The sequence below is a fragment of the Aquitalea aquatica genome, from assembly GCF_013911085.1.
Classification (GTDB): Bacteria; Pseudomonadota; Gammaproteobacteria; order Burkholderiales; family Chromobacteriaceae; genus Aquitalea; species Aquitalea aquatica.
In genome coordinates, this window is the sequence record NZ_JACERN010000033.1 from 57,351 (window position 1) to 115,021 (window position 57,671).

Sequence of the window (57,671 nt, forward strand, 5' to 3'; positions counted from 1 at the left end):
AGGTGTACTCTTCAACGACCGGTAGGGAGACTTCTTTCGTCCAGCCGCAATTCACGTGGTACGTCTGCGCAGGCACCAATAGAGAAATTGTATTGCACAACCGCAGACCTGAGGGATCAACTACTTCGAATTCTTCATGCATGGGATTTGCCCTCGATCACGCTGGTTCCATCAACGATTTCGTAGCTCTTAAATTTCGCCCGGTGTTTGTCATTTATGTAACTGAGCACATCCCCTAGGGCAGAGGAATGATTTGCGGCGCGCCACATACGTTGGGCACCAATGATAACCAACCTCTCCTGAGCTCGTGACAAGGCAACATTAATCCGTGAGGGGCTGACCAGAAAACCTTGTAAGCCGTGGTCGTTGTTTCTGACCAAGCTCAAGATGATGATTTTGTTCTCCTGCCCCTGATAGGAATCCACGGTATCAATTTTGATGAGGTTTCGAATCTGTGCAGCCCATTCTGCGCGGCTCAGTTCCTCTTCTAGAAGCCGCTTCTGAGCGCTGTACATTGTGATGATCCCTACTGGATAGGGATGTTTGTCACTCTTCTCCGCCTTTAGCTTCTCAAGGTGCTCCGGACGTGCGAGTTGCTTAATGAGATGCAAACAAACTTGGAGCTCATGCTGGTTAAGCAGTACGCCCTTACGCGGCTCATCTTCCATAACTGCACGCTCACCGCTGCCGCTATCGATCCAGGTGACCGGGGTGCACAGGGGATATGGCAAATCCGCATACCAGTCGGCAGCCTTCTTACGAGAGCTCTTAAGGGCACCTTGGTAGAAGCAATGGGAAACGACATCACCGATTGGTTCTATCATCCTGTACTGAGTGTCAAAGGTGATGCCATTATTGACCAAGAAGGCTCGCTCAAAATCGGTACGAGTGGCCTCGCGCTCATCAATAGAGAGTCTGCGGCACACGGCTCGCACATGCTTTGTGTCATACAGTGGCGGGAGCTGTTTATGGTCACCCACCAGTAGGACTCGTCGAGCACATTGCAGTGCAATCATGAGCTCGGAGGCCTGGGCTCTTCCCGCCTCATCTACGATTACCCAGTCAAATTCAAGCTCATCGATATGCAACCCGCCTGCACCAATACCAACAAGGGTGCCACAGACTAACTGTGAGGTCTTGACTAGGAATTTGTCGTAGTTAGCTCCGCCTGAGGCTAGTACATCAATCCAATCCTGGCTGATGTCGATCAGGTGGTTGAGCCGCTGCAACGCCAATTGGTTAGTGACCCCATGGCTGCGCGCGACCAGGGTGGAAAGAGTATTCCAGAAGTCTGGATCCAAGGCACTTGGCAGGTTGAAGTCATAGCCTCGGGTTTCCAAGTTGCGCTCAAGGATTTCCAAACACTCCTTAATTTTCTCTGCAAAGGAGGCTGCAACTGTCTCCCGCTCGCTAGGGTCGTGATAGTGTTTGGTCGCGCTCTCATGCTGCTGATTGGCCAGAGCACGGATGCGCTGGAGCAGCGGGCCAATGCTGCGATGCAATTTGGCCAACTCTTCGACTAGGGGCTGACTGAGCATAAGACGCGAGGCAAGAGCATTGATGCGCTTTTCGTACTCGCGCTGAAACTTGTAGCGGATTTGGCGCTGGATCGAGCTAGAGTGGCACTGCAGTAGTTTTTCATCAATGGCTGACTCATGGCCAAGACGCACTACGCTTAGTGGCGTACTGAGGTGCATGCATAGCTCCCTAGTTTTGATGGCCACCGTGTCTACCGATGTGTGGGACTGACCGACCAGCAAGATATTGTTAGCTAGGCCGTTTTCGAACAAATAATGAATAAATTTGCTCACAAAGGCTGTCTTGCCGGTGCCCGGAGGACCCTGTAGGACACTGATAGGGCCTTCTGAAATAGCTCGTTGGAACGCCTCTATCTGACGCGGATTGAGACGCTCGGACTCACTGTCATAACGATCGCGAATCTTGGCCTCATCAGGTTTGGCCGCAACCGCCCGGAGCATTGGTTCACTACTGCAGTCGAAGTAGCCTGGAAGACTATTAATGCGTGATTCGCCTATTAGCACCCGGTTCATGGCCCGTTCTCGGCGAGCGCGAGAGGCATGGCTACGCTTGGATTCGAAAATCAGCTCGGCACCCGGAATCAGCTTCTGACGGATTGATCGCATACCCGGAGCAACCACTCTGACAGCTAGCATGTCCGCATCGCTTTCTTCTGTCACCACATAGCCGAAGGAGCGACTTTCCCCTTCAAAATAGATCCCGACCTCATCCTCCTCACCGAGTAGTTCCAGCAGTTCTCCCTCTTCAACTTCACACGGAATCAGCAGATTACCGCCCTCGCTTTCCTGAATCTCACCCGACAGGATTTCAACCCTTCGACGCTGCTCACCTTCTGTCTCCAGAAAAGCTTGCCAGATGGCACTGGGGCGAATTCTGCCCTTTATGTCATCGATGAATGAGGAGGGTGTCTTCTCGTCTTCAACCGGTGTTAGTAGAGAGACCACCGCGTCGATGCTGGTGATGAACTCGATCAAGTGGTCAGAACATTTGGTCGTCGGCAGGCCACGAACCACTTTCACCGGTCGAATAAAGGTAAATTCAGCTTTGTTGCTGGCCGAGACATAATCAGTCATGGATGCATCACGCAAGCCAAGGTTCTCAATTGCGCGTGCGTTTGGATCAAAATCAAAGCTTAGCAGCCGATCACGACCGGTGATACGGCAGAACAGCATGCCTGGTTTTTTGCGAGAAGGCTCGACTTCAAAGTAATAAGGCAGTTCCTCAGGCTGAAGTAATTGCTCCTGCTGCGGAAATTGGAAGCTCTGGCAGGTGAATACCAGAGCTTCCTGCGTTTCTACTTCGGGTGAGCCATAGGTTCCAAGCAAACTCTTTAGGCTATCTCGCAAAGGCTCTATGGCAACTGGAACACCATGCGGTTGTTGCTCGCCTCGGTTAAGTTCTTCGACAACCGAAGGTGGGGCTTCCTTTCCGAGAAGCTCCTTAACTATCTTATAAACAGCGAAGCGGTCACGGCCAAAGCTATCTGTCGAGGTGGGATTGACAGGGCCATATTCGACATTGTACGGGTCGCTGGAGTCGCCAAAATCCAAGGCGTCGATAAGCATGAGTGCAAGTTCACACGGGTTCTCCGCACCAACAGAGGATTTCACCAAGATGTTTGCGGGGTGAAGGTCCCCGTGGGCGAATTGCTGGCCGTGCAGATTTTGCACAACATTACACAGCGCAATACAAGCATTGAGGCGAGACTTAGTATCGGTCAGCTTCTGGGTAAAATCAGACCAACCTTGCCCTTCTTCGAACTGGGTCACAACAAACAGCCCCCTCCCACCACTGAACATCCCATAGGTTAATAGTGATGGAAGTGGTAGTTCACCCACCTGGGTCTGCTCGATTCGCTTACGCATCCGCAGAATTCGCCGGTTCATCCCTGGTGATTTTGGGTCCACCTCGGCCTTCTGCCAGAATTTGAATAGAGCCTCCTGCCCTTCAAACACACATCGATAGGCAATTTTCTCGCCAAACATGTTCGGTTGAGTACCAGACGCTGCAGGGAACAGTTGGGTCATGGCGAAGGGGCTCCAATCATTTTTGATGAAGTCACCCTTAGTAATCTCCTGTAAGACCTCTTGGGTGTCGTCGTAGTGTAGGGCCTGCCCCAGTGTGATCGTATTGAACTCAGCCAGCATGACTAAGGCATTTTCGAACCGCCCCTGCTGCTCAATATCCAAGGCTCGTTCAAAGAATCCATCAAGTTTGCTGTCAAATGGATCGTTTTCGACCTCCTGCCAAATGTATACCCCATCTTCACGTTGCAATCGCACGTCATGAAAGCAGATCTGGTGTGCGACTAAGGCCAGCAGATAGACGTCTCTCGCAAAAGGGCTGAGGACTTCACCCGAAGATCCATACACATCTTCTGGAAGCAAAGTGTCACTACTACGCAATTTTTCGCTTAGATCCTTGACTGTGCCTTTCTCTGGAATGAACGCGGCGTGGTAACCCGACGTTAAGATGATATTGTGGTCGGCTGAATACCAGAGGTTTTGTGTGTCAATGTCGCGATGGGCTATCCCCATAGTATGTAGTTCGGCAAAAGGAGAGAGGAGCGCTCGCACCAAATCAAGCCGTTGTTCTGTACTCCATTTAGCACCATAGAGGTTAATATGCTCCTCTAGTCGGCGGGTATTCTTCCGCAGCTCATAGAGCTCGATACTGTCATTATTGATGTCCTCTTCGACAAGAGGTGCTATAGGTCGCAGAAGGAATTGCTCAAGTGGACTATTGGTTGAAACGGCTGTCCGGTAAAGGTGCTCTTCACGCATGACCACCTTGCGCCAAGTTTCATCATCACGGAATTTCAAGCCAAGAATGGCCAAGTCCCAGCGGCGCATCATCGCCAGTCGATTGGCTTGGTCCTTATGACTGGAAGGGTATTCTGAAAATAATTGCTGTCCATGAACCCGATCTGGATGCGATGAGGCTACATAGTCCATAAATTTGAAGTCTGCGGGTTGAACACGAACCCCACGAAAGAAATCGTCAAAAGCTTGTTTGCACCTAGGGGAAGTAGGGCGATCCCGACGCTTGTCTTTGAAGAAGTCGAATTTTTGACTTACTGTAATTCGAGAGTAAGCCTCTTGTTCGCGGATTGTCAGAAACTCTTGAAGGGTATGAACATACCGTCGCTCTGAGGTAGGTAGGTATTCAGGCGTTGCCGATCCACACAGCACAACATGCGCTTCAACGCTGGGATAGTAGCCCAATTTATGAGCTACCTCTGTCTTGAGAATATTCATCAACCGTAATGCTTGATTACGCTTTACGTCATAAGGGCTTTTGCTACGGTATTTGTCATTGATATACCAGTTACCATCGTAGCTGTTGAGTCTTCCGCTCCACTCCTTGAGTTCAACCACCAACACCCGGTCATGGGTGATGATGATAAGGTCGAATTCCATCGACCCTTGGGTATCTGTTAAGACCACAGATGCGTAGGCAAACCATACCCCACTGAAATGTTCCTGCATTAGGGAGAGAGCATTAGTTTCGCTCTTGTGAAGACCATTCCCTCTGACGACGATGTCCATGCGGCTTTCTTTCTGAATGAGTCTAAGAACCTGTTCACGATCTGTTGCACGGTGGCGATACAGCATTGAAAACCACTTCGAAAATGCTCATGTACCACGTGTACATTCCGCTTTCTCAGCCGTTTCCCTCTTGTCTCGCTCTTGCTCGCGTGATCGCGAACAGGCTCTAGGGTGTACAGGTGCGGCACCTGCGGTGGCAGCACTGCAACATGCCATGTGCAACTTATTCTATATTTTGTCATGAAAATTGCGGCGCAGTCAGTTGTATTGCTCAATCCAATCACTGGGGCCGTTGAAGGAATGTGGGGGGCGGCGGCGTAGTGCAGATCAGAGGGAGGCCGGTCTCGCCTTCTAGGGGGGGGGCAGCTAACACGCCGAGCTCGACGTGTGTGAGATGTTTGTGGTCTTGGGTTAGGTAGCGTCGGCATTGGTTATATGCATTTGCAACCTGCAGCTCTATATGTCATAAGCATTAGTGCCAATGATGGAGACTAGATGAAGATGAACGCGCTACTCAATACTGGGGGGACGTCGGTAACACCCAGATATCAATAACTACTTTATTCACACAAGCTTCCGTAAAGTCTCTCCTAAGTTATCTGTCTACAATGAATCGATTTGAGCTGCTCATGGCAGTTCGTCTCATGGATCTCACCAAATGGACGATCACTCACTATGAGGAAGAGGACTGCTACTAACTAGAAGTCGCGCCTTTCTTTTTGCCACTAATCATAGGATTTCAATAAACATTGAATATACTATATTGCTGCATAAGTCATCATTTATTTAGGTCCTCATTAATATTCACCAAGGCATTCTTTGCCATTTCATCACGGAAACTCTTTACAGTTAGTGACAGTTTATAAGATTCGGCTGCCTGCCTAAGAATTTTTTTGTCCTGCACAACCGCACCTAGAGTTGCAAGACTTTCCGCCAAAGCAAATTCAGTCTCTGACCAGGCACCCGGAGAGCGATCTTTCGTACGCGCACTCAATGCCTCAATATATAAATCATTTGCCTCGTTTAGCTTTCCCACATCATGTTCAAGCATAGCTTGCTGGTAAGCAATAAGCCCAAGGTTGTGTTTTGCCATACCCCAATATAGAGGTGTATCACTCTTAGAATACACTTGCAATGCATCATTTAATTCATTTCTTGCATCAAAAAGATAATGTTTGTTTTTAGAAACATCAGCCAGACTCAAATACGTAGCAGCAAGATTATTTTTAACCATTGCCCAATAGTATGGATGATCTTTTTTGTTATTTACAATTAGAGATTTATTATATGCAAACAAAGCTTCCTGCAGGGATGGCTCACTTTTCTCAATACCTCCCAGTGTCGTTAATGAATTCCCTAAGCTCATTTGAATAAGAGCCCAATTTTCCGGATCGTTTTCACGGGAAAATACGGTAAGAGCAGCTTTGTGCGAAATAATAGATTGTCGTGAAATATCGCTATTTATCTTTATTTTCGAGATGATATTTTGGATTATTCCAATATTGCTATTAAGAGAGCCCCAAGCTAGCGGAGTCTTGGATGCCGAAATATACTGCATGGCTTTTTTGTATGAATCAATTGCTGCTTGCAGGGTCGGCTCATCCTGCAATCTCTCGCCAAGCTCTCGTTGAGTCGCACCAAGTTGATTGAGTGCCTCACTTTTAACCATAACATCATCAGTATGATCGACCGCTTCTTGGTAATATGTTGCTGCTTTTTTTAATGCGGCGATGTCACCCGTTTGAGAGGCATAGACATGATATGCACTTCCTAGAGATATTTGCATGCTTGCCTTCCCCGCACCGTTAGGCCACCCTTTGATTGCTAGCTCTAATTTGCTTATTAATTTTTCAAGTTCTGGGTAGACATATTTGCTTGGATCAATTTGAGAAACGTAGGCTAGGATCTGCGTCTTTACGGCGCTTTCAAAGACAGCGTGTGCACTCACGGGAAATTCTGCAGCAAGGTCCGAGGGGATTTTTGTGTCAAACTTAGTATCAACCAATCTGGGGGAAAGCATGACTCTAACGGTTTTTTCTTTATCCGCAAGTACATATCCCCAAATTAACAAGTCAGCCTGAGCTTCAATTAATAATTTTTTTGCAATTTTCTTAGAGTTCTCCTCTGCAGTACTTGGATCATCGGTAGTCAATATATCAATATGCCGATCGAATCGGACTACTTCAAACCCAGGCACGTCTATTAGAGAGTGAACAATCATCTTTTGCACTTCATCATTCTGATCCCCATCTATGTGCACAATAGCAACAGTGAGTTTTTTTGATGACGAGGCCGGCAAGGGGCGTTCATAGACTTTATTTAGAATATCTGATACAAATGGGATTTTGGCCGCATCGAAAATTGTGAAAAAACCAATAATTAGCGCAAACCCTAACGCAGCAATCCACCCAAATGTCCCCTTACTTCTCGCCCAAGATATTAAACCAAGAGACGGGTAAATATTCTTCATTATGGTCTTTATGTCTTCGCTCTTTTTTCTTTTCATATTTTGACAGTCTTAATCAGAAGCCATTAATGTTGAGTGATTTCTTTAGAAGTGGTGAACTAAAATTATTGACAGAACTGAGGAGGCCGCGTAATTTTAGTAAAATGCACAGATTTTATATTTGTAAAACATATGGCACCCTCTCAATGAGTAAATCATCTTGACAGGCACCCACACTAGAAGAAGAGCCGCGTATGGTTTAATCGAATTTACATTATAACTTTTCTCTTCAAATCGTTGTGCTTATTCCTTGGAATAGTATAAAAGTTGATATTAAAGTCATTAGCATGTATCTAACAGGCTGTTGAAATACCATTTCTGACAGGTCTGGCCAATAGGTTACGTGCAGTGACATCTATCATGATCATTTCGGCGAATTCTTTGCTGAGTTTGCCTGGTATGCAAGCCAACCTAATCGATATGAGCGAGCATCATGTAACGCATGATGCCAAGGGCGTCCTGGCTTACTATGGTATTTCTCCACGGCGTGGTGATAGGCACCCGTATTGATGAATGGGGCGAGATCCAGCCGCTCGGAGGCAAGATTCTCAGGGTAATGACCTAATAGCTGAAGCAAGTACTGAAAATCCTGTTCGGCATCACAAGCGGCAATGCAGTGGCGTGGAGCGGCTGCCATCCATACCAGAAGTGAAGCTCTGGCCTCGGTCCATGTCATACGCGGACCGAGCAGGTGTGGCAGCACTTCACGACGGACGAATTCGGTACAACCGTCTTCTGTCCAGCCATCGGCGAGTTCGACATACCATTCTCGGCGACCATCTTCCGCCACCACAGCCAAAGAAATCAGTCGAGGTACCGATTGGCCTTGCCCAGTGTATTCTGTGTCGAGAAACAAGCGCATATTTTTGGTTATTGATCTCTTCAAAGTCACATACTATTCAATCGGGGGTGTCGCCAGTACTGAGATGGCATGCCAAAGCTGTTGCAAGAGCTATGAAGATGGTTCCATCCGGGTAGTCAACCCATCGGGGAATACCCTCCATGATGATCTTGCGGAATAACTTGGTGCCATTCCCGGGAGGGTAATGTCTATCGAATTTGTCTCTGGCTTTGCTTCTTGAGACCATCTATAGACAAACTTACTGTATGGCGAGTTTGTTTTTCCAATATCCTATTCATCGATCGCATTCGTGTGTTCTCTCAGGTGCTCGAAGAGTGTCAACCTCAAATCTCGGTGAATCTCCAGTATCGAAGAGCCAACCTCCCTTGAATAGACAGGCAGCAGACTTGGACCATGAGGAAGCACTGCGAGTATTGACCCAATCCCATTCGGGGGAGGCGCTTGCAAACATGCCGCATCATGGCTCGCAATATGTGCACCTTTCGATAGGTCACTATATAGCCGTCGAAGTTTTTCATCGATGTGCTTGATATTTGGTGCCCTATTGGTTGTTCGCGATTTTTCAAGAATGTGCCTGAATTGGGCAATACCTTCGAACTCTTGTCGTACCAAGCAAATCGCTTGCAAGTAATAACCCCCGCAGATAAGGAAGATGATTGGTGTGGCCGCCATATTAACCACAGAGAAGGTTGCCTCCCACTCCCTGAGAGACTCATCACTCCTAACAACATGTAGTGTTGTTCCATCTCTCAACTCGCTTCGAGTTGTCCTATTCAGGATCAGATCTATGCATTCTCCAATTTTCTTGGAAATCGCTTCGCACTCTTGCAGAAGTGACGCCAATTCACGTTGGGCTATCTTCCCGTTTTTTTCGGCTTGTATACTAATAAATACATCCCAATTTCTCACATTGCTCCCACGGCAGAGTGCCTAACAGTGTTTAAACGGACGCTGGGGTCTGTATACCAATTGATATTGGTAACGCCGAACATGTTGCCTTCGTGGAAGGGTCTCCGTGGGCACCTTCTGGCCGGCAGAAGTGATTATAACGCTTTGTCATGAATGACCGCTAAGCTGAATTGCTGCTAAAGATAAGGCCCGCCTAGTTGTAGATCAACTTTATGGAAAGTACTGCGAAAGGCTTACCCACTGAAGCCCTTCATGGATTGACTTTGTCTGGCCAGTATCAGCACAAGGGCCTAGATCTGGCCTCACGTTACCGACACAGCTGTCTTGCTCGCCGAAATCTGCTGCAAAGAAGGATTTGCCTCGGCATGTTGCTGGCCAGGCTGCCCACGCGCGGTGCAGCCATGCAGAACTTGGCCAATGGCAGCATCGGAGAAAGTTGGCTGCCGCCCCCGTTTGCCGGTGGCCGGCGCATGCCAGCTCATGGTTTTGTCGAGCCAAAGTAAGGAGCTGCCCTCGTTGCTTGAAGGACTGGTTGTAGGCCTGCCGGTTGATGGTTTGGTACTTGAAAGGGAGGGGCTTGCTCTTACCATCACTCTACCGAGCAAACGCAAGCCTCGATTTGTGCAACAAAGCCACACAAAAGGCAAAGTGTAAAAATTCATCACCGGATCAAAAAAAATTTAACAAATTACTTTACAAAATAAAATTAAATAAACACAATACATTGAATTAATTAACATTAGTACAAAAAAGAAACCTCACAGCTACACATAACCACTGTGAGATACGCCCAAGCTTAATTGGCAAAGTACGCCACCCCGAACCCCCGCCCTGCGGGGGTTTGGCATTTGCTCACAGCTAGTGCATTACGCGGTAGAAAAGAGTCCAGGTGACTCAACTTCCCGCACGCGCCTCGCCACCCATTGCCCAACGCGGCCATGGCTCACCCATCATGCACCACCACCCTGCACATTCCGCCTGGAGATGGCCGCATGCGGATTTGTACATTGCCCCGGCATTTAATGCTTATTGCGTAAAAATTTTCTGCCAGGGCTATAGTATTGGATATGTACACCGCCAATGAGCCGACATGCCCTTTACCAAGCGTGCCATTTCCCTGCAACTGCATATCGCCTGCTTCTTCATTGGCTTGATACTGCTTTTCGCCCTATGCAGTAATTTCCTCTATTTCCGGGAAAACACCCGTATTCTGCTTGATGCCGCCGACACCAAAATGAAGCTGATCGGCGAACGGGCACAGCTGCAGATGAACGGCCTGTCGCAACCTGCGGCGAGTTTCGTCGACTTGCTTAGCCATCAGCGCCTGATGAAGGCAACAACGCTAACCGAAAGACTGGACAGCCTGCCCTACCTGGTGAGCGGCATGGCGCATCAACCGGAAATCGCCGCCAGCTTTATCGGCTATGCAAATGGTGACTTTTTCCTGATCCGGCGCTTCGAGCCGGACAATAACCCTTCGGCGATCTTTCACGCACCAGCAGGTACCGCCTTTATCGTACAGAGCATGGAACGGCAAACGGGCCGCTTCCTGTATTTCGATGCCAGACAGAAAATGCTGGCGGATGAACCCCGCCCAGACTACCGCCTCGACACCCGCAGCCGTAGCTGGTATCAGCATGCCATCAGCAGTACGGATATGGTCGCATCTGCGCCCTACCTTTTCTTTACCACGGGCCGCAGTGGTATCACGCTGTCACAACGCAGCCAGAACGAACAAGCCGTGATCGGCGTGGATATTCGGCTGGACACGGTAAGCCTTGCCTTGCAGCAATCGCGCATCACACCCCATACCAGCCTGGCACTGGTGAGTGGCGATGGCGCCGTCATTGCCTGGCAACAAGGTTTGCCCAAGGGGATCAAACAGGCCGATGGCACGCTGCGGACACCCCGGTTGGACGAGCTGGCCGCACCAGCACTGAACGCGCTGTCCCTGCGGGTCAAACAGCAGAACAGCAGCAGCCTTTCCTTCCAGATAAACGGGGAAGACTGGCAAGGCACATCACGCCAGATTCCGCTGCCAGGTAGCAAACCGCTGACGCTGTTAATCGCCGCGCCCCATGGCGAATTGCTGGCCGAGGCCATCACCATTCGCAAGCAAAGCATGGCGATCTCGCTTGTCTTGCTGCTCGGCGGGGTCGCACTGGCCTGGCACCTGGCACGCATGGCCTCGACGCCCCTGCGCGCACTGGCCGGAGAAGCCAGAAAGATCCAGCATTTCGAGTTCGCCGACGCAATCGACATTGATACGCACATTACCGAAGTGAACGATCTGGCACGGGCCATGGACAGCATGAAAACCACGATCCGCCAGTTTCTCGCCTTGTCCAAAGACCTTGCCAACGAGAGCAATTTCCAGCACTTGCTTGAGCGCATCCTGCGTGAAATGAAACAGCTCACCCATGCCGATGGCGGCATCATCTATCTGGTGGATCATGATGCACAGGCCTTGCATGCCAGCCATGCGCTCTGGCAAGACACCCTCATCAACAGCGACCCCACCACTTATCCCATCTTGTCACTGGAGCAGCTCCAGCATCCCCTGCTGGAAGCCCTGCAGCAATCCGAGCATGTCCGCTTGCTGCAAGCCAAGGAGCTGCAGCAGTTTGTCAGCCAACCGGTAGCGGACAAGGCCTTCACCCTGCTAGCCCTGCCGCTGCACGACCGTCAACAGCAACTGCTTGGTGTGCTGGCGCTGTTTGTCGACGAAGCGAGACAGCCGCTAGGCCCGGAATTGCGCGCCTTTGCTCAGGCGCTATCCAGTACGGCCTCGGTCGCGGTACATACCCAACAACTGATTGAAGAGCAAAAAGCCCTGTTGGCGGCATTTATCCAGTTGATCGCCGGTGCCATCGACACCAAAAGCCCGTATACCGGAGGCCACTGCCAGCGCGTACCCGAACTGACCCGCCTGCTGGCCGAAGCTGCTTGTCGAGAGCAAGACGGTGTATTTGGCAGATTTACCCTCTCGGAAGAAGAATGGGAAGAGCTGCATATTGCAGCCTGGCTGCACGACTGCGGCAAAGTCACCACCCCGGAATATGTCGTCGATAAGGCCACCAAGCTGGAAACCTTGTGTGACCGCCTGCACGAAGTGCGCATGCGCTTCGAGGTACTCAAACGCGATGCCGAACTGGCCTGCTGGAAGGCCATGGCCACTGGTGAGGATGCCGCGACACAGCAAGACATGCTGGCCCACCAACTGGCAGAACTGGATGCGGAATTTGCCTTTGTTGCCAGTTGCAATGAGGGGGGCGAATTCATGAGCCCAGACAAAATAACTCGACTGCAGAGCATTTCCGCACGCCGCTGGCTGCGTACCCTCAGCGACCGGATCGGCATCAGCCGGCGCGAGCGCGATGCCAAAGAGGCCACCGGTCCGGAGCAATTGCCCGCATGGGAAAAGGTTCTGGCGGACAAACCCGAACATATCGACCCGCGTCCTGATCACGACAAGCCACCTGAGGACATGGGGTTCCGCACTCGTGTGCCAGCCGATCTGTATAACCGGGGCGAGCTATACAACCTGTCCATCGGGCGCGGCACCTTGACTGATGAAGAGCGCTACAAGATCAACGAGCACATCATCCAGACCATCATCATGCTGAACAAGCTGCCGCTGCCACGACACCTGCGCCGCATTCCGGAAATCGCCGGCGGGCATCACGAAAAGATGGACGGCAGCGGCTATCCACGCCAACTCACACGCGACCAAATGAGCTGGACGGCACGCATGATGGCCATTGCCGACATTTTCGAAGCCCTGACGGCAGGTGACCGGCCATACAAAAATGGCAAGACCCTGTCCGAAGCCATTCGCATCATGTCGTTCATGAAGAAAGACCAACACATTGATCCCGACCTGTTCGACCTGTTCCTGCGCTCAGGGATTTATCTGGACTATGCGCAGCGCCACATGGCAGCAGAACAGATAGACGAGGTAGATATCAGCACCTACCTTGAGCAGCCCGCTAGCTGAAAAATCTGCTAATTGGGCAAAATGCTGCAAGTTGCCGCGACAGGGAGAGCCGACAGCGTGTTGCGTACCGGCAAGGGTGTACTGATTGATCTATGTTGAACGACAGCGATCCAGCTGGCATGCCCAATGCCACCGTGTGTCATCATGGCAAAAACCAGATTATTCCAATCAGCGTACCTACCCGCTTTATTGACATGCACTGATGGATAGCGCAGATCAGAAACTCACCATAGGTGCCATGGATTCCGCATTACTTTGCCAGCTGTCAGCGCAGGACTGACAAAGGGGTAGTAATCAATACAGTTTGTAACGATTCATCAGGGGAAGTATCGTGCGCCCACGCTTGTTTTTTTGGCTGGCTACACTGGCCAGTTTGTTAGTTTCCTTGTCCGCATCGGCCATCACCACACCTGGCGGCAAACAGCCAAACCCGCCATTACAGCCAAATGAAGAAGCGACCCTGGTGGTATTCAATCGTCAGGTGATGACCTTCAAGGCCGACTTTCTTGGTGCCCCGCCCGCGATACGGGCCGAGCGTGCCCATGCCTTGCTGGAAAACCTCCTTAGCAATGGCGAAGACCAGACCGTCTCGATCAAGAGCAATCCCGAAGGGCAGCTGGTCATGATAGGCAAGCGCATGGCATTTGCCGTCACGGCGGGGGATGCCGATCCGCTGCTGGGGCAGACGCCGGTCAGCGTAGCCCAGGAAGCGGCAAGCCAACTGAGCCAGGTCGTCAGCGAAACCCGTGAATCGCGCAATATGCACTCTATCCTGCTTGCCTGCCTGTATGCGCTGGCAGCAACGGCCTGCTACCTGCTTTTGCTGTGGATCATCAGCAAAGTCCGGGTTTGGCTAGGCGCGCTATTGATGCGGCGGGCCGCACACCAGGTCAGGAAACTGCGCATTGGCAATACCCAGATTCTGGATATTCAGTATCTGCTGCCGGTGCTGGGACGCCTGCTGATTGTCCTGCACTGGCTGCTCATGGTGTTGCTGACCTATGAGTGGTTAAGTTTTGCTTTCCGGCAATTTCCCTACACCCGCCCCTGGGGCGAAAGCCTGAATGGCTATCTGATGGGCATTCTGGCGGAAGTATTTGGCAGCATTGTCTCCGCCATCCCGGGGCTGGGCATTGCACTGGTCATTTTTCTGTTGGCCCGACTTGGCAGCAAGCTCACGGGGCAGATACTTGAACGCATGGCCCACGCCGATCAGCCTATCAGCTGGCTCACCCGGGAAACCATGCCAACGACCCGCCGCCTGTTCAGTATTGCCATCTGGCTGTTTGCCGTTGCGATGGCCTATCCCTATCTGCCCGGCTCACAGAGCGAGGCCTTCAAGGGACTCTCCGTCTTGCTGGGCATCATGGTGTCGCTGGGTAGTTCCAGCCTGGTCGGCCAGGGGGCTGCCGGGCTGATCCTGACCTATACCCGCACCCTGCGCCCCGGCGAATACGTGCGCATCGGCGAACATGAAGGCACCGTGGTCGCCATGGGAATGTTCACCACGCGCATTCGCACCGGGCTGGGCGAGGAGCTTTGCCTGCCCAATTCGATGATTACCGGCACGGTGACCAAAAACTACTCCCGTACCGTCAAGGGCGCGGGCTATATCATCGATACCACAGTCACCATCGGCTACGACACCCCGTGGCGGCAAGTGGAGGCCATGCTGCTCGAAGCCGCCAAACTGACGCCAGGCATTCTGGAAACGCCGCCACCCTTTGTGTTTCAGACCGCCCTGTCGGATTTTTACCCGGAATACCGACTGGTAGCCCAGGCCATACCGGCACAGCCTCGCCCGCGTGCAGAAATCCTGACCATGCTGCATGCCAATATTCAGGATGTTTTCAATCGATACGATGTGCAGATCATGTCGCCGCACTACATGGCCGATACCGCAGCGGCCAAGGTGGTAAAACCTGAGAACTGGTATCTGACGCCGGCAAGCCCGGACCAGTCCGCTGCGGATACCTAGCAAAGTGGCGAGCATGCAGCCCGCCACCCCATCGGCACAACCAGCTCAGCCCTGCTGTTTTGTCTGGCGCGTCAATGTGCTTCTGCCAGATTCTGGGCATAGGCAACCCCTGCCCCTTCCGCGATCACGCCCAGCTGGCAGTTTTCGGTATTGGCCGCCAGCGGATCAAGCGGATCGGACAAGGGCGCGGCATGGTGATACAGCGTGGCCAGTCTGGCTTTTACCGGCCCATCATCGCGCACCAGCGCACGCTTGTTTTCTGCCGGCACCGGATAGACCTTGCCTTCAAATACCGTTCCCCATACGGGAATGTCCTTCAGCTTTTTGGGGTCCACCTGGTAAGGGTCCTGCTCCAGCACGGTCAGGTTGGCAATCTTGCCGGCCTTGATGCTGCCCAGCAGGTCCTCCTTGCGCCATGAGTAGGCCGCTTCAATCGTGATTGCCCGCAAGGCCACATCGACAGAAATCCGCTGTTCCGGTGCGGCTATCCGGCCACTGGGGGTCATGCGGTTGACGCCCGCCCAGGCCAGGTACAGGGGGTCGGAGGGTGCCATCGGCAAATCAGAGTGAAAAGAAAGATGCGGGGTATGCTTGATGATCGATGCATTGCGCACCATCAGGTCAGCGCGTTTCTTGCCCAAACCGTCGGCATACTTGTCGGCGAAACCCACCGGGTAGTAAGGATTCACGCTGAAAATTGCGCCATCTTTGGCCAAACGGGCGATCTGCGTCTCCGTGGAGTTGGCAAAATGCACCACGACAAAACGGTGGTCCTGCCGCGGATTTTCTTTCAGCCGCTTTTCCAGCGTCGCCAGCACAACCTCGGCCCCAAGGTCTCCATTCACATGGATGTGCAATTGGTAACCTGCATCCCAGAATAGCTTGGCGCGACGCTCCAGATCATCCGGATTGATCATCCACTCCCCATGGTGACCATCGGTATAAGGCTCTTTCATCTGCATCAACTGGGAAATGATCGCCCCATCCGCAAACAGTTTGATCTGTTTGGGGAAGAACATCAGCTTCTTGCCAGGAGCCTCGGGAGCCGAGGCTACCGTTTCTTCCACCACATCCAGCGCCTTGTCCATGCCTACCTGGTCGACAATACCGCGCCCATCCGCCAGGAAAGTGGAATACATCGGTGTATCTTTGGCACCCAGTATCTGCTCGTACAATTTCCACATTTCCGGGGTGACAATCGCGCCAGGCTCGTTATAGGCCGTCACCCCATTGGCGTGCTCATACGCCACCATCTGCTTCAGCCCGAAGGTCAGCCGCTCCGGTGTGGCCACAACTTTTAGAAAGCTCGGCAATACTTTGGTACTCATGAAGCCCTGCTCCCAGAAATGGCCTTCGGGGTAGTTGACCATCTGGCTGGCAGTCCCCTTGCCCAGAACATCCTGAGCCGAGATATCCAGTAATTTGAGTGCCGCAGTATTCAAATACACCTCGTGGCAGGAGCGTTGCCAGATAATGATCGGACGGGTGCTGCTGATCTGGTCCAGAATCTGGCGATTCATTTTGCCATGCCACAGTTTGTGATAACCCCAGCTGACGAGCGGCTCATTCGGGTTGCTCATGTTCTTTTCTGCCGCTTTCAGGCGCGACATGTACTCTTCCGGCGTGTAGGCCGCCTTGATGCTGTGACCTGGCAAATTCCAGTCTTCGGTGGCGATGACCTCGGTTGCCAGCGTCAAGGCACCCAGCACCGGATGCAAATGCTGGTCGATAAAACCGGGCATGATGATCTTGTCTTTCAGGCTGTCATCAATACGCACCGGGCGCGCCCCGGCCAGCTTGGTCAGCTGGCTGACCGTTCCAGCACCAATAAACCGCTTACCACTTATCGCCACTGCCTCGGCCGTTTTTTGCGAAGCCTCCATGGTAATCACTTTTCTGGCCGGGAATATCACCACTTCCTGCGCCGCCGCCGGGCCAGCCGGCTCGGCCAGCTCCTTGCCCAGCGCTTCATTCATCGAGCCATCTGCCAGGGCAATGTGGGCAAGGCCGCTCAAGGCAAATAAAACGCACGTTTTTTTGAGTGAATACATACGGTGACTCCTGTATTAATCGCAATAGCCATTCATACGAAACGTATGGTTTTTCTAAGCCTTAGGTGAAGAGGCAAGACAAAATGGACTACCCTGCCTGGCATCCAGCAAAAGCCGGGGCGCGACCCTGCTTATGTAAAAAGCCCGCTCGCCTTGGCGTAGCGGGCCTTATCCAGCCATGGCTCTTGTGATGATGGCCTGTGGCTTAATAGGTATGGACGCAGGCGGGTATCAGTCCGCCACGCATCATGGTGGCACTGGCAAGGGTGAAGCAGCGATCCGAACCACTGCAGCTATTTGCCGCCTGGGTGGCCTGGCTGTCCGCCTGATAGATCACCTTGCCTTCCTTGATGGTGCGCAGTACCTGAATATCATTGATCTTCATCGGGTCGCCCTTCAGCGGGTTGGCCGACAGCACCACGAAATCGGCGGTCTTGCCCACCTCGATGGAGCCTTTGGACCCTTCTTCAAAGTACTGGTAAGCCGCCCACAGGGTTTGGGTCTTCAGACCGACCAAGGGCGACACGCGGTGCTCGGGGCCGAGCACCGCACCAGAGCGCGTAACGCGGTTGACCGTGGCCGAATACACCCGCATGGCATTGGGGAAGGCCACCGGCGCATCATGGTGTGAGGTAAAAATCATGCCGCGTGCCAGCGCCCAGCCTGTCGGGGAAATATTCTGTGCGCGCTCGTCACCCAGCACCGAATTCTTGTGCCAGTCACCCCAGTAGAAAGTATGCATGGGGAAAAACGACGGCATGATGTCCAGATCCTTGAAGGCCTGAACCTGGTCTTCCCGTGCGGTTTGCGCATGAATGGCCACGATGCGGCGATCACCCTTGCCAAACTTTTCCTCGGCCTTACGCACCGCATTGATGTATTGATCAATGGCCGCATCACCATTGACATGCGCCAGCAGCTGCCAATGATTCTTGAATGCCAGATCAACATATTTCTGTGCATCCGCATCACTCATGCTGGCGTAACCACGATAATCAGGCTTCTGGCCCTGGGGCGGGACGAAATACGGCTGGGTGAGCCAGGCTGTTTTACCCTGCGGCGAGCCATCCAGATTCAGTTTCGCCCCGGCTACGCGAAAACCATTATGGTAGGTTCGGGACAGATACGGCGCCTTGATGACCTCCTGTGCGCCCTGAATATCGGGATAGGCCGCCACGTCGATTTTCAGCTTGCCCTTTTGCGCCAGCCCATACATGGTTTTAACCGAGTCTGGCGTGGCACGGCCTTCCTGCGCCGTGGTGTAGCCAAAGCGGGTATACAGATCCATGCCCGCTTTGAAGATCATTTCATTGTCTTTGGGGCTGAGTTTGGCAAATAGCGGAATCAGCACCCGGAAGAAGGCCATTTCCTCCAGAACACCATCAGGCTCCGGGCTGCCTGCGCGGCGGCGGATCTTGCCACCTGCCGGGTCGGCGCTGCTCGCACCATAGCCGACCATGGCCAGTGCCTTGCTGTTCATGGCCGCAAGATGACCCGACTGGTGAATGATGATGACCGGAAGGTCTTTGGAAACAGCATCAAGCTCATCGCGGGTGGGGTGGCGCTGCTCGGCCAGCTGGGAGTCGTCATAACCGAAACCGAAAATCACACCCAGCTTCTTGTTTTGTGGCTCGGCGGCCCATTCACGCAAGGTCTGCTGCAAGGCGGGTATGCTGTTTACCTTGCCATCCGGCTGGGGCAGCAAGTTGGCTGACAGGGCTTGCACGCCGGTATTGAATACATGGCCATGAGCATCGATAAAACCCGGAATAAGGGTTTTGCCCTGCAAATCAACCATCTTGGTTTGGCTGCCTTTGAGCTTGAATAACTCATCTTTCGCCCCCACCGCGATGATCTTGCCATTTTTTACTGCAACAGCCTCTGCGCCAGGTTGCAGCTCATTGACCGTCACGATATCGCCGCCGCTATAGATGATGTCGGCAAAGGGAGCGGCCAAGACCATGCAAGATGATGAAGAAATCAACAGACCTGCAGCAATATAACCAAGCCTCATGCCAATCTCCCAAATAAATTCATGAAAAATGAATTAATTAGATAATAAAGTCAAACTTTAGCAAAATTTTCGCACAATATTCTAAAAATTACGATTGCAATAATATTTGCTGATGTATTATTCATTGCAAATACAACAACAGGATATCCCTCAGCCTGATGTATCGATTAGTGCTGCACGCCGCAGTGCCAAGCAGCAGTAACGACATGGCGCAAAACTTGCCGGCAGCATCAAATCAGCACACAGACACAAGCATCTTTGCAGCAAGACATACTCGTTGGCACTATCGCTGAACACACCACTATATGCCAATATTATTTTCCATTCTGATGGCAAGTTCACTTGATCATAGTCATCACATTTTTTGATAGCGACCGTCCGACATCATCTGACCAACAAGGATAGCCATGGCCTTATCTCACAAACACAAATCTGGCGGTCATTCTGTGCTTGCCTTGCTTGGGCTGACTCTTGGCCTGGCCAGCAGCCAGGGGCAAGCTGCCGACAACGATCTGGATCTGGCCAACAGCCTGAGCAATCCGGTAGCCGCCATGATCAGCGTCCCCTTGCAGTTCAACTACGATGCAAAAATCGGTCCGCAACGCGACGGCAGCCGCACCCAGTTGAACCTGCAGCCGGTAGTCCCGTTTACCGTCAATGAAAACTGGAACCTGATTTCCAGAACCATTGTGCCACTGGTAAGCCAAACGGATATTTCACCAGGATCCGGCACACAAACGGGGCTGGGTGATATCAGCCAGAGCCTGTTTTTTTCACCCAGGCAGTTGAGCGACGATGGTGTGATCTGGGGAGCCGGGCCGGTTTTCCTGCTGCCAACGGGCAGTGAGCCTGAGCTGACTGCCCGCAAATGGGGAGCCGGGCCAAGCGGCGTGGTACTGCGCCAGTCGCATGGCTGGACATATGGCATTCTGGCCAACCATGTCTGGTCGGTGGCCGGATCACAAAACCGCGACGGTATCAGCGCAACATTTGTGCAACCCTTCCTCAGCTTCACGACTCCGGATGCCTGGACTTACGCAATTAATACCGAATCGACATACGACTGGAAGCATTCGCAATGGTCTGTCCCGGTCAATGTCAATGCATCCAAACTACTGAAGCTGGGTGGCATGCCTGTGAGTATTGGCGGCGGTCTGCATTACTGGGTCGAAAGCCCTGATACCGCCCCCCATGGCTGGGGTGTACGCACCACCATCACCCTGCTGTTCCCTAACTGATTTGAATGATTGATATGCATATCAAAGCAATCAGGCAGGCTGCTGCCCTATTAGCTGTATTGCTGCTGAGCGCTAACCTGCAGGCAGCGGATGCCAGGCATGTCAGATGGGCCGATTTGCAGCCCGACGCGCCAGCACTGCGCAGCAGGCTGAGCAGCTTTGACAAGGCGCAAAAAGCCCGCCTGATGCGCGCCATAGAGCAGCAACAATTGAATGACTGGCTTCGTGAAGGCCGGGTAAAACCACCGGATCTGACAGCAAGAGACACGCAACTGCTCCAGGAAAACCTCAAGGACCTGATGCCACTGGTCAGCCAGGTGAATGCCTTTGAAAAAAAACGCAATGAAGAAATGGTAAGCGCGCTCAATGGCCAGGGCATTGAACTGGATGGCTACTTGCTCCCGCTGAAACAATCTGGCAAAAAAATTACCGAATTTTTATTGGTACCGGTGGTGGGTGCCTGCATTCATGTCCCGCCGCCACCTGCCAATCAGATGGTGGTGGTGGCTTACCCGCAGGGGTATGTGGTCAGCAATGACCTGTTTGCGCCGGTCACCATTACCGGAAAACTGCAGCTAAAGAGTAGCAAAGCCAATCTTTATCTGGTGGATGGCTCGTCAGACATCAATGTTGGCTACAGCATGGTGGCCGATAGCGTGCGCGAAATGAAGAAACCATAAGCATGGAGAACGGCTGCACCATGAAACGGTTCATAAGCTGCATATTGCTGGGCATGCTGCCTATCATCAGCCAGGCGGAAGATCATGCCGCTCACGTCCATGGTGTTGGCCAGCTGGACATCGCCATCGAGGACAACAAGCTGGTGATTGCACTGGATGGACCGGCAGACAATCTTCTGGGCTTTGAACACGCCCCGAAGACCGCACAGGAAAAAGCCACCTTGCAAGAAGTCAGCCGCAAAATGCAGGATGTGCGCAAGCTGTTTGTACCGAATGCGTCGGCCGGCTGCCGGCTTAGCCAGCAGACGGTACAAATGCCCGAATTCAAGGCATCCGGTCATAGTGAGATCGAGGCCGAATACGACTTTGTCTGCACGGCAGTACCACAAGAGATTACGCTCACCGCGTGGGCACACTTCCCCCGCTATAAAAAAATGGTGGTCAATCTGGCACTGCCCGGCAGACAGAAGCAGCTAACCCTGCTACCTGGGCAGAAGCTGAGCCTGAAATAAGCCTGCCACTATGCAAGACGCCACCCCCGGTCAAACCGCAGCATTGATCCAGGTAGCGGGCCTTGAGTTTGCCTGGCCCGGCACCAAGCAGCCGGTATTGCACATCCCGTCCTTTTCCCTGAAGCCGGCAGAACGGTTGTTTTTGCACGGCCCGAGTGGCAGCGGCAAAAGTACCTTCCTGTCCTTGCTCACCGGGATTCACCTGCCACAAGCCGGCAGCATCAGCATCCTGGGGCAAAACCTGGCTGCACTCTCTGGCGGCGGGCGCGATCAGTTCCGCGCCAGCCATCTGGGTTATGTTTTCCAGCAGTTCAATCTGCTCCCCTACCTGTCGGTCATCGACAACGTCATGCTGCCTTGCCGCTTTTCCCGGCTACGCAGGGAGCGGGCCAACGATGTGCGGGCCCAGGCCTTGCATTTACTGGAAAGGCTCGATTTGCTGACTGTACGCAACAAACCATCCACGGCACTTTCGGTAGGTCAGCAGCAACGCGTGGCGCTGGCACGAGCCTTGATCGGCGCACCGGAAATCCTGATTGCCGATGAACCCACCTCGGCGCTGGATGCCGAACGACGCAATGCCTTTATCGAACTGTTGTTTGAGTGTGCCGAGGAAAATGAAACGGCGGTCTTGCTGGCCAGTCACGATCAGCACTTGGCCACTGCCTTTGACCGCAGTATCAGCCTTGCTGAAATCAATCACGCCACGGTAAACCGCCATGTTTAGGATTGCTCTGTTCAGCATGCTGAACCGCCGCCTGACCGTGGTGCTTGCCATCCTGACCGTGGCCCTGTCCGTCCTACTGCTGGTTGGCGTGGAGCGCTTGCGCACCGAAGCGAGAAACAGTTTCAGCAATACGGTGTCCGGAACCGACCTGATCGTGGGCTCACGTACCGGCTCGGTGCAGCTGCTGCTATATAGCGTGTTCCGGGTTGGCAATGCCACCAACAATATCGGCTGGGACAGCTATCTCAAACTGGCGCACGATCCGCGCGTGGCCTGGACCATACCCATTTCGCTGGGCGACAGCTTCAAAGGCTTTCCGGTGCTGGGCACTACTGCCGACTATTTCAAATACTTGCGTTATGGCGATGAGCAGCCGCTTCACTTCACGCGGGGGGGCATGTTCCGGCACACCCATGATGCCGTGCTGGGTGCCAATGTCGCCAACAAGCGTAACTATGTACTGGGACAAAAAATCGTCCTGACACATGGCAGTGGCGATGGCGCACTCAGCGATCATTCCGACCAGCCCTTTACCGTGGTTGGTGTACTGGCCCCCACCGGCACACCGGTTGACGATAGCGTGCATGTATCGCTTGATGGCCTGACCGCCATCCACGAAGGCTGGCAATCTGGCAGTGCCTCCATCCTGTCCACAACAGGCATCTACGCCGCCGACGAAAACCGCGCCATCCCGCCCCCGGAAACCATTACCGCTTTTTATGTGGGCTTGAAATCGCGCACCTCATTGTTCAGCTATCAACGTAAGGTCAATCAGTATCGTGAGGAAACCCTGATGGCCATCATGCCGGGTGTCGCGCTGTCTGAGCTGTGGCAGCTGATGAAGGTGGCTGAGCAGGCGTTGCTGATCGTATCGGTCTTTGTCATGGTTATCGGCTTGCTGGGCATGCTGACAGCCTTGTTGACCGGTCTTGACGAGCGGCGGCGGGAAATGGCCATCTTGCGCTCGGTAGGTGCGCGCGCATGGCAAATATTCTTGCTGGTCATGGGCGAAACCTTGTGGCTGGTCAGCATAGGCATCCTGCTGGGCATGTCGCTGCTGTACCTTGCACTCCTCATCGCCAGACCGATCCTGCGCGAAACATACAGCCTGAACATTAGCCTGTATTGGCCCACCCGCAGCGAATGCGGGCTACTCCTAGCCACCCTGCTGGCCGGTGCAGTGATCGGCGCCATTCCCGCCTGGCGCGCTTACCGGATGTCATTGAACGACGGCCTGAGCCAGAAAATTTAGCCTGCCGCTTATTTATCTGCCAGTTAATCGCCTCGCCCATGGTCCAGACCAGTGAACAGAGGCCAGCGCCCCCGTTCACCAGGACTGCATCAGGCGGTGGGCTGCAAGGTATCGATCAGCTCAGGCTTTTGGACAATGCGGCAATGTGCTCCGGCGTGATGCCGCAGCAGCCGCCAACAATGCCAGCGCCCTTGCCCACCCAGCGTTCGGCCCAGCCCAGATAGTTCTGCGGCGTCAGGTCGGCACGGATTTCATCCAGCGTGGCATTGGCCTTGGCATCCTTCGGGGTGGGGGGAAAGGCATTGGCGTACACACCCAGTTGCAACTGACCGCCTTGCTGCTGCAGCACGGCATTGGCCGCATCCAGCGCGGCTTCCATCACTTCCGGCTGGCTGCAATTGAACAGCACGGCTGCCGCCCCCAAGCGGATGGCTTCGACCACGGCTTCGCCAACCGTTTCACCAGAACGCAGGCGAGCCACGCCATCAGTGTCTTCATCCTGCAGGGTAAACGACAGCCACAAGGGCTTGTCCTGCTCACCCAGCGCCTGGCGCACCGCGCGTACCTCGGCCAGCGAGCTTTGCGTCTCAGCCAGCCACACATCCACATACAGCGTCAGCCCGGCAATCAGCACCCGGTGAATGGCCAACGAATCCGCCTCGTTGAACAGATCGGGCCGGTAAGAACCCAGCGCCGGCGGCAGCGAGCCGGCCACGGTCACCGCGTGACTTGCCTTGTCGGCGCTGCGGCGGGCCAGTTCGCCGGCCAGCGCAGCCAGTCGCTCGCCATGCTGTTCGAAACGCTGCTGGCCAATGTGAAAGGGCACCACGGCATAGCTGTTGGTGGTAATCACGCGGGCACCAGCACTGACAAAGGCATCGTGTGCTTGCTCGACAAAATGCGGACCTTCCAGCAGTGCCAGCGCCGACCATTCCGGTTGCTGGAACGGCGCACCAATGCGTTTGAGTTCGCGGCCCATGCCGCCATCGAGAATAAGGGTTTGGCTCATGATGTTATCCATGCATTCAACATTCACACCGGGAAAGCCGGCATGATGAAAAAATGTTATATTCTTATAAAGAAACAAGTTGGTATTTATTATAATAGTTTGATATATAGATTAACACCCAAACAGCATTCAAACCAAAAAAATGTTCAAACGACAAACCAAGATCACCCAAACCCTCGCCGCCCTGGCCCTGCTGGCCGCCAGCCAGAGCCATGCCGGTGCCACGCTGGACCATGTGCAGAAAAGCGGCGTACTGCGCGGCGTGCTACTGGAAAGCTACCCTCCCTACTCTTTCCTCAACAGCAAGAACCAGCTGGATGGCTTTGATGTGGATGTAGCCAAGGCCGTGGCGAAAAAGCTGGGCGTCAAACTGAGACTGGACACCCCATCCTGGGAAGTGATTGCCGCCGGCAAATGGGGTGCGCGCTGGGACATCTGCATTTGCTCGATGACGCCCAACAAGGAAAGAGCGCAAGTACTGGACTTCCCGGCCTTCTACTACAACTCGCCAGCGGTGCTGATTGCCAACATCGCCGACAAGAAAACCAGCAGCATCAAGGATCTGGAAGGCAAGAAAATTGCCGTGCAACAAGGCTCGTCCTACGAGAGCTACCTGCAAAAGAAGCTGGTAATTGAAGCACCCAATGCGGTGCAGCCCACCTACGGTTTCAACAAGGTCATCATCGCCCCCTACGACAACGAAGAGCTGGCCTACCAGGATCTGGCACTGGGCGCGGGCAAGCGCGTGGATGCGGTGATTTCCAATCTGGTGACCGCGCGCGAACGCATCAGCAAAACCGGCAAGTTCCGCATCGTGGGCAGCCCGCTGTATCAGGAGCCGAACTGGGTGGCCGTGGACAAGGGCGATGCGCAGTGGAATGCCCGTGTCAAACAGGTCATCAGCGAACTGAAAAAAGACGGTACGCTCAGCGCCATTTCCAAGAAGTGGATTGGCAGCGATATCACCAACTAAGAATCAGCCCCGTGGCGGCAAGCATGCGCCCGGGGCTTTCTGTTTTTGTCTGTCCGTATCATGAAACTGGAAAACCGATTCAGGCTGCAAGTCGGCCTGGTCATGTTGTGTCTGTTGGGTGGCTTTGTCTGGTTTGTGCAAGCCTTTGGGCTGGACTACCAGTTTGCCCTGAGCAAGCTGCCCTTGCTGGCCGGGCTGGAGTTAAGCCCGGAAGGCTTTATCCAGGGCATTCCGCTCACCCTGCTGTTATGCCTGCTCTCCACCGTGCTGGCGGTAGCCATCGGCATGCTGTCGGCGCTGGGGCGGCTATCCAGCAACCCGCTGCTGTACGGCCTGGCCACCTTTTACAATTCCTTCTTCAAGGGCACACCGCTCTTGGTACAGATTCTGCTGATCTACCTGGGCCTGCCGCAGCTGGGCGTGGTACCCACCGCCATTCCGTCCGGTGTGGCCGCACTGGCACTGTGCTATGGCGCCTACCTGAGCGAAGTATTCCGCTCGGCCATCCTGTCGATTCACCGTGGCCAGTGGGATGCTGGCAAGGCTCTGGGGCTTAAGCCACATGCCATCATGCGCCACATCATTTTGCCGCAGGCGATGAAAGTGGCGGTGCCGCCCACCTTCTCCATGTTCATTTCCATGCTGAAGGACTCCTCACTGGTATCGGTAATGGGCCTGTGGGAGCTGATGTTCCTGGCGCAAAGCTATGGCCGCTCAGCTTACCGCTATATGGAAATGCTGCTGACCGCCGCCATCCTGTACTGGCTGCTGTCCATCGTGCTGGAGCTATTCCAGCACCGGCTGGAGCAGAAACTGTCGGTTTCCGCCCGGCGCTGAGCCATGATCGCGGCGGCAAGAAAGTGCTGCCGCGTGTTAAGCAAGGCTTGGGTCATGGCAGGCAAAGCGCCGGGATGGTGGCATCCATCCACGAAGCGAAGCGGCGCTGGGGCAAGGCGCGCCAACGCCGACAGTACCAGCAGTACGGCAAGGAAGCGCAATGCCGCAGCGGAGGTTTTGTTAGCCGCTCTTAATGACTCTTGCGCAACGCCGCCCCCAGCACATTACCCAGCAGGGCAATGCCTTGCCCCAACACCAGACTCCTGGGGTGGCCGTCATTCAGCCGTATGCAATGTCCGAATTGCCTGCTGGCGAGAAATATCAGTCCGGGCAGGATACTGCCCCCGACTTGAGCGGCCTTGCAATGCAGCTGCCAAGCAGCCCCAGTAGCACCCCTCCGGCGATACCCCTGTCGGGGTATTGCTGCACCGGCCACGAAAACCGGGACGCCCCAAATTAGTGACGGGTGCAGGTTGTCGCTTACCCCCGCTTAGCGCAGTTGTGCATCCCCGCCCAGCGCCTGATACAGCGTCACCTGGTTGACCAGCCGGTTGTAGCGGTTTTCCAGTAGCGACACCTGGGCCTGGCGGCGGGTTTCCTGCGCATCCAGCCAGTCTTTCAGCGGTGCTGCACCGGACTGGTAGCGTAGCCGGTACAGCTGCTCGGCCTGGCCGGCCAGTTGTGCCGACAGCGTCAGCCGCTGCCCTTGCTGCTGATAGTGGCTGCGGGCTGACAGGGCGTTTTCCACGTCGGCCAGCGCCGCGTATAGGGTCTGGCGGAAATTCACTACCGTCAGCTGGTAATCGGCCGCGCTGATCTGCGTGTTCAGCCGCATTTGCCGCCACTCCAGAAACGGCAGGGTCAGCCCTGCGCCCAGCGTGGCCAGCGGATTGCTGACCACCTGCGCCAGCCGGCTACTGCTGCTCCCCAGACTGCCGGTCAGGGAAAAATCGGGATAGTAGGATGCGCGGGTGGCGTCGCCATTGGCCAGCGTTTCACGCAGGCGCAGTTCGGCGGCGCGCAGATCGGGCCGCCGCGCCAGCAGCTGTACCGGCAGACCAGCCGGCACATCGGGCAGATCCTGCTGCGGCAGGCTGCCAGGCGTGGTCACCACACCCTGCGGTGGGCCGTCCAGCAAGATGGCCAGCGCATTGCGGGTTTCTGCCAGTTGCTGTTGGTAGTCGTAAAGACTGGCCTGCTGGCTGGCCAGGCTTTGCCGTACGGTCAACACATCCAGCTGTGCCGCCGCGCCGGCCTGCTGCTTGGCCAGCACCAGCCGCAAGGCTTGCTGCTGGTAAGCGACACTGGCCTCGCCCAGCTGCAGGCGCTGCTGCAACCAGCCCTGTTTCCAGTACAGCTTGATGGTGCTGCCAATCAGGCTGAGCCGGCTGGCTGCGCGGTCCTGCTCGGTGGCGCGCGCCTCCCAGGCTTTGGCATCGCTCAGGTGGGCAAGCCTGCCCCATAGATCGGCCTCGTAGCTGACGGAGAGGCTGGCCGAATGCGTCTGGCTGTTGACCGCAGCCCCACCCAGGCGCTGGCTGGCGGAGCTGGACAGGCTGAAGGACGGCGTGGGGGCCAGGTCGGTAGCGGCCAGGTCGGCCTTGAGCATGGCCTGCTGCACCTTGATGGCTGCCGCCGCCAGATCATTGTTGCGCACCAGCACCTGCGCGACCAGCCGGTTCAGTTCGGCATCGCCAAACTGCTGCCACCAGTTATCACCACTGATCGGGCTATTCTCCGCAGCAGCAGCGCCCTGCCACTGGGCGGGCAGCGTGACGGCCGGCACCTGATAGGGCGTTGCGGTCAGACTGGCGCAGCCGGCCAGCAGCAGGCTGGCCAGTACGATGGGGTAAAGCACTTTCATTGCATTCTCATTCTCGTGACAAGGCCACGACAGGGTCCAGCCGCGCCGCATTGCGCGCCGGCAGATAACCGAACAACACCCCCACCAACGTGGAACAGGCAAAGGCCGCCACAATCGAGCTGGCGGAATACACCATGGTGAAGCTGGCCAGTTTGGCCACCACCACCCCCAGCGCCAGCGACAAGGCCACGCCCAGCGCGCCACCCAGCAGGCAGACCAGTACGGCCTCGATCAGAAACTGCTGCATGATGTCGCGCTGGCGTGCGCCCACCGCCATGCACACGCCAATTTCGCGGGTGCGCTCGCTCACCGACACCAGCATGATGTTCATCACGCCGATACCGCCCACCACCAGCGAAATCACTGCAATCATCGACACCAGCAAGGTCATGGTGGCGGTAGTGGTGGCAATGGTCTGGCGGATGCTGTCGGTGTTCATCACAAAGAAGTCCTGCGTGCCGTGGCGGCGCGTCATCAGCGCCACCAGGCTTTGCTCGGCGGCATCGGTGGCAGCATTGTCGCTGACCCGTACTGTGACGGCCTTCAGATAATCCTGGCCCAGCATGCGGTACATCACCGTGCTGTAGGGCAGCCACAGATTGAGGTTGTCATCGGTGCCGAAGGCACTTTTCTGGGTTTGGGTGACGCCCACCACCCGGCAGGGCAGCTTGCCCAGCAGGATGACCTTGCCGATGGGGTCGTCTCCGTCGGCAAACAGCGCCTTGCGGCTGTTTTCGTCGATCACCACCTGCTGTGCCTGCTGACTGACAGCCGTGGCATCGAAGGCCCTGCCCTGTGCCATGGATACGCCGCGCACACGGAAATACTGCTCGCCCACGCCCTTGACCTGCGCCGTTACCGCCACATTGCGGTAGCGCAGGGTGACGCTATCACTGACTTCCGGTGTCACGCTGTCGACAAAGCCCTGCTCGGCCAGCACTGTCGCATCGCGCGGGGTAAGGGTGTGGATGGCATCGGCCTTGCGGTCGCCAAAATGCTTGCCGGGATAGATATTGATGGTATTGGTGCCCAGCGAGCTGATGTCGCTGAGGATGCGCTGGCTGGAGCCGGTGCCCAGTGCCACCACCGACACCACCGAGGCAATGCCGATGATGATGCCCAGCATGGTCAGCGCCGAGCGCAGCCGGTGCGCCATCAGCGCCCGCCACGCCATGCCGAAGGCCTCGGCAAAATGCTCGCGCAGCAGCCGCCAGCCGCCCTGCTCCTCGACCAGCGCTGCGCTGGCCAGCGTGGCATTGGCCGGGGCCTCGCCGCGACGCTGGTCAGCCACCAGCCGGCCATCCCCGATTTCAATGATGCGGTCGGCGTGTTCGGCCACCTTGCTGTCGTGGGTGACCAGAATGATGGTGTGACCCTCGGCATGCAGCTCACGCAGAATGGCCATCACCTGCTGGCCGCTGGCACTATCCAGCGCGCCGGTGGGTTCATCGGCCAGAATCACCTTGCCGCCGTTCATCAGCGCCCGCGCAATACTCACCCGCTGCTGCTGGCCGCCGGACAGCTGGCCCGGCTTGTGGCCGGCCCGATCGCTCAGGCCGAGTCGCGCCAGCAGGCTGGCCGCGCGGCTGCGGCGTTCCGGTGCCGGGCTGCCGGCATAAACCGCGGGCAGCTCGACGTTTTGCAGGGCATTGAGTTCGCCCAGCAAGTGGTAGCGCTGGAAGATAAAGCCGAAGTGCTCGCGCCGCAGCTGCGCCAGCTGGTCGGGGCTCATGTCTGCCACCGGCTGGCCGGCCACCCGATAGCTGCCGCGCGAAGGGGCATCCAGACAGCCCAGAATATTCATCAGGGTGGATTTGCCGGAGCCGGATGCGCCGATGATGGCGACCATTTCTCCGGCCTGAATCTGCAAATGGATGTCGTCCAGCACGGTGACCGTGTCTTCACCCGAGGCAAAGTCACGGCACACGCCTGACAGTTCCAGCAAGGGAGTGCTCATGGCTTACATCCCCATCGGCGGTGGGCCGTTGTGGCTGCTGCTGGCACTGGCCGTTGCACTGGCCTCCCCTACCACCACCTGCTCGCCCTCGCGCAGGCCGCTCAGCACCTGGGCGTGGACATTATTGTTCAGACCTATGCGGACCTGCCGTATCTGCACACTGCCATCGGCCTGCACTACCCGCACCGCATAGCGACCATTCTTGCCGGCCGCACCCAGCGCATTGGCGGGTATGGCCAGCGCAGCCTTGACCTGGCTGAGCACCACGGTAACCTGAGCCGTCATGTTGATACGCAGCTTGTGCTGCGGGTTGGGCACATCAAACAGACCGTAGTAATAGATGGCTGTAGATGAGGAGCTGCTGGACGACGAACTGGTCGAGGTGGAGCTGGTGCTACTGTCACTGGAGTCGCTATAGGACTGTGGCGCCGGATCGACCGAACGCAAGCTGGCCTGATAACGCTGGTCCGGCTCGCCCAGAATGGTGAAATACACCGGCATGCCCGGCTTGACCCGTACCACATCGCCCTCCGAGATCTCCGACTTCACCGTCACCGTATCCAGTTGCGCCAGCTTGACGATGGTGGGAGTGGACTGGCTGGCATTCACCGTCTGCCCTTCTTCCACCGACAAGGCCACCACTACGCCATCGATGGGCGCAACAATGCGGGTATAGCCCAGATTGAGCTGGGCCGTTTTCAGGCTGATGCGCGCCTGTTGCAATTGCGCCTGCAGCTGCTGGGCATCGGCATCGGCGCCATCCATTGCTGCCTTGGCACTGTCGTAGCTTTCGCGCGAGGTGGCCTGCTGCCCCAGCATCTGCTGCTGACGGGAAAAGTCCTGTCGCGCCTTGAGTAAGGCTGCCAGTTTGGACTTCAGCTGCGACTGATAGCTGCTGACCGAAGCCTGGGCATCTTCCAGCGCATTTTCCTGGGTACGCGGGTCGATTTCGGCCAGCAAATCGCCCTGGTGCACACTCTGGCCCAGCTTGACCTTGAGCGATTTAATCTGGCCGGATACCTGGGCCCCCACGCTGACTTCACGCAGTGCCTTGATGGTGCCGGTGGCCAGCACGCTGTCTTCCAGATCAAGATGGGTGACGGTGGCAGTCAGGTAGTGATTGACTGGCTGACGCGGATAAAACAGGTAGGCGAGCAGAATAAGCAGCAGCACGGCGACAGCCACCAGGCTGCGCGTCTGCAATGAACTGAGGCGGGGCATGTAGATTAGGAATGCACAATGGTTGCTTCGATGCGGCAGTATCACGGCATGACCTGCTGGCTGCGGTTAACCGCAGGTAAAAAAATGTCAGGAAATGTAAGCATGTACTGAAGAAGTATGCACTGCAGCCAAAGGGCGACTTTGGCAAAAGCAGCCCGACAGAGTAAAGTATGCCGCTTCCATGTCGCCCCTGCCCGCTGGCCGGCGGCCAACCCCGTTCACCCTTTTCATTCACAGGCTTCACCATGCTGCAGGCCGTCCGCCATCGTTCGCTGTTGTTTGCCCTGTTAGGGCTGCTGGCCTGCCTGTGCTGCGGCCTGTCTGGCGCAACAGCCAACAATAGCCGCAACTGGCTGGCCGCCCATCGCGACTGGCGGGTGGGCGTGGTATTGCAAGCGCCGTATGCCCAGATCAATCCGCGCAGTCATCTGCTGGAAGGCGCCGATGTCGAAGTGATGCTGCTGCTGGCAAACAAAATGGGCGTACAGCTAAGCTGGCGCACCTTTGCCAGCCAGCAGGCACTGGACCGCGCAGTGGAAGACGGCACGGTGGATGTTGCGCCCGGCATGCTGCAAACACCGGCCAGCCTGCGACACTGGCTGTTTTCCCAGCCGTATTTGCGAGTACCACACAAGATTGTCGGCTTCCCCGATGGTAGCGGCAATGCGGTAGACCTGGACCGGCTGTCTCTCAGCGAAAGGCTGGCGCTGGGTGCCAATAGCGATGCCCTGCGCTTTGTCCGCCGCAATTATCCCGAGCTGCCACGCGTGGAAGTGGCCAACGACCGTGCCGCCCTGCAAACCGTACAGCAGCAATACGCCGAATACGCCATTGTTGATGAAGCCCAGCTGGCCACCCTGCTTAAAGAACCGGAATTCTCCCGCCTGGCCGTGGTGGGCGACCTGGGCTACACCCATTTGCTGCGCATCGGAGTCCGGCGTGACTGGCCGGAACTGCCCGCCGTACTCGACCGCCAGCTACAAGACATACCCGGCAGCCGCATGGAGCAGCTGTACGCGCGCTGGATGCTGCCCAGCTATCCACGACTGATCGACTCGCTCACCTTCTGGCACCGGCTCAGCCTGGCGCTGCTGCTAAGCAGCCTGCTGCTGGCCGTAGTGTGGAATCATCAGCGCCGGCAACGACGCTGGGCAGAAAAACGCCTGCTGGCAGCGCGCATGGAGCTGGAAGCCCGCGACGTGGCCGAGGAATCGCTACGGCTGACCCAGTTCTCCATCGATAACAGCACGGTGGGCATCCTGTGGGTCAACTGGGATAGCCGCATCCAGTATGCCAACCGGGCGGCGGAAACCATGCTGGGCTATCCGGCAACACAGCTGTTGCGCTTGTCACTGCCAGAGCTGCAGCCCTCGCTGGACCACGCCCGCTGGCTGGAGCTGTGGAACCAGCTGCGCAGCAGCAAGGCGGTCAGCAGTTTTGAAACCCATTGTCTCAAGGCCGATGGCCATGTGCTACCGGTGGGCGTCACCCTGAGCTTTCTCAAATTCGGCCGCACCGAATACCTGGTGGTGTATCTCAACGACATTACCGAACGGCAAAAAGCCCGCGCCGCCCTGGAAGAAAGCGAAGCCCGCTTCAAGGGCATGGCCAGCAATGTGCCGGGCATGGTGTTCCGGCTGGAGCGCCCGGCAGCGCAAATGCCGGTACGGCTGGCCTTTGTCAGCGATGCCAGCCAGAGCATGCTGGGCTACAGCCCGCTGGACATGATCAGCCTGCCCGAGGGCTGGCTGGATGTAGTGGCCACCGCCGACCGTGCCAGCTACCAGCAAGCCTGGCAGCAGGCCGACCAGCACAATCACGATCTGGCCTGGCAGGGCCGCATGCTGCATCAGGACGGGCAATTGCGCTGGGTGGACATCAAGGCCACGGTACGCTGCTTTGACGATGGCCATGTGGTATGGGACGGCATCGTCTGGGATATCTCCGAGAACAAACACAATGAATTGCAGCTGGCCGAATCGCGTGGCCTGCTACGCAGCCTGTCCGCCCATCTGGAGTCGGTGCGCGAAGAAGAAAAAGCCCGCATCGCCCGAGAAGTCCACGATGAACTGGGGCAAATCCTCACCGTGCTGCGGCTGGAAACCTCGATGTGCGAACTAAGCTTCGGCCACAGCGACAGCAAGCTGGCCGAACGGCTGCAGGCGATGAAAAAGCTGATCGAGCAAACCTTCCAGATCGTGCGCGACGTCGCTACCGCACTGCGCCCGCCGGTGCTGGACGCCGGCATCGGCTCGGCCATCGAATGGCAGGCCCGCCGCTTTGAAAAGCGCAGCGGCATCCCCTGCCTGATTTCTGTACCGGACACACCCATCCCGCTCAGTGACGCCCGCGCCATCGGCGTGTTCCGCATCCTGCAGGAAGCCCTCACCAATGTCTTGCGCCATGCCGAAGCCAGCACGGTCAGCGTCGGCCTCACCTGCAACCAGGGCATGATTACCCTGAGCATTGCCGACGACGGCAAGGGCTTCAACCCGCAAGCCCACCGTCAGCTGCGCTCTTTTGGCCTGGTGGGCATTCGCGAGCGGGTACTGCTGCTGGGCGGTGTGCTCGACATCGACAGCCAGCCAGACCAGGGCTGCACCCTCACCATCCGGCTGCCGGCCGAAGCAGGAAAGGAAAGCGCATGATCCGCGTCATCATTGCCGAAGACCACAAAATCGTCCGCGAAGGCATCAAGCAACTGGTATCGCTGGCCGAGGACATCAGCGTGGTGGGCGAAGCCACCAATGGCACCCACCTGCTGGAACAACTGCGCCAGATCCCCTGCGATGTGCTGTTGCTGGACATTTCCATGCCCGGCACCAATGGGCTGGAATCCATTCCGCGCATCCGTGCGCTGGACAATCCGCCGGCCATCCTCATGCTGTCGATGCACGACGAAGTACAGATTGCCGCCCGCGCACTCAAGGCCGGTGCCGCCGGTTACAGCACCAAGGACAGCGATCCGGCGCTGCTGCTCACCGCCATCCGCAAGGTAGCGGGCGGTGGCCGCTACATCGACCCGCAACTGGCCGACCGCATGGTATTCGAAGTGGGGCTGACCGACTCCCGCCCCGCCCATGCCCAACTGTCCGAGCGCGAATACCAAGTGTTCGAACGACTGGTTCACGGCACCAATGTCAACGAAATCGCCCAGCAGCTGAACATCAGCTCCAAGACGGTGAGCACCCACAAGGTGCGGCTGATGCAGAAACTACAGGCGCACTCGGTGGCCGACATGGTGCGCTACGCCATCGACCACAAGCTGATCTGAACGGCTTGCAGCAAGCGGGGGAGGATGTGCGGCAGGCCCCTACCACAGAGACTGATCCAGCACGGGGTGCGGCCCCGTCACACTCTTTGCCCAAACAGGATGACCCGATTTGATCCCAAACAAAAAGCCGCCACGCGGACGGCTTTAATCAAAACACATCCCGTCATTTAATAACGGGATGCTTGCTGCTGTTGCTTAGCAGCAAGGATCACTAGGGCCGATCACAAAACCACCGCAAGGCGGCTTGGGTCCCACAGAAAAACATGCGGCATAGGAAACGGAACTCAAGGCAGACAAGAGCACAACAAACAGAATGGTCTTTTTCATCTGAATCTCCAAAAATATCAAAATCAATCATTTGTGCTGCCATTCTGTTAACCAACCAACAGCCAAGCAGCGCTGCTGATTCTGTTCTTGCAACCCGAAGCAGTAACCCGTCAGATTGATCAGCCACAGCAGCGCGTGTTTTTAAACATTTCCGCTGACATGCCATCCTTCATTGCGCTACCCTAGCCGCCTTTGTTCAATTCGCTTTCAATGCCCCCGTTTCATGCGCATTCAGGATTTTCAGCAAGCCCTCACCACCCTTGGCGCCCGCCCCTGCCACATTGGCCGGATCAACCGTGCCTGGCTGCAAGGCCTGGCGCTTGATCACGGCACCCGCCACCAGCAAAGCGAGCACTATTTCCCGCTGGCAGTACGTCAGGGCTTGCCTGCCCTCAGCCAGCAGCTGGAAGCGCTGGCACGCATCAACACCCAGCATGAGGCCGCGGACGCCTCGCAACGCTTGCTGGTGGAGCTGGCTGATGGCCAGATGGTGGAAAGCGTGCTGCTGCCACGCGACGGGCTGTGTGTTTCCAGCCAGGTTGGCTGCGCGGTGGGCTGTACCTTCTGCATGACCGGCAAGTCCGGCCTGCTACGGCAGCTGGGCAGTGCGGAGATCGTGGCGCAGGTGGTGCTGGCACGGCGTATCCGACCCGTGAAAAAGGTGGTGTTCATGGGCATGGGCGAGCCGGCACACAATCTGGACAATGTGCTGGAAGCGATAGATTTTCTCGGCAGTGAAGGCAATATCGCCCACAAGAATCTGGTGTTCTCCACCGTGGGTGACCCGCGCGTGTTCGAGCGCCTGCCGCAGCAGCGGGTAAAGCCGGCACTGGCCCTGTCCTTGCACACCACCGATGCCGAGCTGCGCGCCCGCTTGCTGCCACGGGCACCGCGCATCAGTCCGGTCGAGCTGGTGGAACTGGGCGAAAACTATGCCCGCCAGGTAGGCTATCCCATTCAATACCAGTGGACGCTGCTGGCCGGGGTCAACGACAGCCAGCAGGAGATGGATGCCGCCATTGCCCTGCTCAAAGGCAAATATGGCGTGCTGAACCTGATTCCCTACAACAGCATGGAAGGCGACCACTACCAGCGCCCGGACGCAGCCCACATCCAGCACATGAAGCATTATCTGCATCAGCACGGCGTACTGACCAAGATTCGCGATTCAGCCGGGCAGGATGTGGACGGTGGCTGCGGTCAGCTGCGCGCCCGCGCCGCCGACATCATCGATCTGAGCCGGCTGCAGCGCAGATTACATTGACATCATAATTGTCCTTTTTGCTAGAATGGTTATTTGCCGGACAATATCCGGCCAACCTGAATAGCAGAAAGAACCAGCGTGCGGCTTCGCTTTGAACAATGGCGTGACTTTCTCGATATCGATGCTGAAAGCATCAACACCCTGCGCGATTTTTCCGGGCTGATCCGCCCGCACATGGATGCCTTGATGGATGCGGTATACGCCTACATCAATGCCAATGCAGTCGCCAGCGCCACCTTCACCGACGCAGCGGCTCTGCAGCGCGCCCGAGCTCACCAAAAGCATCACTGGCAAGAACACGTGTTTGCCGGCAACTTCAACCAGGACTACCTGGAAGCCACGCTGGCCATCGGCCGTACCCACCAGCAACTGGGCGTTGATTTACGCTTTTACTCCGGAGCCTACGTGGTGGTGCTCAATCAGGTGGTAAGCCTGCTCGGCCAGTTGCTGGATGATGATGCCACCCGCACCCGTTATCTCACCGCCATCAACCGCGCCGTCTTCCTGGACATGGGGCTGGCCACCTACGCCTACTACGACACCTTGCTCAATGCTCTGGAAGACATGGCGCAGGAAGTCACCCTCAGCCTGGCCCGCGCCGGCGAATACCGTGACAACGAAACCGGCAAGCACATTACCCGCATGAGCAAGATGTGCGAGCAGATGGCACTGGCGCTAGGCAAGGATGCCACCTGGGCGCATGCGCTGCGCATGGCCAGCCCGCTGCATGACGTGGGCAAGATCGGGGTGCCGGACCGCATCCTGCTCAAGCCCGGCCGGCTGGACGAGGCTGAATACCGCATCATGCGCGAGCACCCGCGTATCGGCGGCACCATCATCCCGGAGCACCCGGCCCTGGTCATCCGCATGGCACGGCGCATTGCCCTGACCCACCATGAAAAATGGGATGGCAGCGGCTACCCTGCCGGGCTGTGCGGCGAGGAAATCCCGCTGGAAGGCCGCATTGCCGCCATTTGCGATGTCTACGACGCCCTGGTTTCCACCCGTCCCTACAAGCCGGCCTGGACCCAGCAGGCAGCACTGGACTACCTGCAACAGCAAAGCGGCCTGCATTTCGATCCGCACCTGGTCACCACCTTTTTGCGCATCGTGCCGGAAGTCGAAGTCATCCAGTCCCGCTACGCGGAAAACATCAGCTAGCACTACCGCTCGGCTGCGATTGACCATCACCAGCCTGTCATCGAAACATGGCAGTATTGTGCATTTTTCGGTGCAAGGGCTGAAGTCCGCTCTGCGCCAGCGGCAAGCGGAGGCAAGATGCGCAACAAGGTGATTCTGGTGGTGGTGGACGGATTGGGCTGGCAGGCCGGCCATGACGGCATGGGCTATCTGCAAGGCCTGTGCGAGGCTGGCCTGGCCAGCCTGCATCAGCTGCGCTGCGAACTGCCCTCGCTCTCACGCCCCCTGTACGAGTGCATTCTCACCGGCACGCCCCCTATCGCCAGCGGCGTGGTGCATAACGATGTGGTGCGGCTGTCCACCCAGCAGAGCATTTTCAACCTGGCCCGCGCCGCCGGGTTACGTACTGCGGCAGCGGCCTATCACTGGATCAGCGAGCTCTACAACCGCGCCCCGTATGATGCCGTGCGCGACCGCCTGACCGATGATGAAAGCCTACCCATCCAGCATGGCCTGTTCTACCATCTGGACCACTACCCGGACGACCATCTGTATATCGATGGAGAGCTGCTGCGCCGCCGCCACGACCCGGACTTTCTGCTGATTCACCCCATGGGGGTGGACGATGCCGGCCACCGCTTTGGTGGTGACAGCATGGAATACCGCAATGCCGCCCGCTACCACGACAAGCTGCTGTCGCAGTATCTGCCGCAATGGCTGGCCGAGGACTATCAGGTACTGGTCACCAGCGACCACGGCATGAATGCCGACCACAGCCACGGCGGCGTATTGCCCGAGGAAAGGCTGGTGCCGCTCTACCTGCTGGGATCGCGCTTTTGCCATGACAGCACCGCCCGAGTGCGCCAGGTGGAGTTATGCGGGCTGATGGCCAACCTGCTGGGCATCGCGCACAGCAAACCAGACAACCACGCCGTACTGCGCCAACCCGACTAAGCGCCGCAAACACCCCCGCTCCGGCCTTGCGCCGCCTTGGCGCACTACTGGTCATGCCTGCGCCGGCGCGCCTTGTTTTGGGTGTTCTGCACTATTTTGTTAGCCGCTCCAAGGCCGCGTATCGGCAAGCTGACTTGCCTTCCCTAAGCAAAATGCCGATACTGTAACGGCAATTTGCCGAAAATGGAGCCCACCATGGAAGCCAGCCGTTTTACCCCACGCAACAAGACTCTACCGATGCCGCTGCGCCGCAAGGGTGGCCTGCAACTGGACGGCTTATCAAAACTACTGGGCCAGCCGCTGCACACCGAGCTGGAGCTGGCCAACTCGGTAGCCGACGGGCTCTCCACCACCTTGATCACCAATCTGGGCAAGGCCGGGCTCAATCGCAGCGAACTGAGCTTTGTCATCCCCGAGCGCACCCTCAGCCACCGCATCCGCAAGGGCGAACAGCTTAGCCGCGACGAATCCGAACGCGGCGTGCGGCTGGCCAACCTGCTGCTGCTAGCCGAACAAGTGCTGGGCGAACAGGACATTGCCACCGACTGGCTGCGCCAGCCGCTGCAGCGCTTCGATGGTGCATCACCGCTGGACACCGCCCGCACCGAACAGGGCGCACGACTGGTGGAAGCCTTGCTGTTGCAGATCGACGAAGGCTATGTGGCGTGATTGCCTGGCGCATCAGCAATTACGCCGACCTGCACGGCCTTGGTGGCTTGCTGGTGGGCGGCCGCTGGCATAGTGCCGGCCAGCCGGTGGTCTACCTGGCCGACCACGCTGCCAGCGCCATGCTGGAAATGCTGGTACACAGCGAACTACCCAGCCTGCCGCCCGGCTTTCAATTGCTGAAAGTCGAGATTCCCGACCATTGCGTGATGCAGCTGGACGAAGCCGTGCTGGAGGCCGACTGGCGGCAGCACGCCGAGCTAAGCCAGGCCATGGGCGACGACTGGCTGGCCAGCGCCCCTTCTGCGGTGCTGAGCGTCCCCAGCGCACTGGTGGTGGATGGCTGTAACTACCTGCTCAACCCGCGCCACCCGGACGCTTCTTTCTGCAAGATCGTCGACATCATCACCGCCCCGCTCGACCCCAGATTGCGCAGCCGCCACCCGCCATCCGCCGCAGCTGCCAGCCATACTTAGTACCGGTTGTTGCCAGCTTGCCCGCTGTGCTAGCCATCAAGCCGCTACGCCGCATGGCACGCTAAGCAGCTGAAATGGCACATGATTTTTCTATCAAATAAACCCGGCTATTAAATAGATATCACTGATAGCTGCCATAAAAATATCAAAATTCATCTGCGGCAAGCCGCTCCCTAGACTGAAGGCCCTTTCACCTTCAGGACCCGCACAATGGCCAATCACCGCCCTCTTCACGCCCTGGGCATCATCGCGCTCAGTCTGGCATTGCTCACACCAGCACAGGCCACCAGCCTTAGCCGCGACAACGGCGCCGCCGTCGGCGACAACCAGAATTCGCAAACCGCCGGCCCCAACGGCCCGGTGCTGCTGCAAGACGTACAACTGATCCAGAAGCTGCAACGCTTCGACCGTGAACGCATCCCCGAACGGGTGGTACACGCGCGTGGTGCAGCGGCGCATGGTGTGTTTGAAGCCACCGCCGACATCCAGGCGCTATCCCGCGCCAAGGTCTTTGCCAAGGGCAGCAAGACCCCGGTATTCGTACGCTTTTCCACGGTAATTCACGGCCAGCACTCGCCGGAAACCCTGCGCGATCCGCGCGGATTTGCCACCAAGTTCTATACCAGTGAAGGCAACTGGGATCTGGTCGGCAACAATCTGCCGGTGTTCTTCATCCGCGACGCCATCAAGTTCCCCGACATGGTGCACTCGCTGAAACCCTCACCGGATAGCAATCTGCAAGACCCCAACCGTTTCTTTGACTTCTTCTCCCACCAGCCGGAAGCCACCCACATGCTTACCCGGCTGTATTCCGACTACGGCATCCCCAAGGGCTATCAGTACATGGACGGCAATAGCGTCCATGCCTGGAAGCTGGTGAATGCCCAAGGCAAATATGTGTATGTGAAATTCCGCTGGGCCAGCCGCCAGGGCCAGCACAACCTGACCATGCAGCAGGCTGCCGCCATCCAGGCCAAGGATTTCAACCACGCCAGCCGCGAGCTGATGCAGGCCATCAAGCACAAGCATTACCCGCAGTGGGACCTGTACATCCAGGTGATGCAGCCAGAAGACATGGCCAGGCTCGACTACAACCCGCTGGACGCGACCAAGATCTGGACCGATGTGCCGGAGCGCAAGATCGGCACCATGACGCTCAACCGCAACCCGGCCAATATCTTCCAGGAAACCGAGCAAAGCGCCTTTGCCCCGTCCAATCTGGTAGCGGGCATCGAACCCTCGGAAGACCGCCTGCTGCAAGGTCGCATCTTTTCCTATGCCGACACCCAGCTGCACCGCGTGGGGACCAACGGCCTGCAATTGCCGATCAACCGCCCACAAGCAGCCGTAGACAACAACAATCAGGATGGAGCGATGAATGGCGGCCAGCGCCAGGGAAGCGTCAATTACGAGCCTAGCCGCCAGGGCAGCCTGCAACAGGATGCCAGCGCCCGCTACAGCCAGTTGCCGCTGTCCGGCAGCACCCAGCAGGCTGGCATCGCCAAAACGCTGAACTTCCGCCAGGCCGGCGAGTTCTACCGCAGCCTGAACAAGCAGGAGCAGGCCAATCTCATCGCCAACCTCGCGGCCGACCTGGGACAAGTCAGCAATACAGCCACCCGCAACACCATGCTGTCTTACTTCTACAAGGCAGACAGCGGCTATGGCCAGGCCATCAGCAAGGCACTGAATGCCAATGTGGCTGACATCGCCAAGCTGGCCGCCCAGTTGCACGAGTAAGCGCTCTACGTGGCTGCTGCCCTTGGGCTGGCGGCCACGGTCCGACATGGCTATAGTCGCAGCATGATTTTCCTGCGCACCCCCTTGCTGGAACTGGCCGGCATCCAGGCCTCGGCTGCCGGCTTTCCCAAGCACACCCACGACGAATACGTCATCAGCGTCAATCTGGGCGGGCTGGAAGAGGTATGGCTGGATGGCAAGCGCTTTGAAGTGCAACCGGACATGCTCACCGTCTACCCGCCGGCGGCGGTGCAGGCCAGCCGCAGCCTGAGCGGCGAAGACTGGCAATGCCTGTCGCTCTATGTAGCACCGGCGGCCTTCCCCGCCTATTTCGACTGCCTGCCACCGGATCTGCCCAGCCGGCTACCGCGACCCGACCTCGCCGCGGCGCTGCGCCAGCTGGCCACACAGGACGCCAGCCTGCGCGAAGAAGCCGTCATCGCCCTGCTCGCCCGTCTGCCACGGCAACATTCAAGCCCCTCCGACAACGCCAGCAGCAGCGGCAGCCTGCTGGTGCGGCGGGTACAACAACAGTTGCTGGATGATCTGTCACAGCCGCTGACCCTGGAGGTGCTGGCGCAGCAAGCCGGCATCACCCCGGCCCATCTGGTGCGCCGCTTCCATCAGGCTTGCGGCCTACCACCACTAGCCTGGCAAATGCAGCAGCGCATGGCTGAAGCCCGCCGCCAGTTGCGGGCGGGCCAGAGCATCATCGAAGTAGCGCTGGCCACCGGCTTTGCCGATCAGGCGCACTTCAGCAAGACATTCAGCCGCTTTTGCGGCATGACACCGGGCCGCTACCGCCAGATCAATTTTTGACAAGACGCGCTCGCTGCCATGCCGGTATCATCCGCCATCATTATTAATGCGGATGTGCTGTCATGCTGGCCATTGCCACCAAGGGTTTTTTACTGTCGGTATCGCTGTGCCTGGATATCGGCATCGTCAATGCCGCCCTGATCAACACCGGGCTGCGCAAGGGCTTGCGCCCGGCGCTGATGATGGGCCTGGGTTCCTGTTTTGGTGACCTGTTCTACGCCCTGCTGTCCTTGCTGGGCATGTCGCTGCTGTTCGGCTTTACCCCGGTGCGCTGGGTGATGTGGCTGGGCGGCGGCAGCGTACTGCTGTGGCTGACCTGGAAAATGGCCCGTTCGGCCTGGCAGGAGTTTTACCACCCCACCACCAAGGACAGCGGCAACGGTACGGATGATGGCCAACAGCGCAGCACGGCGGCGGAGTTCTGGCGCGGCCTGCTGATGGCGCTGGCCTCGCCTTCCTCGCTGCTGTGGTTTGCCGCAGTAGGCGGCAGCATCATTGCCCAGTCCACCGACGGCAGTTCGCTGGCAGCCAGCGTGTTCCTGGGCGGATTTTTCCTTGGCGGCCTTGCCTGGTCGTCCTTTCTGGCTTGGCTGGCCAGCCATGGCCAGAAGCTGGTGGGCCACCGCCTGCTGCTGTACTGCAATGCTGCATCGGCCGCCCTGTTTGCCTACCTGGCACTGGGCGTCATCGTGCACGGCTACCAGACCTTGCTATAACAGAGCCATCTGCCACCCCCGCGAGCCACTGCCATGTTGCGACTCCTACGTCTGCTGTTGCTGTTCCTGCTGGGGCTGATCGCCAGCACTGCCCTCGCCGACAGCCCCAAACCGGTGTTTGGCGTGGTACTGATGCACGGCAAGGGCGGCAGCCCGGACAAGCATGTCGCCGGGCTGGCCAGCGCCCTGCGGCAACAAGGCGTACTGGTGGCCAATCTGGAAATGCCGTGGTCGGGCCGGCGAGAATACGATGCCGATGTCGCCAGCGCGGTGAACCAGGTACAAGAGTCGCTGCAAGCCCTGCGCACCCAGGGTGCGCGCAAGCTGGTGGTGGCCGGCCACAGCCAGGGCGGGCTGTTCGCCCTGTATCTGGCAGGACGACTGCCGCTGGATGGTGTTATTGCCATTGCACCGGGCGGCAATGTGGCAGCCGGTATGCTGCACGACCGGTTGGCCGATTCCGTGGCCAGTGCCCGCAGCCTGCTGGCCGCCGGCCATGGCGAGGAAAAAACCCGGCTGGCAGATTTTGAAGGCAGCAAGGGGCTCTACCCGATCACCACCACGCCGCGCATCTATCTGGACTGGTTCGATCCGGAGGGCGCGATGAACCAGGGCAAGGCCGTGCAGCAGCTGCCTGCGGGCCTGCCAGTACTGTATATCTCGCCGGAAGGCGACTACCCCGCGCTGCAGCGCGTGCGCCAGAGCATGTTCGACGCCCTGCCGGCCAACCCGGCCAGCCAGTTGCTGATTCCGCCGGGCAGCCATCTGCAAGCACCGACTGCCGCGATACCCGGCATTGTCGACTGGCTGGGTCGCATCGCAGGCGACTGAAGCTCAGCCGCCAACCACAGACAGCGCCGACAGGCCAATGCCGCCGGCGCGCGCCACCCTGATCTGCACCGCAATACGCTCCTTCATGCCTTCCACATGGCTGATCACACCTATCATCTTGCCACTGGCATTGAGGCTATCCAGCGCATCCAGCGCAATCTCCAGCGTTTCGGCATCCAGCGTGCCAAAACCCTCGTCCAGGAACAGCGAATCGATGGATGTCTTGTGACTGACCAGATCGGACAGCGCCAAAGCCAACGCCAGGCTGACCAGAAAACTCTCGCCACCCGACAGGGTGCGGGTATCACGGCAGACATCGGCCTGCCAGCTGTCGACGATTTCCAGTTCCAGCTCGCCCTCCGCCTTGCGCCGTAGCTGGTAGCGCCCCTGCAGGCGCGCCAGCTGACGGTTGGCCAGATACACCAGATAATCCAGTGTCAGCCCCTGGGCAAAACGGCGGAACTTGTCGCCCTTGGCCGAGCCGATCAGCCCGTCCAGCCGTTGCCATAGCTCGCTGTTGGCCTGCTGACGGGCAATCTGCGCCAGCAAGGCCTGCAAACCTTCACGACGCTGGGCATCGCTGTCCAGCAGAGCCTGCAGCGCCCCGCTCTGGGCGCTCAATTGCTGGCGTTCGCCATCCAGCGTGGCCTGCTGTGCCTGCAACTCGTCCAGCGTAAGCGGGCTGATTGCGGCAGCTTGCAGCTCGACCTGGCGGGTATTGGCCGCCTGCAACAAGGCTTCGGCCTGTTGCAGCGACCGGTCCAGGGCCTGCTGTATGGCTTGCAGGGCCGTGCGCTCACTCTCCGGCAGACAGGCGGCAGCAAAGGCAGCCTCGTCGGCAAAGGGGCTGTGCTGCAAGGCCTGTTGCCATTGCTGCGCGGCCTCCGCCAGCTGCAGCCCTTGCTGGCGCGCATCCTCTGCTACTTGCTGTTGCTGGCCTTGTAACTGTGCCAGCACGGCAGCCAGCTGTTGCCGCTGCTGCTGGCAGGCTTCCAGCTGCACCACGGTTGCGGCAAGGTCCTCGGCAAGAGGGCTGAGGGATGGCGACGGCTCAGGCAAAGCCAGTAGCTGCCAGTATTGCTGCCACTCCTGGCCCTGGGCCTCGGCCTGTGCCGCCTGCACCTCCAGCCGTGCCAGTTGCTGTTCCAGCCGCTGCATGGCTTGCTGTTGCTGCTGCCAGGCTTGCCATTGCTGTTCGCAATCAGCCAGCCAACGAGCGGGATCGTCCGGCATGGCATGGCCGGCCACAGCCAGCGACTGCTGCAAGGCTTGCCACTGCGTCTGCGCATCTGCGCCCTGTCCCGCCACTTGTGCATCGGCCTGCGCCCATTGCTGCTGCAAGCTGGCGGCGGCCTGTTGCAACAAGGCCTGCTCGGCCTGAGCCGCCTGCCACTGCTGCTGCGCCTGCTGACTGGCTTGCAAGGCCTGCTGCCAATGACGGGCGGCAGCTTCGGCCTGCAGCAGTTGCTGCTGCAGCTGCTCTTGTTGCTGCAAGGCTGCCTGGGCGGCCTGCGCCAGCGCTTCCGGCTGCTGCCAACCTTCCGCATCAACCCCCAGTGCAACAGCCAGCGGCTGCCATTGCTGCCAATACTGCTGCTGGCTGGCCTGTTGCGCCTCTGCTTGCTGCTGCAGGTTGTCCAGCTGCTGTTGCAGGGCAGCCAATTCCACATTGGCTTGCTGGCCTTGTGCCTGCACAGCATCCAGCGTCTGCTGTTTGTCCTGCACCGCCTGACGCGCCGCCGTGGCATCCACGGCCTGATAGTGCTGCACCAGCGGATGGCTGGCAGAGCCACATAGCGGACAGGGCTGACCCGGCTGCAGTAGGGCGCGCTGGGCTTCCAGATCCTGGATGCGCAATTCCAGCTCCAGCAGGCGCTGCTTGTCCGCCAGTTGCTCCTGTAGTTCGCGATACTGGCTGCGCAGCGTAGCCAGCGCCGCCGTGCGTTGTGGCAGCAGCGCCTGTTGCTGTGCCAATGTCTGCTGCAAGCGTTGCCCGGCCTGCCAGCCTTGCCGCAACTGCCCGGCTGACAAAATGGCTTGCTGCCACTGCTGGCTGGTTTGCTGGGCGGCCTGCCACTGCTGGCGCAGGCTGACAACATCCTGTTGCCGACTGGCTGCGCCAGCGCTCTGCTCGGCCCGCTGTGCTTGCAGAAAATCGCTCTCAGCTTGCTGACAGACAAGGGCTTGCGCCGATAAGCGCTGCTGCCCTTCTGCCAGTGCCGTGGCCAACTGCTCACGCTGTTGCACGGCCTGCGCCATGTCCTGCCGGATGCGGGCATGCTGGGCAAACTGGTTACGCCAGAGCGGCAGATACTCCCCCAGCCGCGCCAGTTGTGGCTGGGCCTGCTGCTGGACTTGCCACTGCTGCCATTGCTGCCGCGCCTGCGCCTGCTGCCTGCCCAAGAGGGCTAGCTGCTGACGGGACAGCTCCACCCCTTGCCAGTTGAGCTGTTGCCATTGCTGCCAGCTGTGCTGATAGCGTGCATTCACTGTCTGCAGGGCCACTTCTGTGCTGGCCAGCCGCTGCTGCTGGCTGTGCCAGTGCTGATACAGCGGCACAATGCGCTGCGCCGGCTCGCTGGCGGCCAGTTGCTGCAATTGCGGCGCGGCCTGGGCGATGGCGGTCTGGGCCTGCTCCAGTTGCAGGCTGGCAGCCTGCAGTTGCTGCTGTGCCTGCAACTGTTGCTGCCGCCATTGCAGGGCCAGACCAAGCTGTTGCTGCTGCCCGGCCAGCGTGTGCTGTTGCTGCTGCAGCGCAGTCAGTTGCTGTTGCATGGCGTTGCGCTGTGCTTCGTCCAGCAGCTCTACCCCACCGGCCTGCGCCTGCAATTGCTGCAGCGCCTGACGACTGTCTCGCGCCTGCTCGAACACGCGCTGGGAAATCTGGCCGTATAGCTCAGTGCCGGTCAGCTCCTCCAGCAGTTCGGCCCGCTCATTGGGGCTGGCATTGAGAAAAGCCGCAAAACCACCCTGCGCCAGCAACATGGACTTGGTGAAGCGGGCAAAATCCAGCCCGGTAATGGCAGCAATACGCTTGAGCTTGTCCGTGCTGTGGGTGGTAAGAATGGTGCCGTCGCCATCGGCCAGCTCCACCCGCGCCTGCTGCAAGGCGCCGTCGGCCTTGTCACGCGCACGCCGCTGGCTCCAGAAGGCGCGGTAAACCTTGCCCTTGACCTCGAACTCCACCTCGGCCAGGCAATCGGCGGTGTGGCGGGTCATGATGTCGTTGCTGCTGGCGGAAATAGTCTTCAGCCGTGGGGTTTCGTGATAGAGCGCCAGGCAGATGGCGTCCAACAGTGTGGATTTGCCGGCGCCAGTGGGGCCGGTAATGGCAAACAGGCCGTTGTCGCGAAACGGAGCCTGGGTAAAGTCGATCTTCCACTCGCCCTTGAGCGAATTCAGGTTCTTCAGGCGCAGGGTGAGGATTTTCATGCCTGCTCCTCCTGCAAGGCAGTCAACACCTGCCCATAGCGCTGGCGCAGGTCGGCTGCGAGTGCATCATCCATCTCTTCCAGCGCCAGCCGGCGCTCGAACACCTCTTGCGGGCTCAACTCATCCAGCGTGCTGCGTTCGGCCTGCAGCGTGGCGGATTGCTGGCTGCGGGCGCGGCGCAGGCGCAGCAGCTCGGCTGGCTGACCGTCCAGCAAGCTCTGGATGCGGGCTTGCAGATCGGACAGATAGTCATCACCTTCCACCACCACTTCCAGCCACAGCACCTGTCCCTGCTCGATGGCCGTGATGGCGGCGGGGATGCTGCGCTGCAGCTGGGCCAGCGTGCCACGCAGGCTGCACAAGGGCTGGAAGCATGGCACGGCCAGCGGGCTGATGCGGGTAATGGCGGCGCCATCCAGCTCCAGCAGCAACATCTGCTTGCTTTGCCCCAGCTCATCAAAACTCAGCGCCAGCGGTGAGCCGCTATAGCGGATGTGTGACTGGACGCCTGCCTGCTGCGGGCGGTGGATATGTCCCAGAGCGATGTAATCGAATGGCGGAAAGGCATTGGTGGGGAAGGCATCCAGCGCGCCGACATAAATATCACGCACCGATTCGCTGCTGCTGGCACCCACGGTAGTGAGGTGACCGCTCGCCAGAATGGGCAGTGGCAAACCCAGGCGGCTGCGCTCTTGCACAGCGAGCTGATACAGGGCCTGATAATGCGCAGCAATGGCCTGTTGCAGGCCCTGCTGTTTCTCTTCGGCACTCTGCCCGGCCTGGCTTTGCATCACATCGCGGGCGCGGATGAAGGGGACAGCACACAACAAGGCCGCTGGCTGGCCCGCCTTGTCGCGCAGTGTCAGCAACTGCTGTGACAAATCCTCCGCCACCGCCGGCACCACGGTACAGCCGAGATAAGCCAGCAGCGGCCGGCTTTCTTCCAGCGTGGCCACCGAGTCGTGATTACCCCCCAGCAACACCAGCTGGCAGCCTGCCTCGTGCAGCCGCACCACCAACTGGTTGTACAGTTCCCGTGCGTAACTGGGCGGCGCACCGGTGTCGAAGATATCACCGGCCAGCAGCACGGCATTGATGTCCAGCGCGGCAACCTGTTGCAGCAGCCAGTCGATCAGCGCCTGATGTTCCGCCTGCCGGCTACGGCCCATGAAGTGCTGGCCCAGATGCCAGTCCGAAGTATGAAGAATGCGCATGCCATCACTCATCAGGAGAAGTAGCGCGCATTCTAGCAAGCCCGGCACCAGCCTGCCTGCTCGGTCTGGTGAGGCAGGCTACTCGGCGGGCATCGGCACGGGCGCTTCGGCGGGCGCTGGCTCGGTCGCCGCGGGTACGGCCGGAGCCTCTGCTGGCTGCTCGCCACCCAGCAAGCCCGCCATGGCAGGCAGCGGGTGGCCATTCAGGCTGGCACCATCCCGATTGAAGCTGAAGTCGGCATTCAGCCGCTGGCCGTTGTCACTCAGCCAGCCTTGCTGCACGGCGCTGTGAATGCCGGCTTCCAGCATTTGGGCCGATTGCGCATTCGCCGCGGTACCAGACATTTGCGCCACCAAATCGCTCAGCAAGCCGCGATCCAGCTGCAGGTTGGCCTTGCCGCTTAGCCGCTCGTGCAGCAAGGGCTGAATGTTTTGCACTGCCAGTTCACCGGCAGGCATGCCATTGCCGTCGAAACGCAGCTCCATGCTGCTGCGCAGCCCGCCCTTGTCGGTCTGGAAGCCCAGCTGGTCGATGCGTATGGTCGGCGAACTGGCCAGCAAGCTGCTGGCACTCTTCAGCATGGTTTCTGCCGCAGCCTGCTCCAGCGCCGGATTGCTGACACTGCCAGCACTGGCATAGAACTGGTTAACCTTGCGCTGCCAGTCGGTATAGCCTTGCTTGTTGATATTGAGGTAGGAAAAGTCCATGCGCACTTCCTTCAACGCCAGCGCATGATTGATCGGCCCAAACTGCCCCTTTTCCACCCGGCTGTGATACGTCATGTCGACCGTACTGCCCTTATCCTGAATCGCAGCATCAAGAGCAAGCCCATCCAGCCGGGCCAGCGAGGTCTTGTTCAGCAACACCTCCAGCGATTCCAGCTTTTGCTGACTATCCATCTGCCAGCTGTCCTTGGCAGTGGCGGCATCGGCACCATGCCCTTCCATCTGCAGATTGTTGGCAAGCAGCTGTAATTCACTGCCGGGAGCAGAGGGCAGCGGGCTGCGTAGGTTGATGGCGGCCAAGGACAGCTTGTATTGCAGCGGCTTGCCTTCTTCCGTGCTGATATTGCCCAGCAGATTACGTATACCCACCACTTCGCCCTCGGCACGACTCCATTGCAGATCGGCCGCTTTCAGGGTGGTGTCAATCCGGCCCAGGAAAGTCTTGATGCTGTATGCCTCCAACGCCAGCGCTGCACCACTGGCCACACCATTAGCATTGAGCGGAGTGATGGTGTAATCAGTACGGGCCCAACGCAGGAAGGGAATGGCAAACTGGTTAACCTGGTAGTCCACGGCAAAACGCAGCAGCTGCCCAGCCAACGACAGGCTGTAGCTGACCCGTGCGCTGGAACTGAACCAACCGCGTTCATAGGAATCCACCTTCGCCGTCAGTGGCAGCAGCGTGCTTTGCTGCAGCTTGTCGATATCCTGGCGGATCTTTTCTTCGCTACGCACCCCGACCAGACCGGGGACAACCAGAACCCAGCCCAACACGACAGTCGAGGCTACGAGTACGGCCACTTTCCTTGTTTGCATTCTTATCTCCACCGTGTACCGCCCATTTATAGACAGTTTTAGCCTGCGTAACCGGGCAGCTCAAAAATAGCATTCAGTTATAACAACCCGTATTTCATCAAAAATTTCAGCTCGACTCAGCCATACCAGCCGATAGCACAGCTTCAACACTAGGTCGGCACCCCTACCATACCGGGCCAGGCAACACCTCGATAGTCGGGAGTGTAGGCAAGATGAATAAGGTCAAACGACCGGCTGACACGCGGGTGGGCTGCCCGGTATTCCCCGGCATCCAAGCAACACAAGCCGCGCCCCTGCCAGCCAGGCTGAAGCTGTCTTTGTACTGGAACTGGTTTGAAGACGAAACGGAGCACCCACCACCCGGTTCACGTCGCCACTCCACCAATAGCGCACATATTGGAGCAGGCAACAACGGCGGTCTGCGCCACAACACGTGAGAAGCACATGAAGAAAATGACCTACCCCCTTGCCATAGCCTCAGTGGCCATTACCCTTACGATTACGCCACTATCCAGCTACGCCCGTTCCGCCGTTGAGGAGCCACCGGCAGACACAGCCCAAGACACCATACAATCGAGCGCGGTGAAAACCACACCATTTGCCGCCAACACGTCCTATGTAGTCTGCTTCACGCCAGGTCAAGATTGCGAAGGGCTGATCGTCCAGGAAATCAACCATGCCCAAAAGAGCATTTTGCTCCAGGCCTATGTATTCACCTCGACCACCATTGCCAAGGCATTGACGCAAGCCAAGCAGCGCGGCGTTGATGTTCGGGCCATTCTGGACAAGAGTCAGCGCACGGGCAAATACACTGGGGCCACTTTTCTGCGGCATGCCGGCATCCCGCTGATGATTGATGAGCACCCAGCAATTGCCCATTCGAAGGTCTTGGTTTTCGACCAGCAATCCGTCCTGACTGGCAGCTTTAATTTCACCAAGTCTGCCCAGGAAAGGAATGCTGAAAATCTCATCATCATCAAGGGAGATTCGGGCCTGGTGCGGGCATATACCGAAAACTGGAATAGACGCTGGAAGGCATCGGTCAGCTACTGAGTAAATCCCGGTCGCGCATTACCCATTTCAGGAAATGCAGCCCGGCAGCCTGCCGGGCTCGAGGGCATGCATTGCTTTTGCAATTGGTCACACCTGGAAGCGCGCGACCAGTTTTTCCATATTCGCGGCAATTTGCTCCACGGCATCGGCTGACTGCGCCGTATTGTGTGCAGTTACGCTGGCTTCTTCGGCATGCTGGACAATTGTTTCGATTTTCTGAGCCACTTCTGTCGCTGCAGCGGCCTGCTCGTGCAGCGCTGTATTCAGTTCATTGACAATGCTCGCCACATGGCGTGCGCTGTCGCGCAAGGTCGCTACCGTGTCGCCGGCAGCATGGGTGTTGCTGACGCTGGTCGCCACCAGTTTGACTCCCTGATCGACTCCGTTCACGGCATCGCTGGTTGACTGCTGGATGGACGCCACCATTTTGACGATTTCATTGGTGGACTGCGCCGTGCGTTCCGATAGTTTGCGCACCTCATCCGCCACTACGGCAAAGCCACGACCTTGCTCCCCAGCCCGAGCCGCTTCAATAGCAGCATTGAGTGCGAGCAGATTGGTCTGGTCGGCAATGTCCTTGATTACCGCGACAATGGAAGAAATCTTGGCTGACTCAGTTTGTAGTAGTGCGATACGCTCGGCGGCGTTGCCAACCACCACGGAGATGTCGTTGATTTGACCGCCCAATACGAGCAGCGCATCCAGCCCATTGGCTGCCTGTAAGTCCGAATCACTGCTGAGCTTTGCTGCTTCGGCCGTGCCGGTGGCAACGTGGTTGATAGACACTGTCAGTTGTTCGGTATTGGCCGCAATGGCGGATGCCACCTCACTTTGCAAGCTGGCAGACTGTTCCATCTGCTGGACCGAGCAGTTGAGCTGGCGTGAGGATTCCAGCAACACTTCCGCATTGCGACGTGAGTCTTGCATGGCCTCGCGCAGGGCTGACTGCATATTACCCATAGCAACAATCAGCTTCCCCACTTCATCACTGCTGGCCGGCGGCAAGCAGCCACGCAAATCGCCATTGGCGATACGTCGTGCGGCGGCCACGGTATTGTCCAGTCGCCCGGCAATGCGCCGTGCCACCAGCAAGGACAGCACCAGCGACAATATGCCACCCACCAACAGGGCGATTGTGCCACCGACAATGCCGGAATTGACATTGTCGTCAGCGCGACCGGCTGCCTGGCGGGCACCTGCAGCATTCATCTTGATCAGCGCATCCGTCTGGTCGCGCAAGGCATTCGCTTTTGCCACCCATTCGCTCTTGCGTAGGGCCTGGGCCTGGTCTTCGTGGCCATCTTTCATCAGGACAATTGCCTTGTTAACCACATCCCGGTAAGCGGCTGCGCCAGCAACTGCTTGCTGATAGCCCACACGCTCCTCTGGTGAACTGAGCTGGGATTCATAACGCTTGAACGTATCCTGCAGCTGCTGATCAAGCTCGGACATCGATTTCTCTATCTTGCTGCGCTCTTCCGGAGTACTGGGCAGCATGTATTCCAAGCTGCGCACCCGGTAGCGCAAGCGCAATTGACTGACTTCACCTACGGCCTGTACCGATGGCAGCCAATTATGGGCGATGTCGCGAGTTTCCCCACCCACAGCCTTGATTTGCCAGATGCAAAACAGAATGGCGGCAATCAATACGCCCCCACTGAGGAGAAAGTTGACTATGAATTTGCGAGTCAGGCTGATGTTATCGAGGAACTGCATATTGTTCTCCACCTGAAATGATTGTGCACAGCTGTACTGCTAAGTTCAGTAAATAACAATTTTGCTATAAGGTCTATGAAAAAGTGAATTGTCATCAGCGGCATCATCCCTACTCCCCGGATAACTCGTCAGCCTCACACCAAGCCCGACAACAAGGCATCATCAGCTCGCCGCTTCTCACGACAGATCATTGACTGCTCGGTGCCATCACTATGTCTTGTTGATGATGTCAGAGCACGTCAACCCACGCAGGAAGTGCTGCAGTCCAGCGCGAGCTGGCGGGAATCCGGTCTGGACGGTGAAATAGCTTAGATTTCGCTTACATCGTGATGCGCTAACCCCACTGCTGCAGCCAAGCATACGGAGAAGGTATTGAGCGTGTGGAATAGGTCGTACGGCGGCGTGCGACAAGTGGCCGTAGACAAAGCGATGGCAAAAAGCCAGCAACGCTGCCGGCTATCACGCGAAAGGATCAGGACCAGAACGCCATGTATGCTGCGGTGCAGGTCCGCCACAGTCAGCGGCCGGTACTGGCTGCGGCAGCCAGCATCGTCGCCGCCTTGACCACCTGGCAGTACTCGCCATGCAGATTGGCCAAAGACATATCATGCAATTCACTCGCGGTACGCCACCGACCCGACCAATCGGCGCGGCCAAAAGTAAAACATGCATCCTCCACCAGATAAACGGTGTAACCCAGATTGCCAGCCATGCGCACGGTCGCTTCAACCGAATTACTGGTAGCCACACCCAGTACCACCAGGGTTGAGCAGTCCATGGTGGCAAGTTGCGCTTGCAGATTGGTACCGATAAAGGCCGAATTGGTCTGCTTGGCCAGCACCCATTCGCCGGGCAAGGGAGTGGCTTCCGGCTTGAAGGCGTGGCCAGGCTGGCCGGGTCGGTAAGTCGATGCTGGCTCCAGCGAATCGTGCCGGACATGGCATAGCGGGCGCTGCTGGCTGCGCCACAGCGCCAGCAATTGTGCAGCCACGGCTTCGGCCTGCGGATTATTGCGCTCGCCCCAACTGGGGTTGTCTACTGCCTGCTGCAAATCTATCAGCAGCAATACGGCGTTGGCCGGGAGTGTCGGCAAGGTGGTGACGGGCATGGGATGATGGGGGGAATTAGATATTGCGTCAGCATAGCAGAGCCGCTCCCGCCAGTATTCTCATGGCGACAAAATGCGAACAACCCACCGGACCTGAGTCGGGTGGGTTGTTGTCTGCCTGCCTGGTAATCAGCAGCTGTTATAGCTGCTTCAAATCAGGCACAACGTTCAGCAATTACAGCGGCTGAATGTTGGTAGCAGCCGGGCCTTTTTGACCCATGGCCTTGGTGTAGCTAACTTTCTGGCCATCATGCAGCGACTTGAAGCCGTCTACCTTGATTTCGGAGAAATGAGCGAACAGGTCATCACCGCCGGCGTCCGGAGTGATGAAACCAAAGCCTTTAGCGTCATTGAAGAATTTAACGGTGCCGGTTTCCATAATACATCCCTAACAAAATAAAATTTAAACTGGGCAAAAGCCCGGAAACAAGAAATTCAAGCAATCGACATTTGAACAATTAGGCAACTCTTTTGGAGGGACGCACACTGTAACGAAATAGGCACAAAACTTGAAATCTTGCAGGACCGTTATACGCACCTTGTTCCATGCGGTCAAACATTATCTGCCAAATTGGCAAAATAATTTCCGTTCAAACCATGGCGTATTCATATATATGACGAAAATATTGAGACCCGGATAAAAATAGCCATCGGCGAAATAGCCTTCGCAACCACTTTGATGGCGGCGCTGCAGGGCAAGATCATTGCAGGCCAGCCAGCGCCTGCTCCGACCGCAATGCCGCCCGCAGGAACTCCAGCCAGACGCGCAGCTTGGCCTGCTGCGGCTGTGCCGGCGGGTAGAGCGCATAGATGTCAGCCGGTTCCGACTGCCAGTCTGGCAATACGCGCAGCAACTGCCCGCTCCGCAACAGGTCACCCACATCCCACCACGAACGCAGCACCAACCCCAAGCCCTGCATGGCCCATTGCACCGCAGTTTCACCATCATTACTGGATAGCGGGCCGCGCACCTTCACCGTTTCCTGGCGATCACCTTGCTGCAGCACCCAGCTGCCATGCGTGTCGTGATTTTCGCGAATCACGATGCAATCATGCCGCAACAAGTCACGCGGCTGCGTGATCGGCGGGCGCCCGGCCAGATATGCCGATGCCGCACACAATACCCGTCGATTACGCAGCAACAGGCTGGCATGCAGCCGCGAATCCGGCGGCTGACCGAAACGAATGGCCACATCAAAGCCTTCTTGCCGGCGCGGCGGACGGTCGCTCAACTGAAGCTCGACCTCCAGCCGCGGGTATTGGCGGGCAAAGCCCGCCAGCAGGGGCACGATATGGCGGCGACCAAAACCGAAACTGGCATTCACACGCAGCAGGCCGTGCGGCTGATTCGGGTCACCGCGCACCCTCCCCTCCAGTTCGGCAATTTCACCCAGCAGGCGGCGCGCCTCATCCAGATACAGCTGCCCAGCCTCGGTCAATTGCAATGACCGGGTAGTCCGCCGCAGCAGCACGATACCAAGCCGCGCCTCCAGCTCCTGCAGGCGACGGCTGATCACCGGCGGCGTGACACCCAGCTGCCTGGCGGTAGCCACCATGCTGCCGCACTGGTTCAGCTGCAGGAAAAACTCCAGATCAGACACCGCATTCATTATTACGCTCATCTTAATAATGGTTTAGTTGAAACTGAATTATAGCTGTGAATTCACCTAGTAAACTGTGACACCGACAATCAATGATGGAGCTTGAAATGCTGGGGCAGATACTGGAAGCACTCGCCCTTGGCGGCCTGCTGGGTGGCATTGGCGGCCTGCTGGGCATCGGTGGCGGCATTCTCGCCATACCGGTTCTGGTCATGCTGTACGGCATGAACCAGGCGCTGGCACAGGGCACGGCACTGGTGATGATGACGCCCAATGTGCTGATCGGCTTCTGGCGCTACCGCCAGCGCAACCCCTTTCCCTTGCGAACAGCGGTGCTGATCGGCCTCTATTCGGTAATCAGCACGTACCCGGCCGCCCGGCTTGCCGTCAACATGGACGCCGGCCTGCTCAAGCAGTGCTTTGCGGCATTTCTGCTATTGCTGGCGGCTTACTTCCTGCTGGACAGCCGGCTGCGCCAGGCTGCCGGGCGGCCAGCCTGGCCAGAAACCTTGCTACCGCTGGTCGGCGTAGTGGGCGGCCTGTTTGCCGGCCTGTTCAGCGTGGGGGCCGGTATCGTTGCCGCGCCGATCCTGGTCAAGGGTTTTGGCAAAAAACAGGCGGTAGCCCAAGGGCTGGCGCTGGCGCTGGTGGTACCTGGGGCTGTGGTGGCGCTGTGGACTTACGGCCGCGCCGGCCATATCGACTGGCAACTGGGCCTGCCGATGGCTCTGGGCGGCGTCTGCACGGTATCCCAGGGCGTGGCATGGGCACACCGTCTACCGGAAAGCCGGCTGAAACAACTGTTTGCACTGATGCTGATGGTCACCGCACTGCTGATGTCACGACACGCCTGAGTTACTTGCCGTAAAACCGCTTTTGTTTTGCCGGACCGATCTCTATCATCCCTTCATCTTTTCTGCATGGCCGCCATCATGATTACCCTGCACCACCTGAATAATTCCCGCTCTCAACGCATTATCTGGCTGCTGGAAGAATTGCAGCTGCCCTACCAGATCAAGCACTACCAGCGAGACGCCCGCAGCATGCTGGCCCCGGCCGAACTGAAAGCCGTGCACCCGTTGGGCAAGTCGCCGGTCATCACTGACGACGACATTGCGGTGGCCGAATCTGGTGCCATCATCGAATACCTGGTGGAAAAGTATGGCGCAGGCCGACTGAAACCAGCAGCCGACAGCAAGGCGCTGCTGGACTATCGTTACTGGCTGCACTACGCCGAAGGCTCGGCCATGCCACCACTGCTGATGAGCCTGGTGTTCTCCCGCCTGGCCCAGCCACCCATGCCTGCCCTGCTGCGGCCACTGGCGCGGCTGATTGCCAAGGGCGTGCGCAATAACTACCTGGGTCCGCAGCTGCAACTGCACTTCGACTATATTGAACAACAGCTGGCACCAAGCGGCTGGTTTGCTGGCAAGGACTTCACTGCGGCCGACATCCAGATGAGCTTTCCGCTGGAGGCAGCCAGCCGTACTGGCATCGTGAGCGACCGCCACCCGCACATCAAGGCCTTCCTGTCTGCCATCCATGCCCGCCCGGCTTACCAGGCAGCGCTGCGCCAAGGCGGCCAATACGACTACGCCTGAGCAAGCTGCAACGCGGGGGCTTGACGAAAAAATGCGGCCTCGCTATGATGCCGCTCTCTTTTGGAGGGGTTACCCCAGCGGTCAACGGGTCCGGACTGTAAATCCGGCGGCTCAGCCTTCGAAGGTTCGAATCCTTCTCCCTCCACCAGCTTTCATGCAAAAGGCCCGACACCGTGTTCGGGCCTTTTGTCATGGGTCCGCACAGACCGCGCTCACAACACCGGGAATCAGCCCATGGCCAGCAAAAACAGCAAGAACGATAAACCCCGCGCCAAGGCAGCGCCACGCACGCCCGAACAGAAAAGATGGCTGCGTGCCGAGGAAGCTTGCCGCCAGGCCATGGACCAGCTGTTTGCCATGCAACGCGGGGAGCGCTTTGCCGACAACGAGCTGGCCGGCAAGTACGCCGTGATGGCAGGGATTCACTATCGCAAGATACGCAATGGCAAGGTACTGGGCGCCGCCGACTTCAATGCCGCGGTGGAAGTCAGCACCGCCACCCGTCGCTGCCTGCAGCAACTGG

At 57.6% G+C, this 57,671-nt stretch carries 42 protein-coding genes, 1 tRNA gene and 1 pseudogene (2 of these 44 cut by a window edge); 26 read left to right on the forward strand and 18 right to left on the reverse strand.

All coding sequences use genetic code 11. The features are described 5' to 3' along the window. The 5 genes and pseudogenes from H2Z84_RS12705 to H2Z84_RS21310 form a co-directional block, all read right to left on the reverse strand. Window positions 1-142 carry the start of a hypothetical protein gene (locus tag H2Z84_RS12705; protein WP_181836305.1) on the reverse strand. The gene continues 1,355 nt to the left of window position 1, outside the view, so the window shows 142 of its 1,497 coding nt (coding positions 1-142); it begins with the start codon at window positions 140-142; its stop codon lies beyond the left edge, outside the window. Continuing rightward, window positions 135-5,087, reverse strand: a complete 4,953-nt coding sequence (locus tag H2Z84_RS12710; RefSeq protein WP_181836306.1) for an AAA domain-containing protein — start codon at window positions 5,085-5,087, stop codon at window positions 135-137. Before H2Z84_RS12710 ends, H2Z84_RS12705 begins: the two co-directional genes overlap by 8 nt. A 778-nt stretch (window positions 5,088-5,865) precedes the next feature. Continuing rightward, complete coding sequence (locus tag H2Z84_RS12715) at window positions 5,866-7,593, reverse strand: hypothetical protein (protein WP_181836307.1); 1,728 nt, start codon at window positions 7,591-7,593, stop codon at window positions 5,866-5,868. A 364-nt stretch (window positions 7,594-7,957) separates the two neighbouring features. After that, window positions 7,958-8,455: a 3'-5' exonuclease family protein gene (locus tag H2Z84_RS12720; RefSeq protein WP_181836308.1), complete on the reverse strand. Its 498-nt coding sequence runs from the start codon at window positions 8,453-8,455 to the stop codon at window positions 7,958-7,960. A gap of 1,325 nt (window positions 8,456-9,780) precedes the next feature. Beyond that, window positions 9,781-9,916: pseudogene (locus H2Z84_RS21310) on the reverse strand (transposase); the annotation flags it as partial. 538 nt (window positions 9,917-10,454) lie between these two features. Here H2Z84_RS21310 and H2Z84_RS12730 point away from each other — a divergent pair. Both H2Z84_RS12730 and H2Z84_RS21475 read left to right on the forward strand, forming a co-directional pair. Beyond that, the gene (locus H2Z84_RS12730) at window positions 10,455-13,361 is read left to right on the forward strand and encodes an HD domain-containing phosphohydrolase (protein ID WP_181836310.1); all 2,907 of its coding nucleotides are present in this window, start codon (window positions 10,455-10,457) and stop codon (window positions 13,359-13,361) included. 331 nt (window positions 13,362-13,692) lie between these two features. Further along, entirely contained in the window at window positions 13,693-15,339 is a 1,647-nt protein-coding gene (locus H2Z84_RS21475) for a mechanosensitive ion channel family protein (RefSeq protein WP_220272825.1), read from the forward strand. 71 nt (window positions 15,340-15,410) lie between these two features. Here H2Z84_RS21475 and H2Z84_RS12740 read toward each other — a convergent pair whose 3' ends face one another. After that, entirely contained in the window at window positions 15,411-17,390 is a 1,980-nt protein-coding gene (locus tag H2Z84_RS12740) for an amidohydrolase (RefSeq protein WP_220272826.1), read from the reverse strand. Window positions 17,391-17,595: 205 nt separating this feature from the next. Then, window positions 17,596-19,353 carry an amidohydrolase gene (locus H2Z84_RS12745; RefSeq protein WP_220272827.1) on the reverse strand — a complete coding sequence of 586 codons (1,758 nt, stop codon included), beginning with the start codon at window positions 19,351-19,353 and terminating at the stop codon, window positions 17,596-17,598. A gap of 497 nt (window positions 19,354-19,850) precedes the next feature. On the opposite strand from H2Z84_RS12745, the gene H2Z84_RS12750 reads away from it, so the two are divergent. From H2Z84_RS12750 to H2Z84_RS12770, 5 genes are read left to right on the forward strand one after another with little or no spacing between them, the layout of a single operon-like run. After that, complete coding sequence (locus tag H2Z84_RS12750) at window positions 19,851-20,642, forward strand: hypothetical protein (RefSeq protein ID WP_220272828.1); 792 nt, start codon at window positions 19,851-19,853, stop codon at window positions 20,640-20,642. A gap of 14 nt (window positions 20,643-20,656) precedes the next feature. Further along, window positions 20,657-21,322 (forward strand): DUF3299 domain-containing protein, encoded by a 666-nt coding sequence (locus H2Z84_RS12755; RefSeq protein WP_181836313.1) that lies wholly within the window; start codon window positions 20,657-20,659, stop codon window positions 21,320-21,322. 20 nt (window positions 21,323-21,342) lie between these two features. After that, on the forward strand, window positions 21,343-21,834 hold the full coding sequence (locus tag H2Z84_RS12760) for a DUF2796 domain-containing protein (protein WP_181836314.1): 492 nt from the start codon (window positions 21,343-21,345) through the stop codon (window positions 21,832-21,834). Window positions 21,835-21,844: 10 nt separating this feature from the next. Beyond that, window positions 21,845-22,561 carry an ABC transporter ATP-binding protein gene (locus H2Z84_RS12765; RefSeq protein WP_181836315.1) on the forward strand — a complete coding sequence of 239 codons (717 nt, stop codon included), beginning with the start codon at window positions 21,845-21,847 and terminating at the stop codon, window positions 22,559-22,561. Then, entirely contained in the window at window positions 22,554-23,813 is a 1,260-nt protein-coding gene (locus tag H2Z84_RS12770) for an ABC transporter permease (RefSeq protein WP_181836316.1), read from the forward strand. Before H2Z84_RS12765 ends, H2Z84_RS12770 begins: the two co-directional genes overlap by 8 nt. A 115-nt stretch (window positions 23,814-23,928) precedes the next feature. Here the strand turns inward: H2Z84_RS12770 and H2Z84_RS12775 are convergent, their stop codons facing one another. Then, a complete protein-coding gene (locus H2Z84_RS12775) occupies window positions 23,929-24,822 on the reverse strand; it encodes a homocysteine S-methyltransferase family protein (protein WP_181836317.1) in 894 nt (297 codons plus the stop codon). Between the two features lie 142 nt (window positions 24,823-24,964). On the opposite strand from H2Z84_RS12775, the gene H2Z84_RS12780 reads away from it, so the two are divergent. Both H2Z84_RS12780 and H2Z84_RS12785 read left to right on the forward strand, forming a co-directional pair. Beyond that, complete coding sequence (locus H2Z84_RS12780; protein WP_181836318.1) at window positions 24,965-25,795, forward strand: transporter substrate-binding domain-containing protein; 831 nt, start codon at window positions 24,965-24,967, stop codon at window positions 25,793-25,795. Window positions 25,796-25,855: 60 nt separating this feature from the next. Then, complete coding sequence (locus H2Z84_RS12785) at window positions 25,856-26,632, forward strand: amino acid ABC transporter permease (protein ID WP_103523843.1); 777 nt, start codon at window positions 25,856-25,858, stop codon at window positions 26,630-26,632. A 490-nt stretch (window positions 26,633-27,122) separates the two neighbouring features. Here H2Z84_RS12785 and H2Z84_RS12790 read toward each other — a convergent pair whose 3' ends face one another. The 3 genes from H2Z84_RS12790 to H2Z84_RS12800 are packed head-to-tail and all read right to left on the reverse strand — an operon-like array spanning window position 27,123 to window position 31,674. Further along, window positions 27,123-28,496, reverse strand: a complete 1,374-nt coding sequence (locus H2Z84_RS12790; RefSeq protein WP_181836319.1) for an efflux transporter outer membrane subunit — start codon at window positions 28,494-28,496, stop codon at window positions 27,123-27,125. A 7-nt stretch (window positions 28,497-28,503) separates the two neighbouring features. Next, entirely contained in the window at window positions 28,504-30,453 is a 1,950-nt protein-coding gene (locus H2Z84_RS12795) for a MacB family efflux pump subunit (protein WP_181836320.1), read from the reverse strand. A 3-nt stretch (window positions 30,454-30,456) separates the two neighbouring features. Continuing rightward, complete coding sequence (locus H2Z84_RS12800) at window positions 30,457-31,674, reverse strand: efflux RND transporter periplasmic adaptor subunit (RefSeq protein ID WP_181836321.1); 1,218 nt, start codon at window positions 31,672-31,674, stop codon at window positions 30,457-30,459. Between the two features lie 245 nt (window positions 31,675-31,919). On the opposite strand from H2Z84_RS12800, the gene H2Z84_RS12805 reads away from it, so the two are divergent. The 11 genes from H2Z84_RS12805 to H2Z84_RS12855 all read left to right on the forward strand — a co-directional run bounded on the left by H2Z84_RS12805 (window position 31,920) and on the right by H2Z84_RS12855 (window position 43,881). Further along, window positions 31,920-34,322 (forward strand): PAS domain-containing sensor histidine kinase, encoded by a 2,403-nt coding sequence (locus tag H2Z84_RS12805; RefSeq protein ID WP_181836322.1) that lies wholly within the window; start codon window positions 31,920-31,922, stop codon window positions 34,320-34,322. After that, a complete protein-coding gene (locus H2Z84_RS12810; protein WP_103523826.1) occupies window positions 34,319-34,948 on the forward strand; it encodes a response regulator in 630 nt (209 codons plus the stop codon). Before H2Z84_RS12805 ends, H2Z84_RS12810 begins: the two co-directional genes overlap by 4 nt. A 550-nt stretch (window positions 34,949-35,498) precedes the next feature. Continuing rightward, window positions 35,499-36,539 (forward strand): RNA methyltransferase, encoded by a 1,041-nt coding sequence (locus H2Z84_RS12815; RefSeq protein WP_181836323.1) that lies wholly within the window; start codon window positions 35,499-35,501, stop codon window positions 36,537-36,539. Window positions 36,540-36,617: 78 nt separating this feature from the next. Beyond that, window positions 36,618-37,700 (forward strand): HD domain-containing phosphohydrolase, encoded by a 1,083-nt coding sequence (locus H2Z84_RS21480; protein ID WP_181836324.1) that lies wholly within the window; start codon window positions 36,618-36,620, stop codon window positions 37,698-37,700. A 117-nt stretch (window positions 37,701-37,817) separates the two neighbouring features. After that, a complete protein-coding gene (locus tag H2Z84_RS12825; protein ID WP_181836325.1) occupies window positions 37,818-38,633 on the forward strand; it encodes an alkaline phosphatase family protein in 816 nt (271 codons plus the stop codon). Window positions 38,634-38,828: 195 nt separating this feature from the next. Further along, a complete protein-coding gene (locus H2Z84_RS21330) occupies window positions 38,829-39,302 on the forward strand; it encodes an Xre family toxin-antitoxin system antitoxin (protein ID WP_181836326.1) in 474 nt (157 codons plus the stop codon). Continuing rightward, complete coding sequence (locus H2Z84_RS12835) at window positions 39,299-39,775, forward strand: RES family NAD+ phosphorylase (RefSeq protein ID WP_181836327.1); 477 nt, start codon at window positions 39,299-39,301, stop codon at window positions 39,773-39,775. The genes H2Z84_RS21330 and H2Z84_RS12835 overlap by 4 nt, the downstream gene beginning before the upstream one ends. Window positions 39,776-39,985: 210 nt before the next feature. Beyond that, window positions 39,986-41,515 (forward strand): catalase, encoded by a 1,530-nt coding sequence (locus H2Z84_RS12840; RefSeq protein WP_181836328.1) that lies wholly within the window; start codon window positions 39,986-39,988, stop codon window positions 41,513-41,515. Window positions 41,516-41,524: 9 nt separating this feature from the next. After that, window positions 41,525-42,334, forward strand: coding sequence for an AraC family transcriptional regulator (locus H2Z84_RS12845; RefSeq protein WP_220272829.1), 810 nt, complete (start codon window positions 41,525-41,527; stop codon window positions 42,332-42,334). A 62-nt stretch (window positions 42,335-42,396) separates the two neighbouring features. Further along, complete coding sequence (locus tag H2Z84_RS12850; protein ID WP_103523834.1) at window positions 42,397-43,050, forward strand: LysE family translocator; 654 nt, start codon at window positions 42,397-42,399, stop codon at window positions 43,048-43,050. A gap of 33 nt (window positions 43,051-43,083) precedes the next feature. Next, the gene (locus tag H2Z84_RS12855) at window positions 43,084-43,881 is read left to right on the forward strand and encodes an alpha/beta hydrolase (protein ID WP_181836329.1); all 798 of its coding nucleotides are present in this window, start codon (window positions 43,084-43,086) and stop codon (window positions 43,879-43,881) included. Between the two features lie 3 nt (window positions 43,882-43,884). Here H2Z84_RS12855 and H2Z84_RS12860 read toward each other — a convergent pair whose 3' ends face one another. The 3 genes from H2Z84_RS12860 to H2Z84_RS12870 all read right to left on the reverse strand — a co-directional run bounded on the left by H2Z84_RS12860 (window position 43,885) and on the right by H2Z84_RS12870 (window position 50,069). Then, window positions 43,885-47,313: an AAA family ATPase gene (locus tag H2Z84_RS12860; RefSeq protein WP_181836330.1), complete on the reverse strand. Its 3,429-nt coding sequence runs from the start codon at window positions 47,311-47,313 to the stop codon at window positions 43,885-43,887. Then, on the reverse strand, window positions 47,310-48,527 hold the full coding sequence (gene sbcD, locus H2Z84_RS12865; protein ID WP_181836331.1) for an exonuclease subunit SbcD: 1,218 nt from the start codon (window positions 48,525-48,527) through the stop codon (window positions 47,310-47,312). Before sbcD ends, H2Z84_RS12860 begins: the two co-directional genes overlap by 4 nt. A 78-nt stretch (window positions 48,528-48,605) precedes the next feature. Next, on the reverse strand, window positions 48,606-50,069 hold the full coding sequence (locus H2Z84_RS12870) for a DUF945 family protein (RefSeq protein WP_181836332.1): 1,464 nt from the start codon (window positions 50,067-50,069) through the stop codon (window positions 48,606-48,608). 212 nt (window positions 50,070-50,281) lie between these two features. On the opposite strand from H2Z84_RS12870, the gene H2Z84_RS12875 reads away from it, so the two are divergent. Both H2Z84_RS12875 and H2Z84_RS12880 read left to right on the forward strand, forming a co-directional pair. After that, entirely contained in the window at window positions 50,282-50,506 is a 225-nt protein-coding gene (locus tag H2Z84_RS12875; protein WP_181836333.1) for a hypothetical protein, read from the forward strand. A 7-nt stretch (window positions 50,507-50,513) separates the two neighbouring features. Next, entirely contained in the window at window positions 50,514-51,122 is a 609-nt protein-coding gene (locus tag H2Z84_RS12880; protein WP_220272830.1) for a phospholipase D family nuclease, read from the forward strand. A gap of 87 nt (window positions 51,123-51,209) precedes the next feature. Here H2Z84_RS12880 and H2Z84_RS12885 read toward each other — a convergent pair whose 3' ends face one another. The 4 genes from H2Z84_RS12885 to H2Z84_RS12900 form a co-directional block, all read right to left on the reverse strand. Further along, complete coding sequence (locus H2Z84_RS12885) at window positions 51,210-52,838, reverse strand: methyl-accepting chemotaxis protein (RefSeq protein ID WP_181836334.1); 1,629 nt, start codon at window positions 52,836-52,838, stop codon at window positions 51,210-51,212. Between the two features lie 517 nt (window positions 52,839-53,355). Then, window positions 53,356-53,946, reverse strand: coding sequence for a cysteine hydrolase family protein (locus tag H2Z84_RS12890; RefSeq protein ID WP_181836335.1), 591 nt, complete (start codon window positions 53,944-53,946; stop codon window positions 53,356-53,358). A gap of 175 nt (window positions 53,947-54,121) precedes the next feature. Next, window positions 54,122-54,325: a cold-shock protein gene (locus H2Z84_RS12895; RefSeq protein ID WP_059287215.1), complete on the reverse strand. Its 204-nt coding sequence runs from the start codon at window positions 54,323-54,325 to the stop codon at window positions 54,122-54,124. A 322-nt stretch (window positions 54,326-54,647) separates the two neighbouring features. After that, on the reverse strand, window positions 54,648-55,556 hold the full coding sequence (locus tag H2Z84_RS12900; protein ID WP_181836336.1) for a LysR family transcriptional regulator: 909 nt from the start codon (window positions 55,554-55,556) through the stop codon (window positions 54,648-54,650). An 83-nt stretch (window positions 55,557-55,639) separates the two neighbouring features. Between H2Z84_RS12900 and H2Z84_RS12905 the strand changes: the two genes are divergently transcribed. From H2Z84_RS12905 to H2Z84_RS12920, 4 genes are all read left to right on the forward strand, one after another. Beyond that, window positions 55,640-56,401 (forward strand): sulfite exporter TauE/SafE family protein, encoded by a 762-nt coding sequence (locus H2Z84_RS12905; protein ID WP_181836337.1) that lies wholly within the window; start codon window positions 55,640-55,642, stop codon window positions 56,399-56,401. 78 nt (window positions 56,402-56,479) lie between these two features. Then, entirely contained in the window at window positions 56,480-57,148 is a 669-nt protein-coding gene (locus tag H2Z84_RS12910; protein ID WP_181836338.1) for a glutathione S-transferase family protein, read from the forward strand. 62 nt (window positions 57,149-57,210) lie between these two features. Beyond that, window positions 57,211-57,296: transfer RNA gene (locus H2Z84_RS12915), tRNA-Tyr, on the forward strand. Between the two features lie 86 nt (window positions 57,297-57,382). Continuing rightward, on the forward strand, window positions 57,383-57,671 hold the 5' portion of the coding sequence (locus H2Z84_RS12920) for a hypothetical protein (protein WP_181836339.1). It continues 107 nt past the right edge of the window; the window shows 289 of its 396 coding nt (coding positions 1-289); its start codon is at window positions 57,383-57,385; its stop codon lies off the right edge, out of view.

Excerpts from the sequence above, each read along its gene's own strand:
- H2Z84_RS12710 (WP_181836306.1), bottom strand. The coding sequence starts at position 5,087 with ATGGACATCGTCGTCAGAGGGAATGGTCTTCACAAGAGCGAAACTAAT.
- H2Z84_RS12715 (WP_181836307.1), bottom strand. The coding sequence starts at position 7,593 with ATGAAAAGAAAAAAGAGCGAAGACATAAAGACCATAATGAAGAATATT.
- H2Z84_RS12720 (WP_181836308.1), bottom strand. The coding sequence starts at position 8,455 with ATGCGCTTGTTTCTCGACACAGAATACACTGGGCAAGGCCAATCGGTA.
- H2Z84_RS12730 (WP_181836310.1), top strand. The coding sequence starts at position 10,455 with ATGCCCTTTACCAAGCGTGCCATTTCCCTGCAACTGCATATCGCCTGC.
- H2Z84_RS12740 (WP_220272826.1), bottom strand. The coding sequence starts at position 17,390 with ATGTATTCACTCAAAAAAACGTGCGTTTTATTTGCCTTGAGCGGCCTT.
- H2Z84_RS12745 (WP_220272827.1), bottom strand. The coding sequence starts at position 19,353 with ATGGTCTTGGCCGCTCCCTTTGCCGACATCATCTATAGCGGCGGCGAT.
- H2Z84_RS12755 (WP_181836313.1), top strand. The coding sequence starts at position 20,657 with ATGCATATCAAAGCAATCAGGCAGGCTGCTGCCCTATTAGCTGTATTG.
- H2Z84_RS12760 (WP_181836314.1), top strand. The coding sequence starts at position 21,343 with ATGAAACGGTTCATAAGCTGCATATTGCTGGGCATGCTGCCTATCATC.
- H2Z84_RS12765 (WP_181836315.1), top strand. The coding sequence starts at position 21,845 with ATGCAAGACGCCACCCCCGGTCAAACCGCAGCATTGATCCAGGTAGCG.
- H2Z84_RS12770 (WP_181836316.1), top strand. The coding sequence starts at position 22,554 with ATGTTTAGGATTGCTCTGTTCAGCATGCTGAACCGCCGCCTGACCGTG.
- H2Z84_RS12775 (WP_181836317.1), bottom strand. The coding sequence starts at position 24,822 with ATGAGCCAAACCCTTATTCTCGATGGCGGCATGGGCCGCGAACTCAAA.
- H2Z84_RS12780 (WP_181836318.1), top strand. The coding sequence starts at position 24,965 with ATGTTCAAACGACAAACCAAGATCACCCAAACCCTCGCCGCCCTGGCC.
- H2Z84_RS12785 (WP_103523843.1), top strand. The coding sequence starts at position 25,856 with ATGAAACTGGAAAACCGATTCAGGCTGCAAGTCGGCCTGGTCATGTTG.
- H2Z84_RS12790 (WP_181836319.1), bottom strand. The coding sequence starts at position 28,496 with ATGAAAGTGCTTTACCCCATCGTACTGGCCAGCCTGCTGCTGGCCGGC.
- H2Z84_RS12795 (WP_181836320.1), bottom strand. The coding sequence starts at position 30,453 with ATGAGCACTCCCTTGCTGGAACTGTCAGGCGTGTGCCGTGACTTTGCC.
- H2Z84_RS12800 (WP_181836321.1), bottom strand. The coding sequence starts at position 31,674 with ATGCCCCGCCTCAGTTCATTGCAGACGCGCAGCCTGGTGGCTGTCGCC.
- H2Z84_RS12805 (WP_181836322.1), top strand. The coding sequence starts at position 31,920 with ATGCTGCAGGCCGTCCGCCATCGTTCGCTGTTGTTTGCCCTGTTAGGG.
- H2Z84_RS12810 (WP_103523826.1), top strand. The coding sequence starts at position 34,319 with ATGATCCGCGTCATCATTGCCGAAGACCACAAAATCGTCCGCGAAGGC.
- H2Z84_RS12815 (WP_181836323.1), top strand. The coding sequence starts at position 35,499 with ATGCGCATTCAGGATTTTCAGCAAGCCCTCACCACCCTTGGCGCCCGC.
- H2Z84_RS12825 (WP_181836325.1), top strand. The coding sequence starts at position 37,818 with ATGCGCAACAAGGTGATTCTGGTGGTGGTGGACGGATTGGGCTGGCAG.
- H2Z84_RS21330 (WP_181836326.1), top strand. The coding sequence starts at position 38,829 with ATGGAAGCCAGCCGTTTTACCCCACGCAACAAGACTCTACCGATGCCG.
- H2Z84_RS12840 (WP_181836328.1), top strand. The coding sequence starts at position 39,986 with ATGGCCAATCACCGCCCTCTTCACGCCCTGGGCATCATCGCGCTCAGT.
- H2Z84_RS12850 (WP_103523834.1), top strand. The coding sequence starts at position 42,397 with ATGCTGGCCATTGCCACCAAGGGTTTTTTACTGTCGGTATCGCTGTGC.
- H2Z84_RS12855 (WP_181836329.1), top strand. The coding sequence starts at position 43,084 with ATGTTGCGACTCCTACGTCTGCTGTTGCTGTTCCTGCTGGGGCTGATC.
- H2Z84_RS12860 (WP_181836330.1), bottom strand. The coding sequence starts at position 47,313 with ATGAAAATCCTCACCCTGCGCCTGAAGAACCTGAATTCGCTCAAGGGC.
- sbcD (WP_181836331.1), bottom strand. The coding sequence starts at position 48,527 with ATGCGCATTCTTCATACTTCGGACTGGCATCTGGGCCAGCACTTCATG.
- H2Z84_RS12870 (WP_181836332.1), bottom strand. The coding sequence starts at position 50,069 with ATGCAAACAAGGAAAGTGGCCGTACTCGTAGCCTCGACTGTCGTGTTG.
- H2Z84_RS12875 (WP_181836333.1), top strand. The coding sequence starts at position 50,282 with ATGAATAAGGTCAAACGACCGGCTGACACGCGGGTGGGCTGCCCGGTA.
- H2Z84_RS12880 (WP_220272830.1), top strand. The coding sequence starts at position 50,514 with ATGAAGAAAATGACCTACCCCCTTGCCATAGCCTCAGTGGCCATTACC.
- H2Z84_RS12885 (WP_181836334.1), bottom strand. The coding sequence starts at position 52,838 with ATGCAGTTCCTCGATAACATCAGCCTGACTCGCAAATTCATAGTCAAC.
- H2Z84_RS12890 (WP_181836335.1), bottom strand. The coding sequence starts at position 53,946 with ATGCCCGTCACCACCTTGCCGACACTCCCGGCCAACGCCGTATTGCTG.
- H2Z84_RS12895 (WP_059287215.1), bottom strand. The coding sequence starts at position 54,325 with ATGGAAACCGGCACCGTTAAATTCTTCAATGACGCTAAAGGCTTTGGT.
- H2Z84_RS12900 (WP_181836336.1), bottom strand. The coding sequence starts at position 55,556 with ATGAATGCGGTGTCTGATCTGGAGTTTTTCCTGCAGCTGAACCAGTGC.
- H2Z84_RS12905 (WP_181836337.1), top strand. The coding sequence starts at position 55,640 with ATGATGGAGCTTGAAATGCTGGGGCAGATACTGGAAGCACTCGCCCTT.
- H2Z84_RS12910 (WP_181836338.1), top strand. The coding sequence starts at position 56,480 with ATGATTACCCTGCACCACCTGAATAATTCCCGCTCTCAACGCATTATC.